Annotated in this window: 56 protein-coding genes and 1 pseudogene (2 of these 57 cut by a window edge); 16 read left to right on the top strand and 41 right to left on the bottom strand. The window is 58.8% G+C overall.

What is annotated here, in order from left to right; genetic code table 11:
• The 6 genes from GO988_RS19945 to GO988_RS19920 form a co-directional block, all read right to left on the bottom strand.
• Positions 1–408, bottom strand: the 5' portion of a protein-coding gene (locus GO988_RS19945; protein ID WP_198172923.1) for a serine hydrolase. 744 nt of this gene lie to the left of the window's left edge; 408 of the gene's 1,152 nt are visible here — the first part of the coding sequence; it begins with the start codon at positions 406–408; the stop codon falls past the left edge of the window.
• Positions 409–650: 242 nt separating this feature from the next.
• A complete protein-coding gene (locus GO988_RS19940) occupies positions 651–1,895 on the bottom strand; it encodes a hypothetical protein (RefSeq protein WP_157568870.1) in 1,245 nt (414 codons plus the stop codon).
• Positions 1,896–2,038: 143 nt separating this feature from the next.
• Complete coding sequence (locus GO988_RS19935) at positions 2,039–3,385, bottom strand: APC family permease (protein WP_317164938.1); 1,347 nt, start codon at positions 3,383–3,385, stop codon at positions 2,039–2,041.
• A gap of 109 nt (positions 3,386–3,494) precedes the next feature.
• Positions 3,495–4,025: a DUF2480 family protein gene (locus GO988_RS19930; RefSeq protein ID WP_157568868.1), complete on the bottom strand. Its 531-nt coding sequence runs from the start codon at positions 4,023–4,025 to the stop codon at positions 3,495–3,497.
• 87 nt (positions 4,026–4,112) lie between these two features.
• Positions 4,113–4,814, bottom strand: coding sequence for a tRNA (adenosine(37)-N6)-threonylcarbamoyltransferase complex dimerization subunit type 1 TsaB (tsaB, locus tag GO988_RS19925; RefSeq protein ID WP_157568866.1), 702 nt, complete (start codon positions 4,812–4,814; stop codon positions 4,113–4,115).
• Positions 4,815–4,956: 142 nt separating this feature from the next.
• Positions 4,957–5,223: a hypothetical protein gene (locus GO988_RS19920; protein ID WP_157568864.1), complete on the bottom strand. Its 267-nt coding sequence runs from the start codon at positions 5,221–5,223 to the stop codon at positions 4,957–4,959.
• A 407-nt stretch (positions 5,224–5,630) separates the two neighbouring features.
• On the opposite strand from GO988_RS19920, the gene GO988_RS19915 reads away from it, so the two are divergent.
• On the top strand, positions 5,631–5,840 hold the full coding sequence (locus GO988_RS19915) for a hypothetical protein (protein WP_157568862.1): 210 nt from the start codon (positions 5,631–5,633) through the stop codon (positions 5,838–5,840).
• A gap of 106 nt (positions 5,841–5,946) precedes the next feature.
• Positions 5,947–6,234, top strand: coding sequence for a hypothetical protein (locus tag GO988_RS19910; protein ID WP_157568860.1), 288 nt, complete (start codon positions 5,947–5,949; stop codon positions 6,232–6,234).
• Positions 6,235–6,348: 114 nt separating this feature from the next.
• On the opposite strand, the gene GO988_RS19905 is transcribed toward GO988_RS19910, so the two are convergent.
• The 6 genes from GO988_RS19905 to GO988_RS19880 form a co-directional block, all read right to left on the bottom strand.
• Positions 6,349–6,993, bottom strand: a complete 645-nt coding sequence (locus GO988_RS19905; RefSeq protein WP_157568858.1) for an NAD(P)H-binding protein — start codon at positions 6,991–6,993, stop codon at positions 6,349–6,351.
• Positions 6,994–7,072: 79 nt separating this feature from the next.
• Positions 7,073–7,873: a pyrroline-5-carboxylate reductase gene (gene proC / locus GO988_RS19900; RefSeq protein ID WP_157568856.1), complete on the bottom strand. Its 801-nt coding sequence runs from the start codon at positions 7,871–7,873 to the stop codon at positions 7,073–7,075.
• 59 nt (positions 7,874–7,932) lie between these two features.
• The gene (locus tag GO988_RS19895) at positions 7,933–9,069 is read right to left on the bottom strand and encodes an acyltransferase family protein (RefSeq protein WP_157568854.1); all 1,137 of its coding nucleotides are present in this window, start codon (positions 9,067–9,069) and stop codon (positions 7,933–7,935) included.
• 86 nt (positions 9,070–9,155) lie between these two features.
• Complete coding sequence (locus tag GO988_RS19890; protein WP_232341607.1) at positions 9,156–10,910, bottom strand: glycoside hydrolase family 10 protein; 1,755 nt, start codon at positions 10,908–10,910, stop codon at positions 9,156–9,158.
• Positions 10,911–11,066: 156 nt separating this feature from the next.
• On the bottom strand, positions 11,067–11,366 hold the full coding sequence (locus GO988_RS19885) for a hypothetical protein (protein WP_157568852.1): 300 nt from the start codon (positions 11,364–11,366) through the stop codon (positions 11,067–11,069).
• A gap of 104 nt (positions 11,367–11,470) precedes the next feature.
• Positions 11,471–11,767 carry a hypothetical protein gene (locus GO988_RS19880; protein WP_157568850.1) on the bottom strand — a complete coding sequence of 99 codons (297 nt, stop codon included), beginning with the start codon at positions 11,765–11,767 and terminating at the stop codon, positions 11,471–11,473.
• A 133-nt stretch (positions 11,768–11,900) separates the two neighbouring features.
• Here GO988_RS19880 and GO988_RS19875 point away from each other — a divergent pair, with 133 nt between their 5' ends.
• The 3 genes from GO988_RS19875 to GO988_RS19865 all read left to right on the top strand — a co-directional run bounded on the left by GO988_RS19875 (position 11,901) and on the right by GO988_RS19865 (position 14,705).
• Positions 11,901–12,719, top strand: coding sequence for a hypothetical protein (locus GO988_RS19875; protein WP_157568848.1), 819 nt, complete (start codon positions 11,901–11,903; stop codon positions 12,717–12,719).
• 60 nt (positions 12,720–12,779) lie between these two features.
• Positions 12,780–13,628 (top strand): rhomboid family intramembrane serine protease, encoded by an 849-nt coding sequence (locus tag GO988_RS19870; protein ID WP_157568846.1) that lies wholly within the window; start codon positions 12,780–12,782, stop codon positions 13,626–13,628.
• A 69-nt stretch (positions 13,629–13,697) separates the two neighbouring features.
• Positions 13,698–14,705, top strand: a complete 1,008-nt coding sequence (locus GO988_RS19865; RefSeq protein ID WP_157568844.1) for an alcohol dehydrogenase catalytic domain-containing protein — start codon at positions 13,698–13,700, stop codon at positions 14,703–14,705.
• Positions 14,706–14,848: 143 nt separating this feature from the next.
• Here the strand turns inward: GO988_RS19865 and GO988_RS19860 are convergent, their stop codons facing one another.
• The 6 genes from GO988_RS19860 to GO988_RS19835 form a co-directional block, all read right to left on the bottom strand.
• Positions 14,849–15,535: an OmpH family outer membrane protein gene (locus GO988_RS19860; protein WP_157568842.1), complete on the bottom strand. Its 687-nt coding sequence runs from the start codon at positions 15,533–15,535 to the stop codon at positions 14,849–14,851.
• 118 nt (positions 15,536–15,653) lie between these two features.
• On the bottom strand, positions 15,654–16,538 hold the full coding sequence (locus tag GO988_RS19855; protein ID WP_317164937.1) for a succinylglutamate desuccinylase/aspartoacylase family protein: 885 nt from the start codon (positions 16,536–16,538) through the stop codon (positions 15,654–15,656).
• Between the two features lie 159 nt (positions 16,539–16,697).
• Positions 16,698–17,648 carry a 30S ribosomal protein S6--L-glutamate ligase gene (rimK, locus tag GO988_RS19850; protein ID WP_157568838.1) on the bottom strand — a complete coding sequence of 317 codons (951 nt, stop codon included), beginning with the start codon at positions 17,646–17,648 and terminating at the stop codon, positions 16,698–16,700.
• A 126-nt stretch (positions 17,649–17,774) separates the two neighbouring features.
• On the bottom strand, positions 17,775–18,284 hold the full coding sequence (locus GO988_RS19845) for an ATP-dependent zinc protease family protein (RefSeq protein WP_157568836.1): 510 nt from the start codon (positions 18,282–18,284) through the stop codon (positions 17,775–17,777).
• A gap of 60 nt (positions 18,285–18,344) precedes the next feature.
• Positions 18,345–18,641, bottom strand: a complete 297-nt coding sequence (locus GO988_RS19840; RefSeq protein ID WP_157568834.1) for a 2TM domain-containing protein — start codon at positions 18,639–18,641, stop codon at positions 18,345–18,347.
• A gap of 292 nt (positions 18,642–18,933) precedes the next feature.
• Positions 18,934–19,197, bottom strand: coding sequence for a hypothetical protein (locus GO988_RS19835; RefSeq protein WP_157568832.1), 264 nt, complete (start codon positions 19,195–19,197; stop codon positions 18,934–18,936).
• Positions 19,198–19,550: 353 nt separating this feature from the next.
• Between GO988_RS19835 and GO988_RS19830 the strand changes: the two genes are divergently transcribed.
• Positions 19,551–20,099, top strand: coding sequence for an O-acetyl-ADP-ribose deacetylase (locus tag GO988_RS19830; RefSeq protein ID WP_157568830.1), 549 nt, complete (start codon positions 19,551–19,553; stop codon positions 20,097–20,099).
• Positions 20,100–20,103: 4 nt separating this feature from the next.
• Here GO988_RS19830 and GO988_RS19825 read toward each other — a convergent pair whose 3' ends face one another.
• Both GO988_RS19825 and GO988_RS19820 read right to left on the bottom strand, forming a co-directional pair.
• Entirely contained in the window at positions 20,104–20,766 is a 663-nt protein-coding gene (locus GO988_RS19825) for a hypothetical protein (RefSeq protein WP_157568828.1), read from the bottom strand.
• Positions 20,767–20,799: 33 nt separating this feature from the next.
• Positions 20,800–21,690: a 4-hydroxy-3-methylbut-2-enyl diphosphate reductase gene (locus GO988_RS19820; RefSeq protein WP_157568907.1), complete on the bottom strand. Its 891-nt coding sequence runs from the start codon at positions 21,688–21,690 to the stop codon at positions 20,800–20,802.
• 189 nt (positions 21,691–21,879) lie between these two features.
• On the opposite strand from GO988_RS19820, the gene GO988_RS19815 reads away from it, so the two are divergent.
• Entirely contained in the window at positions 21,880–23,346 is a 1,467-nt protein-coding gene (locus GO988_RS19815) for an MBOAT family O-acyltransferase (protein WP_157568827.1), read from the top strand.
• A gap of 7 nt (positions 23,347–23,353) precedes the next feature.
• Positions 23,354–24,331 carry a hypothetical protein gene (locus GO988_RS19810; protein ID WP_157568825.1) on the top strand — a complete coding sequence of 326 codons (978 nt, stop codon included), beginning with the start codon at positions 23,354–23,356 and terminating at the stop codon, positions 24,329–24,331.
• Here the strand turns inward: GO988_RS19810 and cmk are convergent, their stop codons facing one another.
• The 5 genes from cmk to GO988_RS19785 all read right to left on the bottom strand — a co-directional run bounded on the left by cmk (position 24,332) and on the right by GO988_RS19785 (position 27,027).
• Positions 24,332–25,042 (bottom strand): (d)CMP kinase, encoded by a 711-nt coding sequence (gene cmk / locus GO988_RS19805; protein ID WP_157568823.1) that lies wholly within the window; start codon positions 25,040–25,042, stop codon positions 24,332–24,334.
• A gap of 33 nt (positions 25,043–25,075) precedes the next feature.
• A complete protein-coding gene (locus GO988_RS19800) occupies positions 25,076–25,477 on the bottom strand; it encodes a hypothetical protein (RefSeq protein WP_157568822.1) in 402 nt (133 codons plus the stop codon).
• 65 nt (positions 25,478–25,542) lie between these two features.
• Positions 25,543–26,190 (bottom strand): hypothetical protein, encoded by a 648-nt coding sequence (locus GO988_RS19795; RefSeq protein WP_157568820.1) that lies wholly within the window; start codon positions 26,188–26,190, stop codon positions 25,543–25,545.
• A gap of 33 nt (positions 26,191–26,223) precedes the next feature.
• The gene (locus GO988_RS19790) at positions 26,224–26,817 is read right to left on the bottom strand and encodes a hypothetical protein (protein WP_157568818.1); all 594 of its coding nucleotides are present in this window, start codon (positions 26,815–26,817) and stop codon (positions 26,224–26,226) included.
• A 48-nt stretch (positions 26,818–26,865) separates the two neighbouring features.
• Positions 26,866–27,027 carry a hypothetical protein gene (locus tag GO988_RS19785; protein ID WP_157568816.1) on the bottom strand — a complete coding sequence of 54 codons (162 nt, stop codon included), beginning with the start codon at positions 27,025–27,027 and terminating at the stop codon, positions 26,866–26,868.
• Positions 27,028–27,110: 83 nt separating this feature from the next.
• Here GO988_RS19785 and ade point away from each other — a divergent pair, with 83 nt between their 5' ends.
• Positions 27,111–28,760, top strand: coding sequence for an adenine deaminase (gene ade / locus GO988_RS19780; RefSeq protein WP_157568814.1), 1,650 nt, complete (start codon positions 27,111–27,113; stop codon positions 28,758–28,760).
• Between the two features lie 72 nt (positions 28,761–28,832).
• Here ade and GO988_RS19775 read toward each other — a convergent pair whose 3' ends face one another.
• Positions 28,833–29,252: a response regulator gene (locus GO988_RS19775; protein ID WP_157568812.1), complete on the bottom strand. Its 420-nt coding sequence runs from the start codon at positions 29,250–29,252 to the stop codon at positions 28,833–28,835.
• 83 nt (positions 29,253–29,335) lie between these two features.
• Positions 29,336–30,310: pseudogene (locus GO988_RS19770) on the bottom strand (PLP-dependent cysteine synthase family protein); the annotation flags it as partial.
• Positions 30,311–30,448: 138 nt separating this feature from the next.
• Between GO988_RS19770 and sucD the strand changes: the two are divergent.
• Positions 30,449–31,330, top strand: coding sequence for a succinate--CoA ligase subunit alpha (sucD, locus tag GO988_RS19765; protein WP_157568808.1), 882 nt, complete (start codon positions 30,449–30,451; stop codon positions 31,328–31,330).
• Positions 31,331–31,391: 61 nt separating this feature from the next.
• Here the strand turns inward: sucD and GO988_RS19760 are convergent, their stop codons facing one another.
• The 3 genes from GO988_RS19760 to GO988_RS19750 form a co-directional block, all read right to left on the bottom strand.
• Positions 31,392–32,183 carry a hypothetical protein gene (locus GO988_RS19760; protein ID WP_157568806.1) on the bottom strand — a complete coding sequence of 264 codons (792 nt, stop codon included), beginning with the start codon at positions 32,181–32,183 and terminating at the stop codon, positions 31,392–31,394.
• Between the two features lie 159 nt (positions 32,184–32,342).
• Positions 32,343–33,068 carry a hypothetical protein gene (locus GO988_RS19755; protein WP_157568804.1) on the bottom strand — a complete coding sequence of 242 codons (726 nt, stop codon included), beginning with the start codon at positions 33,066–33,068 and terminating at the stop codon, positions 32,343–32,345.
• A 188-nt stretch (positions 33,069–33,256) separates the two neighbouring features.
• Positions 33,257–34,006, bottom strand: a complete 750-nt coding sequence (locus GO988_RS19750; protein ID WP_157568802.1) for a hypothetical protein — start codon at positions 34,004–34,006, stop codon at positions 33,257–33,259.
• Between the two features lie 215 nt (positions 34,007–34,221).
• On the opposite strand from GO988_RS19750, the gene GO988_RS19745 reads away from it, so the two are divergent.
• Complete coding sequence (locus tag GO988_RS19745) at positions 34,222–35,616, top strand: mercuric reductase (RefSeq protein ID WP_157568800.1); 1,395 nt, start codon at positions 34,222–34,224, stop codon at positions 35,614–35,616.
• 82 nt (positions 35,617–35,698) lie between these two features.
• Here GO988_RS19745 and GO988_RS19740 read toward each other — a convergent pair whose 3' ends face one another.
• Positions 35,699–36,217 (bottom strand): gliding motility lipoprotein GldH, encoded by a 519-nt coding sequence (locus GO988_RS19740; RefSeq protein ID WP_232341606.1) that lies wholly within the window; start codon positions 36,215–36,217, stop codon positions 35,699–35,701.
• A gap of 6 nt (positions 36,218–36,223) precedes the next feature.
• Positions 36,224–37,858: a PSP1 domain-containing protein gene (gene ricT / locus GO988_RS19735; RefSeq protein ID WP_157568798.1), complete on the bottom strand. Its 1,635-nt coding sequence runs from the start codon at positions 37,856–37,858 to the stop codon at positions 36,224–36,226.
• A gap of 834 nt (positions 37,859–38,692) precedes the next feature.
• On the opposite strand from ricT, the gene GO988_RS19730 reads away from it, so the two are divergent.
• On the top strand, positions 38,693–39,499 hold the full coding sequence (locus GO988_RS19730) for a M57 family metalloprotease (protein WP_157568796.1): 807 nt from the start codon (positions 38,693–38,695) through the stop codon (positions 39,497–39,499).
• A 71-nt stretch (positions 39,500–39,570) separates the two neighbouring features.
• Here GO988_RS19730 and GO988_RS19725 read toward each other — a convergent pair whose 3' ends face one another.
• From GO988_RS19725 to rsfS, 7 genes are all read right to left on the bottom strand, one after another.
• Positions 39,571–42,210 (bottom strand): S8 family serine peptidase, encoded by a 2,640-nt coding sequence (locus tag GO988_RS19725; protein WP_198172921.1) that lies wholly within the window; start codon positions 42,208–42,210, stop codon positions 39,571–39,573.
• Between the two features lie 140 nt (positions 42,211–42,350).
• The gene (locus GO988_RS19720) at positions 42,351–43,514 is read right to left on the bottom strand and encodes a zinc-dependent alcohol dehydrogenase (RefSeq protein WP_157568792.1); all 1,164 of its coding nucleotides are present in this window, start codon (positions 43,512–43,514) and stop codon (positions 42,351–42,353) included.
• A gap of 200 nt (positions 43,515–43,714) precedes the next feature.
• A complete protein-coding gene (locus GO988_RS19715) occupies positions 43,715–44,671 on the bottom strand; it encodes a hypothetical protein (protein ID WP_157568790.1) in 957 nt (318 codons plus the stop codon).
• Positions 44,658–45,461: a UDP-2,3-diacylglucosamine diphosphatase gene (locus GO988_RS19710; RefSeq protein ID WP_394351233.1), complete on the bottom strand. Its 804-nt coding sequence runs from the start codon at positions 45,459–45,461 to the stop codon at positions 44,658–44,660. Before GO988_RS19710 ends, GO988_RS19715 begins: the two co-directional genes overlap by 14 nt.
• Positions 45,451–46,098 (bottom strand): LutC/YkgG family protein, encoded by a 648-nt coding sequence (locus GO988_RS19705; RefSeq protein ID WP_157568788.1) that lies wholly within the window; start codon positions 46,096–46,098, stop codon positions 45,451–45,453. Before GO988_RS19705 ends, GO988_RS19710 begins: the two co-directional genes overlap by 11 nt.
• Before the next feature lie 93 nt (positions 46,099–46,191).
• Positions 46,192–48,267, bottom strand: a complete 2,076-nt coding sequence (ftsH, locus tag GO988_RS19700) for an ATP-dependent zinc metalloprotease FtsH (RefSeq protein WP_157568786.1) — start codon at positions 48,265–48,267, stop codon at positions 46,192–46,194.
• 98 nt (positions 48,268–48,365) lie between these two features.
• Positions 48,366–48,755, bottom strand: a complete 390-nt coding sequence (gene rsfS, locus GO988_RS19695) for a ribosome silencing factor (RefSeq protein WP_157568784.1) — start codon at positions 48,753–48,755, stop codon at positions 48,366–48,368.
• A 48-nt stretch (positions 48,756–48,803) separates the two neighbouring features.
• Here rsfS and GO988_RS19690 point away from each other — a divergent pair, with 48 nt between their 5' ends.
• The 3 genes from GO988_RS19690 to GO988_RS19680 all read left to right on the top strand — a co-directional run bounded on the left by GO988_RS19690 (position 48,804) and on the right by GO988_RS19680 (position 53,427).
• A complete protein-coding gene (locus GO988_RS19690; RefSeq protein WP_317164935.1) occupies positions 48,804–49,562 on the top strand; it encodes a biotin--[acetyl-CoA-carboxylase] ligase in 759 nt (252 codons plus the stop codon).
• 243 nt (positions 49,563–49,805) lie between these two features.
• Positions 49,806–50,210 (top strand): T9SS type A sorting domain-containing protein, encoded by a 405-nt coding sequence (locus GO988_RS19685; protein ID WP_157568780.1) that lies wholly within the window; start codon positions 49,806–49,808, stop codon positions 50,208–50,210.
• Between the two features lie 217 nt (positions 50,211–50,427).
• Entirely contained in the window at positions 50,428–53,427 is a 3,000-nt protein-coding gene (locus tag GO988_RS19680; RefSeq protein ID WP_157568778.1) for a glycosyltransferase family 117 protein, read from the top strand.
• Between the two features lie 158 nt (positions 53,428–53,585).
• Here GO988_RS19680 and GO988_RS19675 read toward each other — a convergent pair whose 3' ends face one another.
• Complete coding sequence (locus GO988_RS19675) at positions 53,586–55,211, bottom strand: 3-(methylthio)propionyl-CoA ligase (protein ID WP_198172919.1); 1,626 nt, start codon at positions 55,209–55,211, stop codon at positions 53,586–53,588.
• Between the two features lie 172 nt (positions 55,212–55,383).
• On the opposite strand from GO988_RS19675, the gene GO988_RS19670 reads away from it, so the two are divergent.
• Positions 55,384–55,818 carry a hypothetical protein gene (locus tag GO988_RS19670; protein ID WP_157568776.1) on the top strand — a complete coding sequence of 145 codons (435 nt, stop codon included), beginning with the start codon at positions 55,384–55,386 and terminating at the stop codon, positions 55,816–55,818.
• A gap of 24 nt (positions 55,819–55,842) precedes the next feature.
• On the opposite strand, the gene GO988_RS19665 is transcribed toward GO988_RS19670, so the two are convergent.
• On the bottom strand, positions 55,843–56,080 hold the 3' end of the coding sequence (locus GO988_RS19665) for a glycoside hydrolase family 3 N-terminal domain-containing protein (RefSeq protein WP_157568774.1). It continues 2,912 nt past the right edge of the window; 238 of the gene's 3,150 nt are visible here — the last part of the coding sequence; its start codon lies off the right edge, out of view; the stop codon is at positions 55,843–55,845.

Here is a 56,080-nt window from a genome sequence, read left to right as displayed (position 1 = left end):
CTGATTGAGGGACTGCTGGCCAATGAATTCATAGAGGCGATTGTAGGCGAGGTTGTCGCTGACGAGGAGCATCCGCTTGATATAGTTGCCCACGGTGGCCTGACGGTCAGAATCGGCGGGGGCAGCGAAGGGAATTGGCGTTTGGCAGCGCCAAGCGACGCCGGTAGACATTATCGTGCTCTTCGTAATGATGGGGGGTAGGGCATGTATTTTTTCTAGGGCTAGCAGCGCAGTAGGCAATTTAACGAGACTGGCAGGATTGAAATACTGCTGAGGATTGACGTGATAAGTATGGCGCGTGAAGTGCGGCACATTTTGGGCGTCGCGGTTTATCTGGGTGTAAATAATTTGCAGTTGGTAGGTAGCAGAGCGATTCAGGACGCGCGCGAGCGCGGGGTTGGTGCGCAAAAGGCTATCGAGAAGCGCCGAATCGGGATATGCGGAGTTCTGGGAACGCGCAGCCAAGGCTGCTAAAAGCAGTAGCAGAGATAAAACGGTCTTTAGCATAAAGGGGCGGCTTTGATACAGTATATAATAAGGAAGGCTGTGATACTTCTATCACAGCCTTTTTCCCTCCTTCCCTACCCTCTTCTTTTAGAGCGAGGTGGCCACAGAGGCCTCTTAATTGTAACCGATACTATTTGCGCCAGCTATTTACTGATGAGCGTGCGGCGACGGGCCAGCAGCAAGTTGCTATCAGTCTGACGCCAGTTGTAACCGGTGCCAAATGGCAGCGGGCGTACATGATGCAAGCTATCGTGGTAGGCCGTGGTTAGTTCGGGCTGGTACTGCTTGGCAAACAGGTTGATGGGCCGCTTGTAGGTGCCGTAGTAAGTAAATTGCCAATTAGTTTTTGGAAAATACTTCATGGCAATGCCGCTATCGTCTTGCAGCAGGTAGTTGCTACGCTCCAAAACCAAGTTGCGCACTTTAGAGAAGTAACTCTTATGCATGAGATAGGTAGCCGACTTTACGTAGGTAGTGAGGGGGCCGAGGCTGCGCACGTAGCTTAGAGGAGCGGATTTAGTACCGAGTTTCCAGTCGCTGAGGTCAGCTGAGAAGTAATAGATAGTTTTCTCGGTGCCGTCGGCGGCTTGCAGCTTTAGTTCGGCGCCGGGGATGGTTTTAGAGCCGGGAGCCTGGGTAGTATCGCTTACTTCGTGAAGTTGGCCCTGCGCATCGAGTTGCACGGAGCGCACCGATTGCAGGTGATTGCCGGTGCGAGCAGCAAAGAGCATGATGACCGGCACGGCGCCGTCGAGGTGAACTGACTTGAGCTCCACGGCCATGTCGTTGGTGCGGAAAAAGCTAAAGTTCAGCACCGACCAAAGCGAGGCCTTCACAGCTGGCAGCAGGGTCGGGTCGGCCAGGGTAGCGGGGGCAGGCACGCTACCCACTGGCTCTAGCCCAAACATCACGTAAGTGCTGGCGGTAGGAAACATCGTGAAGACGTTGAGAAAATCGGGCCCGCTGAAAGGATAGAAAACCGTGGCGCTAGCCTGGCGCACTGAATCGAGCTCGGTGGTGGCCCAGCGATTCATGGGGTCGGTGTGGGTGAGGCGGTATTTAGCCCAGCTTTTATCCTGGTCCTTCGCAAACGCTTGCCACACGGGCTGAGCAGCTAAAGTAGCCAAGGGGGTGCCGGCTTGGGGGGGTAAGCCGGCGAGGTAGGCCGCTACATTTTGAACGCTGGCGGTATCGGGGCGAACGGCTGGCGCTGTACGAGCAACGCGGGGAGTCACACTGTCGGGGCGCGATGCTGGGGTAGTAGCAGCTACCTTATTGGCCGTGTCGGCCATGGTTTCGGTAGTAGTGGCAGTTTGCTGCTCGGTATCGGAACTGGAGCAGGCGGCCAGTAGCGCTAAAGCAGGCAGTAGGAATAGGGAGGAACGCATGGGGGAAAATGACAAACGGCTCAGAGATACTAGCCCGAAGCTTTTTTGTATAGTAGCTTCCGACCGCCGTTTTAAGCAGAGATAAAGGAATTCATTGCCGCTAGGAGCGACGAAGGCCAAAGATAGATTGGCTCTTCGCCAGCTTACTCTGGTTTGGGGGTAGGGATACTTTTTTGGGCTATGAAGTAAACGAGCAACCCACTCAGTACAGTAGCTAGGCCATAAAGCGACTCGGTAGGCTTGTCTTTGATGATGAAAATGAGCGTCCAGGCGCTAAGCGCTAGGAAGAGCAGCGGCGTGAGGGGGTAACCCCAGGCGCGGTAGGGCCGCGGCAAATTTGGCTGCCGCCAGCGGAGCACAAAAACGCCCAGCACCGTGAGAAACGTGAAGAGGTTCAGCACAAAACCAGCATAGACCAGTACAGCTTTAAAATCGGGCTTCAAGATAAATACTAGGGTAATAGCCACTTGCAGCAGCAAAGCCCGCACCGGGATACCCGCCGTGCTACGGCCAGCCAGCCAGCGCAGGGCCGGCAAGTCCTCCCCCATCGTTTGCACGATGCGGGGGCCCGCGAAAATCATGGCGCTGATGGTGGATACAAGTAGTACCGCAATAACAGCGCCGGTGAGGCGACCTAAAGCCGGGCCAAACAGCGAGTTAGCGGCAATAAAGCCTACTTCCACTTGGCCTTTTAGCCCAGCTAGGGGGGTAGAGCGCAAAAAAACGTAATTCAGCCCTACATATAATAGGAGTACGATGGTGGTGCCGGTGAGCAAAATGCGCGATAGGTTGCGCTGCGGTTGCTCAATTTCGCCGGTGAGGTAGGCGGCCGCGTTCCAACCCGAGTAAGCGTAGCTCACGTACACCAGCGATACCGCAAATGCTGGACTCAGTAGTGCTTGCCACCCGGCCGCATCGGGCGCAAACCGCAACGGTTGCCCCTCCCCTACTACCAGACCCGCCCCGATGAACCCTACCAGCACGAGTACTTTGAGGGCCGTGATAACTACTTGCAGTCGGCTACCGGCACGGGCGCTTCGGCCGTGCACCAGCGCCAAAACCAGCACCACACTTACCGACAACGCCGTAGCCCCCGTGAAAGAAGTACCGGCGAGCAGCGGGGTGGCTAGGGCCGGCCATACGCTTTGGGCATACTGGCCCAGCGCCAGGGCAGCCAAAGCTGTGGGGGCGGCAAAACCCACCGTAGCCGATACCCAACCAGATAAGAAGCCCAACGCTGGGTGATAAATCTGGCTTAGGTAGTGGTACTCGCCACCCGAGCGGGGCATGGCGGCAGCTAGTTCGCCGTAGCTCACGGCGCCACACAAGGCAATGAGGCCGCCTACTGCCCATAGCATCAGCAGCGCAAACCCGCTCTGGATGCCTAGCACCTGAAAGCCGAGACTGGTGAAAACACCCGTGCCGACCATGTTGGCAATGACGATGGAGGCGCCAGTGCGAAAATTTATTTTGTAAGGTTGAGCTTGCACACCAACAAAGGTCGGGCGGGCGGGCCGCACCCGTACACTGCTCCGCAAAAAAGCCCTACCCCCTCGCTTGTGCAGCAGGGGGTAGGGCTTCGCAATACTTGCTCAAAAACTACGCTTCGGCAGGCACTACCGCTTTAGGCTTTTTATAAAGCGGCACCGTGCTGCACGGCTCGCCATACATAATGCTAGCCGCCACAGGCAGCAACCGCTGCATAATAGCCACGTAGGCAAACGTAGGGACGGGCTTCTCGCCGCAGCCTTTGATTACCAGCTTAGCATCTTGGTAGTCAGCGGGCTTGATAGTAGTGATGGCTTCTTCGAACAGGGATTGTTCTAGGGCGTCGAGGTTGCCAAATACGTAGCGGTGGGCATGGCCCTGTAGCTTGCTAGCGAGTAGCATATAGGCCCAGGTGGGCACAATGGCATCGGCTGAGCAGATAATCGCCACGTTCTGCCCATCGTACTGCGTCCAGTCGTGGGTCTTCACGAACTCGCGGAAGTCCTTTTCGCGCAGCATGAGGCCGTGAAAAAGGTTATCCTTGATATCGTAGACTACCCGGTTGCCGGGGTGGATATATTCCTCTAGGTTGAGGGTAACCAGGCCGGAGGCGGCCACGCGGTTGACAAAGAGAGGTTCCATATCGAGAGGTAATTGCTGAGCAGTCAAAAGTTATTAGTGTGCGCCCCAGTATTTCAGTTCTAGGCATTTCCTACTAACACTCTATTGTTAACCGTTATTTTTAGGGGTAGTGGTATAAACTTCTTTCAAATAAAAGGGCTCGTAATAAGCCACATCCTGAAACTCTCGGCGCTGATAAGCACCAAGTGCCAACTCGCCGGTGCTAACGGCCGAAGGCTGCACATCGGCCAGGAAAACGGCTTGCGCAGTGGTCGCCACCAAAGGCTGAAATTTAGCCGCGCCCGACCCAAAGAATAACAATGAGTGGTGGGCTAAATGTTCGGCCAGGCTATCGGCGTCGAGCACGAGGTTGGTGGGCACTAGCAGCGGCTGGCCATCAGCCTGGTAAAGAGCGGTGTACACTTCTTGGCGGCGGGCGTCGAGCATCGGGCAATAGAGCCAGTCTTGGGCGCGGGGCGTACGCGCCGCTACTTGGTGCGCCAGCGCGGGAAGCGTGCCCACCGCCAGCAGCGGAATATCGAGGGCGAAGCACAAGCCCTTGGCCGCCGCGGCCCCAATGCGCAGCCCCGTGTAGGAGCCCGGCCCATCGCTGACGGCCACGGCCGCTAAGTCGGCCAGTGCGTAGCCAGCATTAGCGATGAGTTGGTCAATTAAAACCGTGAGGTGAGTAGAGTGCGACTTTTCGAGGCGCAATTCAGCTTGGCCAAGCAAGCGGCCAGCCACCACCTCATGCAGCGCAACCGAGCAAATAGGCGAAGAAGTATCGAGGGAAAGCAGCAGATTAGGCATAAGAAGCAGCAAGTTCCGGCCAAATGCCTGGTGTTTACAAGTTCTCCCAACGGCTACGCCTTGAATAGGGGGGTAGCAAAAAGCCAATCAGCCCCAAAGGGCAAGATTGGCTTTTAGTATTTATCACCTCAAAAGTGGCTTACTAAGCGGCCAACTGTTGGTCGTTAGCCCCAGCTGGGTACATAGGAATAACCGGCGTTTCATGGGTTGTGAGCGGCTGAGCGGGAACAGACTCATCGGCGTGGCGACGCAAGGCACGCATAAGCAAGTACTTGTACTTTTCGGCGTCGGCTAGTGCTTGCGCAACAGCTTTTACTGCATCGTCGTAGGCTACTACGGGCTGCAACTCGCGGCGAGGGCGACGGGCTTCAAATACACGGTCGGCGAGGTATTCAGCAGGATTTTTCATGGGAGGTAATCTAGCAGAAATTTGTCTGCTTATAGAACACTACCCCCACCTTACAGATTCCACGTAATCAATATTAATACCCTTGATTATCAGCTGGTAAATAACTATTTTTAACTAGTCGCTAAGGCGTAATTTTTGGCAAGGTTTTGGTAACAGTATCCTCAGCAACCGGTACTATACTGGGCGGGCACTTCCTCAAAAAGTAGCCCTCCGGAAATTAAACCCATCGGTTTGTTCGTTGTCTAATACACGTTGTTTCTCACAACCTAATGGAGTGCTTCGGCACTTATCTGCCATGCGTCGCAATTTGTTTTTTTCCTTCTTTTTGATACTAGGCCTCGGCTTTGCCATGAGCAGCTGTGCCCCTGGAGTGTATGCCGGTGCTAGCGTAGGTAGCCCTTACCCCTATGGATATGGCTACGGTGGTGGCTACGGCTACGGGTATGGCCCCCGCTACTATGCTCCTCGGCCGATTATTGTGCAGCCCCGGCCTTACTACCGCGGTGGCTACCACGGTGATGGTGGCTACCGGGGCGGCAATGGCGGCTACCGCGGTGGCGGCGGTGGTGGGTACCACGGTGGCGGTGGTCGCCGCGGGGGGCGCTAGTCGCCCCTAGCAAGCCACCAACCAATTTTTTGCGTATGTTTTTCTGCACCTAGGCTTCGGGCCAGCTGCTTTTTTCTAATCCCTCTTTAAACAGCGTGCTTCGGCACGAATAAGCCATGCGTTTTCGCCCCTTATTTTTCGTGTTGCTGCTGGCCTTGGCCAGCGCGGGCACGGCCTCGGCGCAGGTCGTGATTAGTGCTCGAATTGGCCAGCCTTATTATGGCCGTGGTTACTACCCCCCGGTGGCACCCGTAGTGATAGCACCGCCACCACCTGTGTATTATGCTCCAGCACCGGTCTACTATGCTCCGCGCCCGGTTTATTATGCGCCCCGCCCTGTTTACTATGCTCCGCGTGCTTACTATGGCCGGGGCTACGGCAGAGGCTACGGCCGCCGCTGGTAAGTAAGAAGTATTTATAGCTTTCCAAATTATAGTTTTTATAAAACGGCCCAGCAACACAAGTTGCTGGGCCGCTTTTTTGGGCATACTCTCCCTACCCCCTTTGGCTGCGGGAAGCTACAATTCCTCGGAGCTGTGAACCTTTATTCCGCCGCCATCGTCTTCGGCGGCGCGCAGCATAGCTTGGGCCACGGTGGTAGCCTCTACGGGCCGGTATTTGCGCCAGCCGCCGCGCAGCAAGGGGCTGGCTAGTGATAATAGTACGGCCCCGATTCGCTCGCCAAGGCGCGGTTTATCGCGCTGACCAAGCAGCAGCGAGGGCCGAAAAATATGAATGGCCCGAAAGGGCGTTTGGCGCACGGCGGCTTCCATTTCGCCCTTCACGCGGTTGTAGTAAAAGCGCGATTCTACATCGGCACCTAAGGCTGATACTACCAAAAACTGCGCGGCAAAATTGGCCGCCGTAATGGCCGCTAACTTCACTACATACAGAAAATCAACTTCGTAAAAGGCTTCCTTCGAGCCGGCTTGCTGCTGCGTAGTGCCCAGGCAGCAGTACACATCGTCGGCGATTAGGCGCAGGCGCATAGCTTCAAGCTGGCCCAAATCGGTGACAACCTGGGTGAGCTTGGGATGCTCCAGCGCCAACGGGCGGCGGCCAACTACAATAACCTTGGCGTAGCGGTCGGAAGCAAGTAGCAATTGCAGTAAAGCTTTGCCTACCAAACCCGTAGCGCCGGCGAGTAGCGCTGTTTTTTTCATAGATTCAACTAAAATCCGACGGAAAACCGCGTACCGCCGCTATTGCTTACGCAAGGACGGGGGTAGCGTTGAAGCTGTTTTACTTACCCAGGTCTTCGGCGCGGGTGCGCGCGGCCTCAGCCCCGGCGATGAGCCCTTCCCGCACCGCCCCGTTGCCGAAGGCTTGCATGGCGGCCTCAGTGGTGCCGCCCTTGGAGGCGACGCGGGCAATCCAGTCTTGGCAACTGAGGCCGGCTTGGCTATACAGCTCCACCGCGCCGCGGAAGGTTTGGCTGACGAGCAACTCGGCTTCGGCGGGCGTGAAGCCCATACCCCCGGCAGCGGCCATGAGAGCTTCCATGCAGTAGTAAACGTAGGCCGGGCCGCTACCCGAAATAGCCGTGCTAGCGTCGATAGCACTTTCTTGCTCCACATACACCGTTTTGCCGGTGGTCGAGAGCAGGTTCTGCACCTGCACCAGCTCGGCGCGGGTGACGTCGTCGGTGCTTGTGAAAGCCGTCATGCCCATCCCTATTTGGGCGGGTAGGTTGGGCATGGCCCGAATAATTTTAGGCGTGCCCAGCGCTTCGCGCAGGGTGGCAATCCGCACGCCCGCCATGATGCTGAGCACTACCTGATGCGGCTGTACCAGCCCACGCAACCGCTCAAACAGCGCGCCCGAGTCTTGCGGTTTCACGGCTAGGATGAGAATATCGGCGCCCGGCACACACTCTTGCGGAGTACCCCACACGGTGCCTACTTCATGGGCGGCCAGCGCGGGCACGCGCTCGGGCGAGCGAGCCAGCAGGCGCAAGTCGAGGCGCGAGGTGATGTGGGCGCGCACGAAGCTCCGGGCGTAAGTCAGGCCCATGTTGCCGCCACCAATAATGAGTATTTTCATAAGAAACCAGCTCTAAGAGCGCCGTTTGAAATTAGCCGCTGCCCGCAAAGATGGGCCGGCTATACTTTTACATGGATGCCACGCACGTGCATGGCGCGCAAGATGCCCCACCAGATAGCCACCAATACCAGCCCACCTACCAACGAGGCCGTGCGCGGGTCGGCGAAGTACGGCGCGATACCCCATTCGTACAGCCATTCTTTGAGGCCTACCACATGCCCGCCCGGCCCCGGCAAATGGAAGAGCGAAAACGTGCGCGACAACACCGCCGATAAGAAGAATACCGTGATGGCATTGACGCCGTACACCACAGCCGGCGCGGCCCAGCGGCGGTAGCTGCGTACTTCGCACAGCCAGTAGAGGCCAGCTAGCAGCAGCAAGGCCAGCCCACCCGCAAATAGCACGTAGGAGCTGGTCCACAAGGCTTTATTTATCGGAAACCAGTTATTCCAGAGCTGGCCCAAACCCACAGCTACTGCGCCCGCCGCTGCCAGGCCGCCAAGGCGAGTGCTGGGGCAAGTGCCAGGGCGCCGCAACCATTGGGCTGCCAGTACTCCTAGCAGCCCAGTGCCCATGGCCGGCAAGGTGCCGAGTAGGCCTTCGGGGTCCCAGGTGCGCGATGTTTTCCAGAGATGAGCTTCGGTGAAGATGAGGCGGTCGAGCCAGGCGCCGAGGTTGGTAGTCGGTTCTAGGCTGGCGGGTCCTACCCCCGGCACCGGCACCAACTGCATAAGCGCGGCGTAGCCTAGCAGTATCATTACCAATAAGATAACCTGCATGCGCCAGCTGGTTTGCAAATAGATAATGCTGCACCCCAAAAACACCAGCGCAATGCGTTGCAACACGCCCATGATGCGCACCGTCGAAAAATCGAAGTGCGGATACAACGACGTAAACACGCCCAGCGCAAATAAGATGGCCGCCCGCCGGGCCACTTGCGCTAGTACCGGGCCTGGTGCCCTACCCCCCGCTTTGGCGCTGGCCAAGGCGTACACCAAACTCACGCCCACGATGAACAAGAAGAAGGGAAAGATGAGGTCGGTGGGCGTCCAGCCGTTCCAGGTGGCGTGTTCGAGCGGCGGGTAGATGTGGCCCCAATCGCCGGGGTTGTTGACCAAAATCATGGCCATCACGGTGAGCCCCCGGAATACATCGAGGCTAAACAGGCGGGTAGGCAGCGGGATAAGGACAGGCATAGGCCGCGGCAATATACCGCCCGAGCGGGCTGCTGGTGCTTGGCGTTGGGGCAGTTAGCCAAGCGCGGCACGCGGCGCCCTACCCCCTATTTCAGCCCAAAGAGCCGGGCAAAGAAGCCCCGGCGGCGAGGCTTTTCTTTGGGCTTGGTTTTCACGGCGTCGGCGGCGGGGTGGGGCTGCGGGCGGGGGGTAGCAGCTACCGGCGGGCGCGGAGCGGGGCGAGCAGCCACGGGCGGCTTAGTAGCCACGGCGGGCGGTGCGGCGGCTAGCACTTCCACGGGCAGCTTGCCTTCGGTGAAGACGCGCACCGGAATGCTCTCGTTGTGCAAGCGGTCAACGGCCGTGAGGTAGTAGGCGTAGGCCAGGCCGGCCTGGGCCGTGGTATCGGCAAAAGTGCCGGGTTGGCCCAGGTTGGTGGGCCGCACCACAGCCAAGATGCGCCGCGGGTCGTTGGGCCCCATCACCTGGCCGCGCTCGAAGCGATAGAGGACGTAGTAGGCGGCGAGGTCGCCATCGGCGGCGGGCACGAGGTCGGGCGTCCAGGTAAGGGTCGTGACGCGGGCGGTGCGGTTGAGCACCAGCTCGCGCACGGGGCGCGGCGCTAAGCTATCGAGCCAGGGCATGACGGGCACCAGCGCCGGGGCGCGGTACAGGTCGAGCCGCAGCGAATCGGTGGTGTGCAGCGGGTTGGTAGCTACCGACTTAGCCGAGAAAAATATACTGCCGTGCACATCGCCGGGATAATCGCGGTTGAGGCGAATCTGACGGGGCAACTCGCGGCCGGTGCGCCAGGTGGTATCCGAGCGGGTGCTTTCGAGCATGCGGTAGGTGCCGTGCCCGATGTAGAGATGACGGTCGAAATGGTTGCGCGTCCACCACTCTAGCAGCGTAGCGTAGGGCACCAGCCGAAACTTAGTGCTCCAGTAAAGCTGCGGCGCGATGTAGTCAATCCAGCCTTCCTTCAGCCACAGGCGCGAGTCGGCGTAGAGGTTGGAATAGCTGGGCTGGCCGGCGCGGGTGTCGGAGCCCAGCGGGTCGGCGCTCTTATTCATCCACACGCCGAAGGGCGAAATGCCGAATTTCACCCACCGCTTCGCCGACCGAATACTGTCGTTGAGGTCGCGGATGAGCACGTTCACATTTTGACGGCGCCAGTCGGCCAAACCTAACTTGTCGGGGTTTTGGTTTTGATAAGCCAGCTCGTCGTGAAATACCTGCCCAACCTCGGGATAGGGATAAAAATAATCATCAAAGTGCACGCCGTCAATATCATAGCGGCGTACCACATCCATAATTACGCGCGTGATATGGGCACGCACATCGGGCAGGCCGGGGTTGTAGAGGTACTGGTTGGAATACTTGATAAACCAGTCGGGGTGGCGCTTGAGCGGGTGCAGCGGCGCCAGCGTGCGCGTCACCGAATCCATGGTGGCGCGGTAGGGGTTGAACCAAGCGTGGAACTCCATGCCGTGGCGGTGCGCTTCGGCAATGAGAAAGGGCAACGGGTCGTCACCCTCGGCCGGGGCTTTGCCCTGGCGCCCGGTGAGGTACTTGCTCCAGGGCTCTAAATCAGACTTATAGAAGGCATCTGATACGGGCCGAATTTGCACAAATACGGCGTTGAGCCCAGCGCGCTGGCCCGCATCGAGCAGACGGCGGTACTCGCGGCGGTAGTGCTCAGGCGCTTCGCCGCGCTGGTTGGGCCAGTCGATATTGGCCACCGTGGCTATCCAAAAAGCGCGCAGTTCGCGCTTAGGCGGGGCGGGGCCGTCAGCCTCTTCGAGGCTCGGCGCCAGCGCCGATAGGGACGGCGCCTGGGCCCAAGCAGCAGGCAGCAGCAACCAACTTAACAGAAAAAGAACGCAGCGGGGGTAGGAAAACCAATTACTCAACACAAGTGCAAAGTACGGACGGCCGAGCCGCTTGCGGAGTATAATGAACAGAAAAAGCCCGCTTTGCGGAGCAAAACGGGCTTTCGTAATTTGAATTAACTAAAACTACACCGCGTCTTGCGTGGCGTTGGTCGGGTTGGTATCGGCGCGGTCGGGCTGGCTATCGGTAGCCGATTGCTCGCCGCCTTCGAGGCCATTGGTTTGGTCCGAGTCGCCATAATCGCCGCGAATGCCGGCGCCGTCGCTGCTGGCCAAATCTGCCTGGGTAACCGTTTCGGGGTTGCCGCTGGCGTTTTGGTCGCGGTCAGCGTCGGAGTTTGTGATGGGGCCGGCCGTGCTAGGTGTTTTGCTTTCTTCGATTTCCGACGGGCGGCTCGAGTCGGGGTCGATGTTGGGAGTTACCATGGGGGTAGGGAATTTTATAGATTAAGAAAAAAGCCGGTCAGCGCAGCTTGTTTGATGTACCGCAAATTCTGTCAAATTCGCGGTACATCACGTTAGCGAAAGATTTACAGCGTAACCTGGCCGATGCTGGTGCCGCTGGAGCCCGTGCCGCCGCTCACGCCGCCGCCCTTGATGGCCCCCTCATTTTGGTCAGCCGACTCGATGGTACCGTCTTCTTTGTTAGCGGGTACAGCATCAAGGTTAGTGGGGCCGGCGTTGCCGCCACTGCCCGAGTTATCGTCGGCATTGCCGCCGTAGAGGGCGTCAGAGTTGGTAGGCGCCTCTTGGCGGCCGGTGGGCTGGTAGTCGTCTGACTGGATGGGCTGGGTGGCCTGGTCTTTTTCGGGGCGGGTAGTAGACATGGGAAAGACGGAAAAATGAGCGATTCTGTAAGCTGTACGCAGGCTAGCGCGGCTGGTTAGGCAGGCCTATGTAAAGTTTCTTGCCCAACTTGGCGAGGCAAATTGCTGGCCCGCCGCCCCCTACCCCCTCTTCATGTCTGCCCCCACCGATACCTTCCGCAGCAAAACCGACGCGGAATTGCTTTTTTTCGTCGAAAACCCCAGTTTCTACCAGCCCGAACTCGTCGATGCAGCCCGGCGCGAACTCCGCCGCCGGGGCGCCCTACCCCAGCCTGCTGCCGCAACGCCCCTCGAAACAGTGTATGCTGATTTTGACCAGGAAAGCCCAACCCGACGCCCACCCTGGCTGCTAATCGCCTCGATAGCGCTGGTGTTAGCCGTGGCCGCGGCCGGGTTTTTCAGCCTGAAAAATGACGCTGCGCCGCCCGCCCGCGCCGTAGCCGGGCCGGGCCACCTCTCGGCCGACTCGCTAAAGCTGGAAAGTGTGGAGGCCCGCCCCCTGCCCAACTTCGACGCGGAGAAAAATGTGGATAAAGAACTGGCGCTCATTCCTGCCACCGAAAAAACCAAAGCCCAGTCCGTGCGCCAGTTTCAGGGGCTGAGCCGTCGTTTTTGGCGCGCCCAAAACCCTAGCTTGTACCTCATTCAGCAGGCGGGCGGCGTCACGTCCTACCCCATCTTTCTGGGCCAGCTCGACTTGGTGCAAACGCAGTGGAACGACTTGTATAAAGGCCTAGTGTACAGCTACGACCTGCCGCCTACTATGGCCGACCACCTGGCCCGTATGCGCGTCATTGCCCGCATCAACCGCAAGGCTCTTAAAGAGTTGCAGGCCAAGGCTGCCACGCAAAGGCCGCTGGAGTTGGCTGGTAGCACCCAGCTCGCGCTCGACAGTGCGCAGCACTTACTACTGCCCTTGCAGCAACGCATGGGCATCTTGAAGGGGCATTAGCCCACCGCCCAAACGCCAGGCCGAAACCCAGACCCGCGCTTTCGTGGTTAGGTAGCTGCAATGGACCTTTCGACCCCCGAGGCGGCCGCTGCGCACTTTGCCTTGCGCCCCGACGCCGAACTGCTCTACCTAGCTCGCCACGCCAGCCGCTACCCCGCCGCTGTGGGCGCGGCCGCCGTGGCCGAGTTGCAACGCCGCGGCTTGGTGCCCGATGCGCCCGCCCCTACCCCCTCGGCCCCGCCGCAGGAAGCTGAGGAGGAAGCAGTTGAAACCTGGCCCCAGCTCATCGGCCAACTGCTGCGGGGTGCCTTCTGGCCCAGCCGCCAGTACTGGGCCGTGCCGCTGCTGCTCGACCTTAACCTGCTGGTGTGGCTGGCCATGACGCTCAGCGGCGTGTCGCCTACCCAGCCCACTGGGCACCAGCTGGCCGCCTGGGGCTCCAACGTATCGGGCCTAACGCTGGTGCAACCTTGGCGCTTGGTTACCAGCCTGTTTGTGCACGGCGGCATCACGCACTTGCTGCTCAATGGCGCCAGCCTCTGGCTGCTGGGCCTGATGCTGGAAGCCCGCACGGGCGGCTGGCGGCTGCTAGCCGTGTACTTGGCCAGTGGCGTAGCGGCCTGCCTGGCCACGCTGTGGTACCATACGGGCGGCATTAATTCAACCGGGGCGAGCGGGGCTATTTTTGGGCTATATGGCTTTTTGCTAGCGCTTTTAATCAGTAAAAAGCTGGTGCTAGACAAAACCGACCGGCGCGCCATGCTGGGCTTGGTTTTATACTTGGTTTTGAGCAACTTAATTGCCGGGCTCAGCGGCAACATCGACAATATTGCTCACGTCGGCGGCTTGCTTATGGGCGGGCTAGTGGCAGGGCCAGTAGCGGCTTTTTCGCTGCGCAAGCAGCAGTAGGCAGCGTATCTTTTTGCGGGCCTGCTTGTTAAGGAAAAGTATTCCTCACCCCCTTTTTCTTGTTTGTCCATGCTCGCTCTTCAGCAAGATGCTCCGCACCAGCCCGCCGTGCTGCGCGAAATCCCTACCCCCCAGCCCGCGGCTGGGCAAGTGTTGGTTAAGCTGCACGCCACGGCCCTCAACCACCGCGATGTTTGGATTCAGAAGGGCCAGTACGCGGGCCTAAAATTTCCGAGCACCCTCGGGGCCGATGGCAGCGGCGAAATAGCGGCCTTGGGCGAGGGCGTGTCGCAAGTGGCTATCGGCGATGCAGTTATTATTTATCCCGGCGTGGAGTGGGGTGATAATCAAAAGACGCAGGGCCGCGACTTTCGGGTACTCGGCATGCCCGACCCCGGCACCTTTGCCGAGTACATTGTGGTGCCGGCCAGCTACGTGCGGCCCCGCCCTACCCACCTCGACTGGGCGCAGGCGGCGGCCCTGCCGCTGGCCGGCCTCACGGCCTACCGGGCGGCTTTTGCGCGGGCACAGCTGCAACCTGGCGAGCGCGTGCTCGTGACGGGGGTAGGCGGCGGCGTGGCCCTGGTGGCCGCGCAGTTTTGCGCCGCCGCGGGGGCCGACGTGTGGGTAACCTCGGGCGAGGAGGAGAAGCTGGCGCGCGCACTGGCCCTACCCCTGGGGCTACGCGGCGGCATCAGCTACCGCACCGAAAACTGGGCGCGCACCCTTGCTAAGCAGGCCGGTGGCAATTTTGATGTCATCATCGACAGCGCGGCCGGCGCAGCTTTCGGGGCGTTGCTCGACGTGGCTGCGCCGGGCGGGCGCATTGTGTTCTACGGCGGCACGCTGGGTAATATTCCGCAGTTGCCGCCCGCCAAAGTATTCTGGAAGCAGCTGAGCCTGCTGGGTTCCAGCATGGGTAGCGAGCAGGATTTTGATGCTATGCTGACCTTCGTAAATGAACACCAACTGGTGCCGGTGGTTGACCGCACATTCGCGCTGGCCGAAGGTGAAGCCGCCCTGCGCTACCTCGAAGCCGGCGAGCAACTGGGCAAAGTGGTGCTGGCAGTGGGGTAGCAGGGGGCAGCTTGCCGCTTACCGAGACAGCAACTAGCCATAATAACAGAACGTCCTGCGGAGCTTGTCGAGGCAGCTCCGCAGGACGTTCTGTTTTAAGTATTCTAGGTAACTGGCGCTATTTGCGAGCGCCGCCCTACCCCCTACTTCTTCCGGTACTCCGAGTTTAGGTAAGCTAGGACGGGAGCGGTAATGTCGAGGCCTTTCTCGCCGTAGGCGATGGTACCGCTGGGCGCGGCAATGAGTATCATCTTGTAGCCGTGGCTTTTACCGTAAGCTTCTACTTTCTTATTCACGCTGCCGAGCACGTCCTGGGTCAGCTTGCTTTCCGCCTCCTGGGCCTGGGCTTGAATCTTTTGCTGCTCTACGGCACCTTGCTGCTGCTGCTGCTGAAGCTTCTGCTCGGCGGCGGCGCGCTGCTCGGGGGTGAGCGAAGCAGCCGTTTTTTGGTACTGCTGCACGGCCGTCTGGAAGCTGCTGATGAGCGCCTGGTTCTGGCGCTCCCAGCCTTTGGCTTTGGCCTCAAATGAGCGGCGGGCGTCCTTCATACCTTGGTAGCCGTCAAGCATCTTGGCCGACTCGACGTAGACAATGGCCCCGGCATTGGGGGCGGGGGTAGGTGCCGCAGCTGGCGCAGCCGACTCGGTTGGGGCAGTAGTAGCCGCAGTGGCAGTGGTATCGGTAGTGGGCGCTTCGGCGGCGGGCGCTTCGGTAGCAACCGGGGCGGTAGCGGGCGCGGCGGCCGGCCGCTGGTTGAAGTGCAGGAAGTACAACACAGCCACTGCAACGAGCAGCACCGCATTAAAAGCTAGTTGAGCAGGATTTTTCATGTTAACAAAGGTAGAACAGTAAGTAGTGAACAGAGAACAGGGAGGAAGGAGCGCTAGTACTAAACAGTGAGTTATAAAAACACATGGCTCAGGGCTCCTTCTTCACTGCTCACCGCGCCTACTCTGGCAGGCCCAGGTGCAGCAGGGCATCGCCTTGGTTCACCACTGGCATGTGGTTCAGCCCAATAACGTAGCCGCTCAATGGCGACTCTAGGCGCACCGACTGCTCGCCATAGGGGTCTGATACGGAGCCGTATATCTGCCCTTCCTCTACAAAGTCGCCCAGCCCCACGTGCGCCCGAAACAGGCCCGCGTAGCGCGCCCGCAGCCAGCGGTGGCGGTGGCACACAATGTTGGGGCGGGCCGGCAAGGGTCCAGCCGGCCCCATACCCAGGAAATGAATGACGCGCAGCGTACCGGCAATGGCCTCCTCAATGCCACCCTCGTCGAGGCGCAGGCTTTCGCCGGTTTCGTACACGATAATAGGCTTACCCAGCGTGTAGGCCGTGCTGCGCAGCGAGCCCGGCCGCAGCCGCGCGTGCAGCGTGAAGGGCGCGGCAAAGGCTTGGGCGAGCGCATCGGTGGCGGCATCCTGGCCCAGCAGGCAGCGCAGCTGCGGGTGATTGGCGCGGGCGGCACCGCCGGTATGAAAGTCTATGCCCACATCCACGAGCGGCATAATCTCGCGCATGAAGCGGTGCGCTACCCGGCTGGCCACCGAGCCGCGCGGGTGCCCCGGAAACGAACGGTTCACGTCCTTGCCATCGGGCACTTCTCGGCTAAAATTCAGAAAGCCATAGATATTAAGAATCGGGATGGCGATAATAGTGCCCCGCTGCGGCTTCAACAAATCGCGCCGAATGAGCCGCCGAATGGTTTCGATGCCATTTACTTCGTCGCCGTGCATACCCGCCATCAGCAGCAGTACCGGGCCCGGCTCCTGCGCCCGAATCACGTGCACAGGCACGTCGATAACCGCGCCCGAGGGTAATTTTGAAATCACGAGCCGTGTGAGGACCCGCTCGCCAGGCTTTATATGCAGGCCATTTATAGCCAGAGAGTTATTACTTGCCATTATACGCACGCAGGGCATTACCAACCTAGTCAACCTGCATCCGGGCGGCCGTAACTCAACAATCTGGCCAAACGGCGATGCCCAGCGTTACCCCTCAGTCTCTTGGTCGGGGGTAGGCTTCTTAGGCGCCTTCGTTTTTACTTTGCCTTTGCCGCCGCGCTTGCGCTGCGCCAGCCCCGCGGTGTAGTCGATGATGCGGCTGGCAATGTCGAGGCCGGTGGCTTTTTCGATTCCTTCGAGGCCGGGCGACGAATTGACCTCGAGTACTAGCGGGCCGCGTTGGCTTTGCAGCATATCGACGCCGGCTATACCTAGCCCCAAGGCCTTGGCGGCTAACAGCGCGGCGGCTTTTTCGGCGCGACTAAGCTTCACGAGCGTGCCCGAGCCGCCGCGGTGTAGGTTCGAGCGAAACTCGCCCTCCTTGCCCTGGCGGCGCATGGCACCCACTACTTCGCCATCGACAATGAAGGCACGCACATCGGCACCTTTGGCCTCGCCAATAAACTCTTGTACCAAAATGCGGGCCTTAAGATTATGAAAAGCTTCGATAACCGACTGGGCCGCTTTGGCGCTCTCGGCCAGCACTACGCCCAGGCCCTGCGTACCTTCTAAGAGCTTGATAATGACCGGCGCACCGCCCACCTGCTCGATAAGGGCGGCTACGTCGGTGGTGTAATTGGTGAAGGCAGTTTTGGGCATACCCACCCCGGCTCGGCTCAGGATTTGGGTCGAGCGAAGCTTGTCGCGCGAGCGCACAATAGCTTGGCTATCGACGGCCGTGCGCACTTTCATCATCTCGAACTGCCGCACCACGGCCGTGCCGTAGAACGTTACCGAGGCACCGATGCGCGGAATAATGGCGTCGAACTTGCCCAGGGCCTGGCCTTGGTAGATGATGCCGGGCTGGCCTTTTTCCAGCACCAAATTGCATTGCAAATGGTCGATTACCTGGGCTTCGTGGCCGAGGGCGGTGGCCGCCGCCACCAGCCGCTGGGTAGAGTAAGACTTGGGTTCCCGCGAGAGGATAGCCAGCTTCATAACAAAACGGAGAAGGAGGAGCAGTTGCTAGGGAGGTAGTGCGAACCAGAAATAAACGGCCCTAAATAAACAAGGCCGCAAACGTTTTCTGGAATCATTCTACCCATTTCTACTGCCAAGCTACGGCTAAACCGGCTTGCCTTCTTCGGGCGTAGCGGGGTGCCGGCGGCCAGTGGCCCGGCACTCAGCCTTATAAGAGACATCGCGCCGCGCCACATCGACCACAAATCGGCCCTGGCGCAACAGCGCCCGCCCCAGCAGCACCGGGTAGCGTAAGTCGGAGCGGTCGGCCAGCGAAAACTCGGTTTCGAAGTTCTTTCCAAACAGCCGCACTACCGTGCGGATGACGTAGCGGGCCTGCACCTCGCCGTTGGAAGAGCGGATGTCGCGCTGGTCAAACTCGCGAAACGTGAGTTGGCGGCCGTCGGTGGCGGGGTGGGCGGGGTCGAGCAGGCGCACGTGTAGCACCGGTTGGCCCGTGAGGAGGTCAGTGGCCAGGTGCACATCTTGGCAATGAATGGCGCTGGTATAGGCGCCGGTGTCCACCTTGGCTTCGACGCCGCGCAGGGCCAGGGCGGGCAGGTCTATCAACTCGCGGCGGCCGAGGGTACGCTTGCGTTTTTTGGGAGAAGTCATGGCCCCGCAAAATACACCCGGCGGCGGCCGCGGCCATTCTTCAGCCCGGCCCCTACCCCCCTACTGCTGGCTGAGCAAGCGCTCGTACTCGCGCTGCGTACGCTGGCCCCGGTTGAGGTGGCTATAGGCAGCCAGCCCTTGCAAAACCAAGCCAATACCCCAGAAAACGGACGTCCAGATGGGCCAGGGCAACAGTGTGTGGTGGCTGCTATGTGGCTCGGGCAGCAGTGCCCACAGCAGCCACAAGCCACCATTGACGAACGCATACACCAGCAAGTGGCTTTGAAACTTAGTGCGAGCCTTAGCAATTTGCCACAGGCGCTGGTCGCGGGCGGAGTTGGGGCTGAGGGGCTGCATGGCGAAAAGGAGTAAGAGGTGATTGGAAGTGATGGTCAAAAGTATCTTTTTGCCCTACCCCTTCGCAATTTGCCCTCACCCAAGCTGCCTTATCAGTTGCCCAAGCAGCTTAATTGTGAATCCAAGCGTAGGCTACGTGCTACCACTACTGCCAAATAAGCGGGGTAGCACGCGAGGCCAGCTGCTGCTCAACGCTCGGGTATTTTTCTCACTCGATTTACAGGAAAAATCCTCAGTTGGTATTTTTTCTAAGCGCTTAAAGGTTTCAGGGAATAAATTGTATTAAACCGAGCTAGTCTACCTGTACAGACCGGACGTACACCTCGCCTTCGGGTAGCTGAATGCGCAGTAGGTACTCATCGGCTGGCAAGCCGGTTAGGTCGATAAAATCGCTGGCCACCATGCGCACGCGCAGGCCCTGGCGCGTGTGCAAGCTTAGCAGGGTGGTAGGCGTTACGCCGGGTTGGCATAGCCAATTACGGCCTCCGCTACGGTAAATAATGGGCGCAGGCAGCGCCGGAAAAGAAGAGGATGCGGCAGAATCAGGGGAAAACATAATAGTAGAGCAGGCTAGCATCAGATAATTTTTGCAGAACAGAAGGGGCGATAGCTGGCTTATGGGGCTAGCGCAGCCAAGTAGCTTGCTCAGCATATTGCTGAGAAGCTGCCTAACCCTCCTTGCGCCGAATAACCCGGGCAATCGTTAGTGTAAGGTGTTTAGCTAGTGTGTATAATAGCAGGCCAACAAAGCTACTTAGCAGGCATAGGCCAATGCCAAAACTTTTGCTCAACTTGGACTTTCACAAGTTGAATGCCCTGATTAGCTATTTGGCCATCACGCGGCACCAGGTATACAATAAGGAAAGCGCAGCGTACTGGTATTAGGTTCCACTGTTGTTCTTTGCTGCCATGGACGCGCCTACCCCTCCCATTCGCCTGCGCGTTGTGCAGGGCGACATTACCAAGCTTGCCACCACGGCCATCGTCAATGCCGCCAATTCCTCGCTGCTTGGCGGGGGCGGTGTCGATGGCGCCATTCACCGCGCCGCTGGCCCCCAGCTTTTGGAAGAATGCCGCAAAATAAGGGCCCGGCAGGGCGGCTGTGCCACGGGCGAGGCCGTTATCACTATTGGGGGGAAATTGCCAGCGGCCTACGTCATCCACACCGTGGGGCCAGTTTGGAATGGCGGCCACAAAGGCGAGCCTGAACTACTGGCTAATTGCTACCGCCACAGCCTACAGTTAGCCCTTGATAATAAGCTGGCTTCGGTGGCCTTTCCGGGCATTAACACCGGCATTTATGGCTACCCCAAGCCTGCTGCGGCAGCCCTGGCTGTGCGGGAGGTACGGCAGTGGCTGGCCACGCACGAGTGGCCCCAAGAAGTAGTATTAGTAGCCTTTGATGCCGAAACGAAGCGGCTATACGAGCAGGAGCTAGCTAACCAGGGGCCTGCCTAGCGGGCTATTGCCCGGCAGGCACAAGGCGCTGGTTGTGAGCAACTACAAGCGCGCTTAGTGTTTGGTACGTCCAAGTGCCGGCCGCAAGGCCAGTGCCCACGGCCGGGTCGCTGGCGAAGTACGCCGTCATTTGCTGCACAAAATTGCGTTCTAGCACTTCCGTCATCGTGCCCTGTTGCCGTAGGTACCAGTGCTGCTTGGGCAGGTAGGGCACGTAGCCGATGCTGCGCCGCAAGCCGCCCCCGCCGCCCATGTGAATGCGCTTGGTTTCGACGTAGCTAAATAGCTCGACCGGCCCACTTACGGTGCGCACGGCCAACACGTGCTGAGGCTTGCCCGCCAAGACAACGTGCTCGAAATAAGCATCGGTGGTTTGCACAGAAGCTACTCTGTCTACCAAGATGGATTGCGGCTCGGCATCAAGCCGCTGCATGTCGCTTTCTTGCCGAAAAAGGGGTAGCTCGTGGCTGAAGCCGTAGCGCGCCAGCGGCACATACACCGGGTACACTTTGCCCGTCACCGTCTTCATCTCCGCGTAGCCAAAACTGTAGTTGGCGCTGGCAAAGCCATCGGCCGCCTTGGCAGTAGGGGGTAGCGCTACTTGGGCCGCGGCCGTTTGCACGCCTAGCAGCTTCAGCAAGCCAACGGCAAGCAATGCGTTCCTCATTTAATTGGCTAGCAACTAAAGTAGTCGTTGTGTTTAGGCCGCTACTACTTCGATGCCCTCCACGCGCTCGGCCACTTGGCGCATCAGCCACAGCGGCGTGCTGGTGGCCCCACAGATGCCAACCGACGTGGCACCCACAAACCATTCTTCCTGCATCTCATGCTCATTCTCGATAAAATAGCTGCGCGTATTTACCGCGTTCACTACCGAAAATAAGGCTTTGCCGTTGGAGCTTTTGCGCCCGCTCACAAACAAAATCACGTCGTGCTCGCGGGCAAAAACAGCTAGCTGTGGCTCGCGATTGCTCACCTGCCGGCAAATGCTGTCGTTGGCATCAAAGCTTTCGAGCGAGCCACCGGCCGCCGCAATGCGCGCTTCCATAAGCGCCTTCATCTTGTAGAAGCCCGCCGTGCTTTTAGTAGTTTGGCTGAACAGCGTAACGGGCCGCGCAAAGTCAATCTGGTCTAGGTCAGCCTCATTCATCACAATGAGGGCCTGGTTGCGCGTTTGGCCCGTGAGGCCAATAACCTCGGCGTGGCCAGGCTGGCCGTAAATGACAATCTGGCCATTGACGCGGGTGGTGATGTCGAAGGCGTGCTTTACGCGGTTTTGCAGCTTGAGCACCACCGGGCAGCTGGCATCAATCAGCTCCAGGTTGTTTTGCAGGGCTAGCTGGTAGGTCTCGGGTGGCTCGCCGTGGGCCCGGATGAGGACCTTGCAGTCGTGCAGCGTACCAAGTTGCTCGCGGTCAATCACGCGCAGGCCCTGCTTGTGCAAGCGCTCTACCTCCATGCGGTTGTGCACGATGTCGCCGAGGCAGTACAACGTGTGGCCTTCGCCGTGGCGCAGCTCGTCTTCGGCCATCTGAATGGCGAATTCCACTCCGAAACAGTAACCCGAGTTTTTATCGATGGTAACCTGCATAGTAGCTAGCAAACCCGCCGATGAGCCCTTGGGTTTGGTACCCGTAAAGGTACGCAAGGGGGGGTAGGGTTTAGACTAGTTAGCAAAATGCGCGCCAGCTGATTTCTGCTAAACTTCGCGCGCTTCCCCTGCCCTACCCCGCCAAAGCGTGCCCAGCAGTATCGACCTTTGCGGGCCCATCCTCGGCTCATGCTGTTCAACTCGCTCCACTTTCTAGTTTTCTTTCCGGTAGTTCTGGGGCTGTATTTCGGCTTGCCGCAGCGCTGGCGCGCGCCACTGCTGCTCGTAGCGAGCTACTATTTCTACTTGAGCTGGAAGCCGCTATATGGGTTGCTACTGGCTGCTACTACCCTACTCGACTACTACAGCGGGGTGCGCATGAGCCGGCTGGCCACCGAGGCCCAACGCCGGCCCTGGCTTTACTTAAGCTTGGCCAGTAATTTAGGTACCTTATTCATTTTCAAATATTTTAATTTTTTTCGGGAAGCCGCCGTCGAGCTAGCTACGGCGCTCCACTTGCCTCTGGGGGTGCCCACGCTGGCGCTGGTGCTGCCGGTGGGCGTGTCGTTCTATACGTTTCAGTCGGTGGCCTACATCGTGGATGTATACAAGGGGCGCTTGGCAGCCGAGCAGCACTTGGGCCGGTTTGCGCTGTTCGTGGCATTTTGGCCGCAGCTAGTAGCTGGGCCCATCGAGCGCGGCGGGCAAATGCTGCCGCAACTGCGCGAGCGCCACCAATTTGACTACGGCCGCGCGGCCAGCGGCCTACGCCTCATGGCCTGGGGCATGTTTAAGAAAGTAGTCATTGCCGACCGCCTCGCGCTGCTCGCCAACCCGGTTTTCGACCACCCGCACCGCTTCGAGGGGCTACCGCTACTGCTGGCCATCCTAGCTTTTACAGGACAGATTTACGCCGACTTTTCGGGCTATACCGACTTGGCGCGGGGGGCGGCGCGGGTGTTGGGCTACCAGCTGGTGCTCAATTTTCGACAGCCTTACCTAGCCACTTCGGTGGGCGACTTTTGGCGGCGCTGGCACATGTCGTTGTCGGGCTGGTTTCGCGACTACGTATACATTCCGCTGGGGGGTAGCCGCCGCGGGGCGGCGCGCACGCAGCTCAACGTATTCCTCGTCTTTCTGCTGAGTGGCCTCTGGCACGGCGCTAGCTGGACGTTTATAGTGTGGGGTGCGCTGCATGGCACCTACCTCGTACTCGAAAGCCTTACCGCGCCCGGCCGCACTACTTTGGCCCAGCAACTAGGCTTAGCTACCCGGCCCCTGCTACTACGGGCACTTGGCATGGCCTGCACGCTGGCGCTAGTAGCCTACGCCTGGATTTTTTTCCGGGCCAATAGTCTTTCCGATGCTTTTTATATCGGTACGCATGTGTTTCAGGGCTGGGGACGGCTGCCTACGGCGCAGCTACCGGGGGCGCTGGCCGGGCTGGGCCGGCACTTTGTGGCTGAATTGCTAGTGGCGGGCGGCGCGGTGGCGCTCTTGGCCGCCAGCGACTACCGCGCCGAACGTGGCTCGGTGGCAGTGTGGCTGGCCAGCTGGCCAGCGGCGGGGCGCTGGGCCGGCTACCTCAGCTTGCTGCTGGCTACGCTGTACTTTGGCATTTTTGGCAGCAGCCAATTTATTTACTTTCAGTTTTAACCGAGCCATGCTCAAACTTCTGCTACGGCTGGGGCTATTGCTCGGGGCAGCGGGGCTGCTAGGTGGCCTTGGTATTGCGCTGGGTTTGCGTCGCGGCTACGTCGATGCGTTTTATGCACGCTTTACGGCCCCACCGGCGGGCTCGCTGGTACTAGGCACCTCGCGGGCAGCGCAGGGCATTGAGCCAAGCGTGCTGGCGGCGCGGCTAAGTGGACGCTACGCCGGGCCGTGGCTCAACTACGCCTTCACGCTGGCCGAGTCGCCCTACGGGCCGGGCTACCTCAGCAGCATTCGGCGCAAGCTGGCGCCGGGCACGCGCCACGGCTTATTTGTGCTGGCCGTTGACCCGTGGTCGCTGTCGCTGCCTAATAACGTGCAGCACGATAAGTCTGAGCATGATTATAAGGCACAGATAATTAATAAGTTATGTGGCCGCAATGTATTTCCCGAAGAAAAGTCGATGGTCAGCCAGCTAGCTAGCGTCAGCCAAAACCCGAACCTTGATTACCTGGCGCATTATCTACACAAGCCTTTCTACCAGTTGCTGCTCAACGCCGATACCGCCCACGTTATCGAGCGCCTACACCCCGATGGCTGGCTCGAAATAGCCCTACCCCCTCCTACCGCCGATACCGCCCTGCTGCGCCGCCGCACGGCCGAAAAATTGGTTACCTATCGCCAGTTGGCCGCCAGTAGCCAACTGGCCCAAGCCCGGCTGTTTTTTTTGCAGCAAACTATCAATTTTTTAAAGCAGCATGGCCAGGTAGTCCTGGTGCGACTGCCTACCGGTTCGGCAATGGCCTTACTAGAGCAGCAGTACCAACCTGGGTTTGACCGACTCATGCGCCAAACAGGCGTGCCCTACCTCAACTACTTACACCTTCCCTACCCCACCAACGACGGCAATCATATCACCCGCTTGGCGGCTCGGCAGCTAAGCGTACGCCTGGCTGCCGACATTGCCCGGCTGCCGGCGCAGCCCTAGCTAGGCTTGGTTAACTTTGTGGGCATAGGCCGCAAACAGCGCCGACGACACCTTATCGAGCACAAAATCAACTTGTTCGGTAATGGTGATATGCGTGGTGTCGAGCAGCACGGCGTCGGCGGCGCGGCGCAGGGGGCTTTCGGCGCGGGTCGAGTCGATGTGGTCGCGCTTGCGCAGATTTTCGATAATTTCCTCCAGTGATACGTGCTCGCCCTTGGCGGCTAGTTCTTCTTGGCGGCGCTGGGCGCGGATAACCACGTCGGCCGTCATAAAAATTTTCACCTCCGCATCGGGAAAAACGGTGGTGCCGATGTCGCGGCCATCCATCACTACCCCCCGCTTGCGGCCCAAGCGCTGCTGCTGGGCCACCATGGCGTGGCGCACCTGCGCTATCACCGACACTTCGCTCACGGAATTAGAAATCCGCATCTGGCGAATATCGTCTTCCCGAATCTTATCGTTCAGGCAAAGCTCGTTGCGGCCCGTGCGGCGGTTGCGCTTGAAACTAATGTGGATATCCTCGCGCAGGGCACGCTCTACGCGCTCCATATCATCGAAGGCGATGTTGTTTTCCAGCAGGAAAAGCGTGACGCCCCGGTACATGGCCCCGGTATCGAGGTAGGCGTAGTGGAGAGTGGCGGCAACTGCCTTAGCAGTAGTGCTTTTGCCACACGAGGAGTAGCCATCAATGGCGATGACGAGGTTTTTCATAAACGCGCGGAAACGGCCATTGGCCCCGCAAGATTACGAAATCCATTGCTTCCGGCCGCTGCCGGCGGCCACCAACCGCCCCGGCACCGAACCAAAAAAGCCGGCTACCGAGGCCTCCAGGCCTTTATTTAACTGCTGATTAACCAGATAAAAAGGATTAAAAAAAAGTCGACCTGCCAACCCGATGCCCGTGCTGCCATCGCGCCCGGCGGCCCACTCGGCGCGGTAAGCCCGCACCAGGCACTCGCCCAAGAAGCAGCCCAGCGCCGTGACGAAGCCTTCGCGCTCGGCGGGGGGTAGGGAGGCGCGCTGGGCTTCGATGAAGCGGGCCAGTTCCTCCACGGCGGCGGCGTTGTAGGCGGGTAGGCTCAGCTGCTGGCGTACTTGCTCGGCAGCTTCTTGCAGGGCGGCGGTTTCGGGCGAGTTCTCGGGCATAGACTATTATAGTTAAGTACTGAATATGGGCCGTAGCGCCTGCTTAAGCGGGCAGTAGCGGCCGGCTAGTTGCGCGCCGCACCGGGCCGCTTCAGGAAATCGACGTATTCCTGCATTATCTGCACCACATCATTACGGCCCAGTTTGCCGCTGCTTACTTCTTGTGCTAAGATAGGGCTATCGCGCACAATGGCTAGCATAGCCGTCTTAAAGTCGGCTTTGCCACTGGGCAGCAGTTGCAGGGGCACCTGGGGGCGGCTCACAAAGTAGCGCGCCTTGCCATAGTCGGCGCACAGCTCCAGCACGCGCACGCCGTGCTGGTTGAGCAGCGAATGCACCAGCTCGGGCTTATCGGCGGCTTGCGCTCTTCCGGGTAGGTTGCTCATCACCAAAAAGGTATCGCGTTGCACCTCTAGCTGGCGCCAGGCCTCAAAATCTAGCTTCAACTTGTCGGCGTCGGCATCTTTCACCACTAGCTTTTGGCCATCGAACACGAGCTTCTGCGACTTATGCCAGCTTCCGTCGGGCAGTTGGTAGCTGCCTTCGCCCTTGCGGTAGTTGGGGTTGCGGTTATTACCATAGTACATATGGTTCATGTTCATCTGGCTGATGTTCATCGGCGGCGGCGAATAGCTCGGAAACCCTTGCGCCCGCCCTACCCGACTCATCAACAAGCAAGCAACCACCCCCAGCAACAGCGTATACTTACGCATAAAATACTTATGTACAGAGTATTAGCAAATAAATTATTTTTTAGTGCCGTTGGCCTTCCACTGGCCGTAGGCGGCTAAGAGCTGCGGCAGATGTTCGGGCAGAATTTGCTGGTCTAACTCCAGTTGAGTGGCCAAGGCAGCGTAGTCGCGTACCACAGATGCCAGCGCCATTCGAAACTGCCGGGCATTGGGGGGCAGCACCACCAGCTTGCCCGGGCTGGTGAGGAGGGTGTATATCACCGGGGTTTCGGGGGGGGTAGGGAAAGCCACGTATTCGGCTACCTGAAACCCCGCACTGCGGTACAAGTGCCGGGCAAACGTGCTGCGCAAGTGCTGCACGGGTTTGGGAATATCCACGCCGTGCACTACCTCAAAAGTGTCGCGCCCAATGGCAAAGGCCCGCACGCTGTCGGCGGGGTACACGAGCGCGTACTTGGGCTTGTGCTCGGCATCGCTTACCGATAGCGTATGCTCGTCGTAGAGAAGCTTAGCGCGCTTCCAATCGCCGGCAACTAATTGATAGCTACCGCTTCGAAAAGCCGTGGGCTGGCTCGGCGGAGCGGGCGCCTGGGCGGCCACGCGCCCAGCTAATAGTAGAAAAGCAACAAGTTTGTAGATTTTTCGCATATACTTGATTAGTAGGCTCTCCAGAGCCCCTAAAAGTAATTGCGCAGCTTAATGTCCGCAAGGGCAGGGCACCGTTTTACCGCCACTATGGTGCTTGTACCAGCGGGTTTTTTGTTGGAGCGAGCCGTGGCCGGCGCAGCCGCTGGCCGTGCTCAGCACGGCCAGTAGCAGCAGCCAGGCCGGCAAACGAGAGTTGATGAATAGCTTCACGGCGTAAATTTTTATTAAAAGTACCTTTTCCCGGCTACGTTGCCCAACGCGGCTGGCCGGGCAGATAGTTTATTCCCCTTCCCATGGCTGCTGATTTTTCGCTTTTTGTTAATCTAGTCGATATTCCGGCGCGCACTATTTGCCCGGCTACGCTGCGCGTGGCAAGTGGGCGCGTGGCAGCTATTGAGCCTCACGCCGGCGCCAGCAGCCCCGATGCAGCCTTGCCCTACGCGCTGCCGGGCTTTGTGGATGCGCACGTGCATGTCGAGAGTTCTTTGCTAGTGCCCAGCGAGTTTGCGCGGCTGGCCCTACCCCATGGCACGGTGGCCACGGTGTCGGACCCCCACGAAATCGGCAACGTGTTGGGCGTGGCCGGCGTGCAGTACATGCTGGACAATGCAGCGGCCGTGCCGTTCAAATTTTGCTTTGGGGCACCGAGCTGCGTGCCTGCTACCCCCTTCGAAACGGCCGGGGCTGAAATAACTGCAGCCGACATCGAGCAGTTGTTTCAAAACCCCCAAATTGGCTACCTGGCCGAAATGATGAACTGGCCCGGCGTGCTGGGCCGCGACCCCAGTGTGGTCGAAAAAATAGACATCGCTCACCGCTACGGCCGCCCCGTAGATGGCCACGCGCCCGGCCTGCACGGTACCGATGCCGAGCGCTACGCCAGCGCTGGCATCAGTACCGACCACGAGTGCTTTACGGCGGCCGAAGCGCGCGACAAGCTGGCGGCAGGCATGAAAATCCTCATTCGCGAAGGCTCGGCGGCCCGCAACTTCGATGCCCTCATCGAACTGCTGCCCCAGCACTACGCCAACCTCATGTTTTGCTCCGACGATAAGCACCCCGACACATTGTTGCTAGGCCACATCAACCAGCTGGTGCAGCGGGCAGTCGCGCTGGGCTACAATGTGTTCGACGTGCTACAAATGGCCTGCCTCAACCCCGTCGAGCACTACCGGCTGCCCGTGGGCCAGCTGCGGGTGGGCGACCCGGCCGACTTTATTGTGGTGGATAACCTCACCGATTTCCCCGTGCGGCAAACTTACCTCGACGGCGTGCTGGTGGCCGAAAATGGCCACTGCCTCCTACCCCCCTCGCCGGTGGCCGTGGCTAATAATTTTCACGCCCAGCCGGTGCCAGAAGCGGCGCTGGCTGCGCCCGTGGCTAGTCGTCCGCTGGTGCCGGTTATCGAGTGCTTTGATGGGCAGCTCATTACAGCCCGCCGCGAGTTGGCCCTACCCCTCCTAAATGGCCAGCCCCAACCCGACCCCGAGCAAGATGTGCTGAAGCTGGTGGTGCTCAACCGCTATGCGCCGGCGGCCCCGCCCGCCGTGGCGTTCATTAAGGGCTTCGGGCTGCGCGGCGGGGCGCTGGCCAGCAGCGTGGGCCACGACTCGCACAACATCACGGCGGTGGGTAGCGACGACGCCAGCCTGGCCCGCGCCATTAACCTGGTAGTGGCTGCGCAGGGCGGCCTGGCGGCCGTGGCCGCCGATGGCGCCGAACTGGCCCTACCCCTCCCCGTGGCCGGCCTCATGTCGGACCGCCCAGGCTTGGAGGTAGCTGCGGCCTATTCGGCGCTCGATGAGTTTGCCAAAACCCAGCTAGGCTCGGGCCTGCAAGCGCCCTTTATGACGCTTTCGTTCATGGCGTTGCTGGTTATTCCCAGCCTCAAGCTCAGCGACAAAGGTTTGTTCGACGGAGATAAGTTTGAGTTTGTAAAGTAAAAAAGCCGCCCGCAGCCACTCCGTATTCGACGGAGTGGCTGCGGGCGGCTTTTTTTTCTGGGCTTCTGCCCGCTATGCTACGGCGAAGCGCTTGGCCAGCAAGCGCTGCATTTTTTCTTCAGTCAAGGGCTTTGTCAGGTACTCCACATTGGGGTACTGCGCCACGCGGGCCGTATCAGCCGAGTGCATGGAGGTAGTAAGTACGGCCACTACCGTGCGCTCTTGCACGGCAGGGGGTAGCTTGCTGTAGCGCTCGATAAAATCGAAGCCGCTCACTCCCGGCATTTTCAAATCCACGAATACCAGGTCGGGTGCATCGGTGGCCGACGTTGCAGGTTGGCCGTCTTTCCATACAGACTCAAATGCCTCATCGGCCTTCGAGAAATTGCTAACCTGGCGGGCTACTGCCAAGCGGCTCAGCAGGCGATTATTGAGAAAACTAGTCGTTTCGTTATCATCTACTAGCACAATATGAGAAAGCGCGTCTACCATAGCAGTTTTGTTTAGCCTAACGAAGTTACTTTCGAGCGCCTGCAAAGCCAAGAGAAAGCGCTAGTATTTTTAGCAGGTGGCTACAACCAGCCCTGGGCCTGCATCCACTCGTCGTTGTAAATTTTGCCCAGGTAGCGGGTGCCGTGGTCGGGCAGGATAATGACCATTGTATCCTCTTCCGTCAAGTGCTCGCGGGCATACTCAAGGGCCCCAAATACGGCCGAGCCGCAGCTCCAGCCCACAAATAGGCCTTCTTCCTTGGCCAGGCGGCGCGTCATGAGAGCGGCGTCTTTGTCCGTGACTTTGATGAACTGGTCGATGACGTCGAAGTTTACATTCTTAGGCAAAATATCCTCGCCGATACCCTCCGTTTTATAAGGATAAATTTCGTTTTCGTCAAAAATACCCGTCTCCTTATATTTCTTAAATACCGAGCCGTAGGTGTCGAGGCCCAGCGTAAATACCGCCGAGTTCTGCTCCTTCAGGTATTTGCTACTGCCGCAAATGGTGCCGCCCGTGCCCACACCGGCCGCTAGGTGCGTGATTTTACCCTCGGTGCCCGCCCAAATTTCGGGGCCGGTGGTTTCGTAGTGCGCGGCCGTGTTCGAGGTATTGTCGTACTGGTTGGGGTAGAAGGAATTCTGCGTTTCCTGGTTGAGGCGGCGCGCCACCGAGTAGTAGCTACGGGGGTCGTCGGGTGCTACATCCACGGGGCATACTACCACTTCGGCGCCCACGGCGCGCAGAATATCCTGCTTTTCCTTGCTCTGCTTGTCGCTCATCACGAACACCGTTTTGTAGCCTTTGGCAATGGCGGTGAGCGCGAGGCCCATGCCGGTATTGCCGCTGGTACCCTCGATAATGGTGCCGCCGGGCTTGAGCAAGCCGGCTGCCTCGGCGTCCTCAATCATGCGCAGGGCCATGCGGTCCTTCACCGAATTTCCGGGGTTAAAATATTCTACCTTAGCTAGTATAGTGCCTTTGATGCCTTCGGTAACTTTGTTGAGCTTAACGAGCGGCGTATTGCCGAGCGTTTCAATAATATGGTTGAAATACATGTGGGTGGGTAGGCAAAGATGAACTGCCTCTGTAGCTACAAAGGTAGGAAACCAACGGGGCGGGCGCCGGTGCGCGCGTAATACCCGCCCCGGCCCTACTTTTGCCCCATTCAATTCTCCCCAACAAGTTAGCCGCCCATGAGCGTTCTCGTCAATAAAGATTCCAAGGTCATCGTGCAGGGCTTCACCGGCTCCGAAGGCTCGTTCCACGCGCAGCAAATGATGGATTACGGCACCCAGGTAGTGGGCGGCGTGACGCCCGGCAAGGGTGGCACCGAGCACCTCGGCCGGCCCGTATTCAACACCGTGGCTGATGCCGTGGCTGCTACCCAGGCCGATACCAGCATCATTTTCGTACCCCCGGCTTTTGCTGCCGACGCGATTTTGGAAGCCGCGCAGGCGGGCATTAAGGTTATCGTAACCATCACGGAAGGCATTCCTACCAAGGATATGATTGCCGTGAAGCACTACCTCAAGGACCGCCCCGGCATTACGATGATTGGGCCAAACTGCCCCGGGGTTATCACCGCCGGCGAGTGCAAAGTGGGCATTATGCCCGGCTTCATCTTCCAGAAAGGCCGGGTCGGGATTGTGTCGAAGTCGGGCACGCTGACCTACGAAGCCGTGGACCAACTTACCAAAGCTGGCCTGGGCCAAACCACGGCCATTGGCATCGGCGGCGACCCCATCATTGGCACGACTACCAAGCAGGCGGTAGAATTGCTGATGAATGACCCCGAAACCGAAGGCATCGTGATGATTGGCGAAATCGGCGGCGGCATGGAAGCCGAAGCCGCTCGCTGGATTAAGGAAAGTGGCAATAAGAAGCCGGTAGTAGGCTTTATTGCTGGCCAAACGGCGCCTCCCGGCCGCCGCATGGGCCACGCTGGGGCCATCGTAGGCGGCGCCGACGACACGGCCGCCGCTAAAATGGCCATCATGCGCGAGTGCGGCATCCACGTAGTGGATTCGCCCGCCGAGATTGGCGATACCATGCTGCGCGTACTGGGCAGCAAGTAAATTTTAGCTTATTGCATAAAAAAGCTCCGGTTTGCGCCGGGGCTTTTTTTATGGAAGCCCCTTAATTTTTGTGCCGCAAGCTCGTTGGTCGAAACACGATGCCCAGGCTTATTAGCCAAGTAGTGGGGGTTAGTAGCTGTTCCGCCTCCAGACTAGGAGTGCCGGGAAAGGAGTATCCGAAAGTAGTTACGCCCTGCACCACTCCTTGGCCATAGCGCAAAAAGGCGTGCGGCTCATAGAACACTTGCGCGGGCGAGTAGCTAACCGGCTGGCCATCACGCAGTACCTCACGGTAGTTAACAACAGTAGTCCGGAAAGAGAAACCGTAGGTGACCTTGGGGCTAGCCTGCTGCGCCGCGTAGAGCTGCCCGTAATAGCGCCAGTAGTTGGCCTGGTAATGGACCGGCACCGCAGGGCCAAATATGGGTAATATTATCGCAAAAAATTCGCCGGTTTGGTCATATAAATCGGCTTTCGCCACCCCTACCCCACTGAGCGCGCCCAAGTAAAATTGTTGACGCTCGCCCAGCAGCCAGTAAGTGCCAAGGCCTACCCCACCCTGAAAGTGGTGGCCGGAGTAATCCGCGGTCACGACCGGGCCCGTGGGGCCGTTTCTACTATCTTGGCCCCCAGTCCTTTGCAAAGCCATTTCGCCTGCTAGTAGCACGTGGGGGGCGGGCGACCATGCTACGTCTGCTTCGAGGCTACTGAGGCGCAACGCGGCCGTAATCTCTACCTCGCTTTTGCTGCGCAGTAGTGGAGTGCAAGGCACCGTTGGCACGTAAACCGCGCAACTGGTTAGCAAGGCAGAAAGAGGCAGCAGCAACCGAACTGCGACGTAAAATGACTTCATAAGTTCGGAGAAAAACTTTTTTTGAGTCGTCTCATATTCGCCCGCCGGAATTGGTGAAATCAGGCTGCGCGCACTGGGCAGCAGGCACGCCGGCTTAATTTAAGCTTACGAAGCGACTGAAAAAGCATGATTTCATCGCCTGTGCGCTGCGCTGGTTTACTAGTGGCTTGGCTGCCAGACTATCCCTAGGCTAGCCATTGGAACTGGGATGCCCGCCGCATACCATCGGTCGCTTTCGGCTTGGCTGCCGGCACTACTCGCCGGCTGCAATGAGCTGAATGACATACCAATGGCCGATTGCAAATGCCAATCAGCAGTAGAGCCCAGAGCCCGGCGGGAGGCCAGCAGCACTTCATGGCGCGGGGCCTGAAAGGGAGGGAGCGGGCCAATTTCAGTTCGCAGCTCTCGGTAATCTACTTGGGCTAGCCGATAAGTAACACTGAAGCTACTCCATTCGCCGAGGTGAGCGAGGCCTACCTGCCCAAACAATTTGGCGTAAGTGCCCGTGCGGCGCTCCGTACCCCAAAATGTATATTGGCGGTCAGCGTAGGCGTAGCCACCACCCCCCAGCGTACTCAGTAGCCATTTGGGGCTTAGGTCCCAATAGCCGCCCAAACTAATTTCTGCCTGCCGGGTAATGAGGTAATTCTGCTGGCCAGTACGCACGGCCACCGTGCCCGCCCCAGCTACCACACAGTGCGATACGGGTGAGTAAGCGGCTGTAGCCTCCAGCCGGCCACTACTCTGCAGGCTGGCCCCAGCATCGAACTGCCCACGCTGCCGCACCAAGGGCATAACTGGCTGCATCGGAGCATACACCGTGCAGCTAGGCAAGCAGATAGCGGCAGCGGCTAACAGCCGCGCACAGGGGTAGGGCGACTTCATATGCGTTGGGAAGACCGTTGTAGAGTTGCGTAATTCACCAGGGCGAAGTACTTTTTTATCTAGCAGCTTCTCAACTCATTTTTCGTAATTTACTGACTTTACAATTTTGACTATAAGTGGCAGAAGAGTCTTTATAATGCGCTAAAAAGGCCTTTTATACGGTATAAGCCAGGACTTTTGCTTACCCCCTACTTTTTGCGCCACAGCAAGTGCGGGTAGATGGCCACACCCACCGACGTGTAGCCGCGACCGACCTTGAACTGCCGAGTAGGGTCGGCGCGGTCGCTGGCCAGGCGGTCGTCGTAGCCAAAAGTGCTTGATACACCCACCGCCGCCTGAAACTGCACCAGCCCATTGCCCGCCTGAGGGCGCAGGCGGAAGTACAGCATGGGTTCGTAGCGCAGGATAGGCGCGCTGTGCACCGGCACGCCTAGGTCGGTAACGTCGGTGAGGCGCAGCTGCACTAGGCGGTACGTTAGCCCCAGGCTCACGGCGGGGGTAGGCTGCCAGGTAGCGTAGGCCTCGCCCGAATACTTGCCGTAGATGGCATCAAAAACGTGGTCTGTGACTTCGCCCAGTAGCAGCACGCTGCTGCCATCGTTTTTGTAGCGCGCCTGGGAATGCGCCTGGCCGAAGCCTACTAGGCCCCCTACCACCCAGTGCGGCCCCAGCGGCCAGTAGGTGCCCACGGCCAGCTCGTACTGGTTGTTTTGGGCATACGAAGAACTGTCGCTGATGTGGCCAGCCAGCTTGGTGCTAGTGGAGGCCCGCACCAGCAGGTGGTTGAGGGGCGAATAGGTGGCGCCCACCTCCAAGCGGTTAGTGAGCGACCAACTGCCTGCTACTTCCAACTCGCCCTTGCCCCGGATTTCGGGGGCGGCAGCCTGCATGGGCACATACACCGCGCAGCCACTCAGCAAGCCTAACAAACTTACCATCAATAGACAACTACAGCGAATCCAGGAGCAAGTAGAGGGGTAGGCCATAGGGAAGCAACTTACGCCCGGCGAGGCAATACTTTTAAATACGTATAGGCAGCAGTATACCTCTAGAGCCCGCAGCAAGGCCAAGCGTTGCAAGCCCAACCGTTCGCACAGGTGAATTTTACGTACAGTCCTTGCTACCCCCTATTGCGTAGCCCACCTAACTTTTTATGTCTGATTATTCCTGTGACGCGCTTATTATCGGCTCCGGCCAAGCCGGCAATCCTTTAGCAAAAGCCCTGGCCGAAGCTGGCCAAACCGTTATTTTAGTAGAAGAAGCCCACTTAGGTGGTTCGTGCCTCAATTACGGCTGCGTACCCACCAAAACGATGCTGGCCTCGGCCGAACGGATGCACCAGGTATGTACGGCCGACGCGCTGGGCATCCGGCTGGGCGGCGTGGCGCAGGTAGATATGCCCGCCGTAGTAGCGCGCAAAGATGCTTTACTCGAAAAATCGCGCCGTGGCTTGCGCGAATCGCTCGCGCCGAAGCACGATAATATCACGGTGCTGCACGGCCAGGCAGCCTTTGTGGCGCCGCGCAAGGTGCGGGTGCAAGAGACGGCTACCCAGACCAGCGAGATTACTGCCAAACAGGTGTTCATCAATACGGGTACGCGCGCGGCCATCCCCGATGTGCCGGGCCTGGCCGATGTTGATTACCTCACTACCACTGAGTTGCTTGATGTGCAGGAAGTACCCGAGCACCTGCTTATTCTGGGTGGGGGCTACATCGGGCTAGAATTTGGGCAAATGTTTCGGCGCTTCGGCAGCCGCGTGACCATCATCGACACGGGCAGCCAAGTGCTGGAGCGCGAGGATGATGACGTGTGCGAGTGCCTGCAAACATCGCTCGAAGCCGATGGAATCGAGTTTTTTTTGGATGCCAAAGCGCGCCACGTATCGCGCAGCGCAGCGGGCCAGCTCACTATTACCCTCGACACCAAGCACGGCGAGCGCCGTTTGCACGGCACGCACCTGCTGGTAGCCACCGGCCGCCAGCCCAACTCCGACCAGCTAAACTTGGCCGTAACTGGCATCAAAACTGACGAAAAAGGATATATCCAGGTCGATAGCCGGCTCCAAACCAACGTACGTGGCGTGTATGCGCTGGGCGACGTGCACGGCGGGCCGCAGTTTACGCACCTCAGCTACGACGACTTTCGGGTGGTGCGCGACAACCTGCTGCACCAAGGCCCGCGCCGCTCGGCCAAGCAGCGCCCCCTCCCCTACTGTGTGTTTACCGACCCGCAGCTCGGCCGCATTGGCCTCAGCGAGACGCAAGCCAAGGATGCCGGCGTCGCTTACCGAGTAGCCAAGATTCCGCTGCACATTCTCAGCCGCGCCCAGCACACCGGCCAGCACACTGGCTTTTGGAAAGTGCTGGTAGGCGCCGATGACCGTATTTTGGGCGCGGCCTTGCTAGGCCCCGAGGCCGGCGACATCATGACTATTCTGCAAGTAGCCATGGCGGGCCGGCTGCGTTACCAGCAGCTCCAAAATATGGTCATTGCCCATCCTATCTGGGCTGAAGGGCTAAACGTGGTGTGGCGCGACTTGAAATAGCGGTTCGTTCATTAATGGTTAAGGGGTAATGTCGCCTAACAAATAGGACTGCATTACCCCTTAACCATTAATGAATTAACCGCTATTTTGTATCCTTCGCCACGCGCACGCCAACCGCCATGATGCCCGGTAGCTGATTTTGGCGCATGTACTGCTCCAGAGTTAGCTGGTACTCCCCGGCCTGCGCGAAGCGCTGGTGTGGCAGGGCCAGAAACTGGTGGTCGAAGATGTCGCCCGCACCGGCCCCAAGAGGCTCGCCGGTTTTAGGATTCATCAGCACCATTTGGTGCAGCAGCGGCTGGCCTACCGGCCGGTTGCCGGGGCCGGTAAGCGTATGCTTGAGGTAGAGATTATAAAACCCGTAGCCCGACGCGTTGCGCACGTTAAAATAAATATTGTAGCGCGCCGCTGTGTCGGCAATAGTGAAGGTGAAAGAGGGGCGCTGCTGCACATCCCATACGTAGGGGTCGCCAGCCGGCGATTTTAAGTCTACATTCTCTTCATACACGCGGCCGGGGTCACAAGCACTCAGCAGCAAAGCTCCCGCCAGCGGCGCCATTACACGCCACGAATACGTCCTAAAACTCATTTTATCAGGCATATACTACTAATTACCGCTTGGGGGCGTGGGCGTGGCGGGGCCGGTGCTATTCCCCCCGCCGTGGCGGCCCGAACCGCCGCGCCGGCCGCGGCTACGGCTGCCTTCGGGGCGGGGCTGCTCGCCGCCTTCGCGGGGTGGGCGCGGCGGCGCTTGGCCAGTGGGCGGCTCGGGGCGGCGGGGCCGCGGCTCTTGCGCGGGGCTCGGCGTGGCGTTGGCATCGCCTGCTGGGTTGCGGCCACGGCCACCACGCCGGTTGAGGGGCCGGGCGGCGGCCCCGCGGCGGCCCCGCTGCTCCGCCGTGTTTTCATCGGGCGCGGCAGCTGGGCCAGCCGAAGCCTCCACCCGCGGCGGGGGGGTAGGCTGGCTTTCAGGACGGGGCGGCCGAGTGGCTTCTGGGCGCTCGGTGCGCTCGCGGCGGCGAGGTTCGCGGGGCTCTCGCGGCTCGCGGGTTTCGGGGGTGGTAATAGCAGCTGCTTCGGGGCTGAGTCCAGCGGGGCGGTCGCCGCGCTCTTTGCGCTTGCGCTTACCCCGTTTGCTACCCCCTTTTATTTGGTCATCGAGGCGGTCGAGGTCTCCCTCCATCAGGGTCGAAACAGCGGGAGCAATTTCCTCTTGCAGGCGCGGAGCCAGCAGGCTGTCGGGCTTTTCGCCTTTTTTATTGAGCTCTAGCACTTCGCGCACGCGTTCAGTGCTCAGCATCACCCAGTTGTTATCGCCCCGAAAGGCAAACCACATGCGCTTGCGGAAGATGTCGGTTTTTTGCAAAAACGCTTCGCCGTTGCCTACCAGCAAGGGGCGCTGCACCTGCGGAATATCCTTGAGGGCATCGAGGTAAGCGTCGAGCTCGTAGTTGAGGCAGCACTTGAGGCGGCCACACTGGCCGGCCAGCTTTTGCGGGTTGAGGCTGAGGTTTTGGTAACGCGCAGCAGTGGTACTCACAGCTTTAAAGTCGGTGAGCCAGGTAGAGCAGCACAGCTCGCGGCCGCACACGCCGATGCCGCCGATACGGCCAGCTTCTTGGCGCAGCGATATCTGGCGCATCTCGACGCGCACCCGAAACTCGTCGGCTAGCCGTCGAATCAGCTCCCGGAAATCGACCCGGTCTTCGGCCGAGTAGTAGAACAGTGCGCGGGTGCGGTCGGCCTGGTACTCCACATCGGAGAGCTTCATGCGCAGGCGCAGTTCCTCTACCACGGCGCGGGCCCGAAACATAGTGCCATTTTCGAGGTCGCGCACGGCTTGCCAGCGCTCCTCGTCGTCGGGAGTGGCCACGCGCAGAATGGGCTTGATGTCGCGCGAGTCGGTAGGAACCTTCTTTTTACGCATTTGCAGGCGCACCAACTCACCCTTGAGCGAGACGTGGCCCAAATGCCAGCCCGAGCCTACAGCTTCGACCACCACGGCATCGCCCGTGACGAGGGGTAGGCGTTTGTCGTTGCGAAAGAAATCTTTGCGCCCACCTTTAAAACGGACTTCTACGCAGTCGAAACCGCGGAAATCGGAAGGCATATCGACGTCGGCGAGCCAGTCGAAAACGTTGAGGCGGGTGCACCCGCCCGAGGAGCAGCCACCTTTAGAGCCGCAGCCGCCGACCTTAGAGGTCGAGCAGCCGCCGCCGGATGAACAAGAAGAACAAGCCATGAGGCTGAGAGACTATATGATGAGGCAGCCGCAAAAAGGAGGGCCGCACGAAAGTGGAATCTAACAAAGATAACCGATTAGGTAAGCCCAAAAGTTTGACCCCAGAAAAGCCTCAAGGTTGCGGTAATTGGGGTAGTAACCCAGCTTTTACTTAACCATGCGGATAGTGCGATTGCTTTTATCTGCCATGCACAGCCAGCTAAGGTTGCCCACTGCTACGCCGAAAGCAAATTTAAACCGTGCTTCGACACAGCTGCTGCCCAAGCTACTCCAGCCCTTGAGCACCCCAGCAGCTGTGAAAACATACCCCTGCGGCCTGATTTGCCAGATGACGGAATTGATGTAAGCCACGCCACTTACATCAACGGCTACGCGCCTTGGTACAGTGAAGCGGGTCGGGCTTCTACCCCTTCCGCACTGCCTTCGCGGCCGGCTGTGCTAGCCAGCTAGTCACGGCTAATGCAGCAGATTGGCAATGGCGAGCACGACCCCGAAATATAAAAAATATTATGTATAATTTATATAAGCACCTCATTCTCACCTTAAATCAAAAAACAGTAGCCTTATTCAGACTCCTCTTTACGATTGCTCTTATCAAAATATTTCTCCAAAACTCAGATTTCAACCCTAGCCTCCGCCACTGAATCCTTCTTTAAATACAGCTATTACTTATGAGAATAATAATATTTACATGCTTAATAATATAACAGCAACAACGTTACACAAATGTGTAACATTTAGGCATTTATTAGCTCTAGCATTGCAGGCTGGATAATTAATTTCACATTTGGGCACGGTTTCATTCTTTTTTCACTTATCCCCAAACTACCATTTATGTTCAAATTTTCTTCCTTACTAGCTATTGGAGCTGGTGCCGCTCTAGCCCTATCGGGCTGCCAAAAAACGGAGGATACGGCAGCCAAACCTTCCGCCATTACGCCCGAAGTTACGGCCCAGGTAAAAGCCCTTGGCTTCGGCACCGGCGACCTGAAAGCCGTGGAGGGCGGCTACGTGGTGGAGGGCGATATTTTGCTCACGCCAGAGTTGCTGGCCGGCTCTACCGACTACCGCATGCTGCGCGTAGGGGCTGATGAGCAGTACCGCACTACCAACCTGGTAACCCGCCTACCCCGCACTCTTACCGTGAGCATTTCGAGCCAGTTTCCGACCACGTACGTGTCGGCAATTGACGAGGCTATTCGCCGCTACAACGCCGCCAACCTACAGCTGAAATTCCAACGCATTACGTCGGGCACGGCCGACTTGCCAGTTAAATACTCTGCCAACCTTGGGGCAGGTGTATTAGGGCAATCGGGCGGCTTCCCAACGAATGGCAACCCGGCGCCTGGCTTTACACTGGTACCCAACGTCATTGGCAACCAAACGGTTAATGCCATTGCTACCATTATGGCCCACGAAATGGGGCACTGCATTGGCTTCCGCCACACCGACTACATGAACCGGGCGTATAGCTGCGGGGGCAGCGCCTCTAACGAAGGCGCTAGCAATGTGGGCGCCATCCTCATTCCTGGTACGCCTTCGGCCGCCGACCCCAACTCTTGGATGCTGGCGTGCGTGGGCACCAACGTGAACCGCCCTTTCAACAGCAACGACCTCACGGCCCTCAACTACCTGTATTAAGCTTTGAAAAAAACTTAGCTACGAAGCCCTCGGTCTGCTGAGCAGGCCGGGGGCTTTTTGCTGGATGCTAGCTACTGCACCAGCACTACACGGCGGGTGCGCGCGGAGCCGCCTCCGGTGGTGGGGGTAGCGCGCAGCAGGTATACTCCCGGCCGCAGGCCGGTGGTGCTGACTAGATTAAGCGCCCCGTCAACCAAGGCCATATGTACGTGGCGCCCTAGGGCATCGTAAAGGTCTATGTGCAGTGCGATGCCCGGCTCGCCGGCTACCTGTAGCTCCTGGCCAATGGCTACGGGCACCGGAAACACTAGCAACTCGCCCTGATGCGCCACCTGCACTTCTACCACCTCGCTGTAGAAGGTGTGGCCCGCTATATCTTGGCCCATTATGCGGTACTGGTTGAGGCCAGTCGTGGCCGTGAGGTCCGTAAAAACTGTAGTTAATTGGTTTACAGCATTAAGCGTCTGGATAGTTTGGAAGCCGCTAGACCCGAGGCGCTGAAGCTGCACCGCTTGCAGGCGGTAAAGCGTGCCTAGCGACAACACCAGCCGTGCCGTATCGGCCACAGCCTGCTGCGCTAAAAAAGAACGGATATAGCAGCTCACACCCGCTTCGGCCAGGTTGGCGGTGGCGCCACGTTCGGCCAGCCGCCCTCCTAGCACCGGCGCCACCGCGAAATACGTTCCCGCATTGCGCGCAGTGGGCACGCGCAGTAGTGTATCGGCTACGAGTTGCAGGGGCTCGGGCGCAGTAGCCCCCAGCCGATATACCTGGTACTGCGTGGCGCCGGGCGTGGCGGGCCAGGTTAGCAGCGCCTCGTCGGGGCATACGTAGCCGACGTGCACTGGTAGCGGCCGAGCCAGCGCAAACGTATCGGAAACATAGGCCTGGCCACCCACTACGCAGCGCACCTGCGCCAGCGTGGTTGTGTCGGGGGCAGCCCAGCCATAGGTTTGCTGCGCCACGTCGAGGCGGGCTGCGATGGGGCGCCAGGTGGCCTGGCCTACTGGGCGGTAGTCGAGCTGTGCGGGCGTGGCCGGCCCCGCCCAGTTCCAGCGCAAGTTGGCCAGCTGGCCGGAGCGCACATTGCGCAAGGCATTGGGCACCAGCCATTCAAAGCCGGCCGCCACCACTTCGTAGGCCAAACTAAACGCTTGCGGGCCGCTGCCCACGTGGTAGCCGCGCACACGTAGCTGATAGGTACCGGCGGCGGGTAAGCTAATTGTTACCTGCTCGGCGTTGTTGAGGTGGTCGGGGCGGCGGCGAGCCGGAAGGGCTAACGAGTCGAGGTGGGGGTAGGCGCTGAGCGTCCAGGGCAACCAGCGGTTGGTGGGGCTGGAGCCTAGCACTTCTAGGTCAAGGTCGTTTACGAGGGCCTGGGCGGCGTTGGCGGCAGCTTCGGGGTCGGTCCAGGTCAGCGTCACTTTCAGTTGCTGTGTGCCAGCGGGTACCACCAGGGGAATTACTTGTTCTTGGTCTTGGCCAACCACCCCGGCCCGGTAGCGGCCTTCCAGCATGGTGCGCACAGCGCCTAGCGCATCCAGTTGCCCATATCCAGCCACAAAATCAACCTCGGGTCGGCCCACATCATCGGCACTGTTGAGCAGGGCAGCCCTCACCAGCGCGGCGGGGGGTAGGGTGCCTTGCTGGTTACGGTAGGCCTGCTGCACCAACAAGGCCGCCCCTGACACCAGCGCCGAAGCATCGGATGAGCCGGCGTCGCCATATGCTACCAGTTCGGGCTTCACCCGGCCATCGTAGGCCGGCCCCCGCGAACTGAGTGCTGCTACCTGGCCTTGGGCATCGGTAGCGCCCACGCTCACTGAGTTTTTCGACATTTTAAATTGCCCGGTGAGGTTAGCTACCCCCGCCAACCCGTGGTAGGCGCCACTCGGGCTGGCCGCCGTACCCGAGTTACCGCTCGAAAACACGTGTAGCAACGTGGGCAACTGCCGCGTTTGCTGGTCGTAGCCCTGGGCCTCAAGGCCATAGTAATTCTCGATGCCCGTGCCATACGAGTGGTTTTGTACGCTCACACCCAGGCGGGTTAGCTCGGCGTTGGCATCGGGTAGCAGGTTGGTGTAGGATGACGACGCAATGAGGGCTTGCCAGGCAGCTCCCTCTCCCCCCGGCCCCGAATTGCCACCGCCCGCGATGAGCGTAGCCATAATGCTGGCGTGCGCCGACTCGATAACCGTTCCGGCGGGCGTGTTCACGAGCCGCCCACGAAAGTCGAGGTCGGTGGGGTCCAGCGGGTTTTCTTTAATAGATACCGTAAGGCCCTGGCCAGTGAGGGCGGGGTAGCGCCGCTGCACGGCACGCAGGTTGTTCACGGTGAGGTCGGCTTGGTTAAGCAAGCGCTCATCGTGGGCCACGCGCGTAGGCACATCTACAAACTCTACGAATTGCGATGCGGCCAATTGCCGCAACCCGCTATCTGATAGATTCTTGACTTCCATTACTACCCCCTCCTCCCCCACCGGGCGTATCAGCGCTCCCGGCAGCGCCTGCTTGGCCCATTGCCGAAAGCCTACCGCATCGCGCACTCGAATGCGCACCGCCCGGCGGCCAGATGTTTCGTGGCTGCCTACCCCCGGCGCCAGCTTGGCCGGTGCTATTTGGGCTTGCAGTGGGGCAGCTGTCAGTAGCCACAAACCCACTGTCGTAGAACCAGTAATAGACAGATAATGAGCGTATTTTAATAATCTCAAACCTAGCAGTATAAATAGTAAAGGATTTCCTTTCTGGACTTGCTACCAAGGTAAGCAAAAGCCGCAAAAAGCCCGGCTGTTTATTCCTGATTAGGCAGGAGTAAACAGCCGGGCTTAAATGCCGGGGCAATGGTGCTAGCTTATTCGCCGGGCTTCAGCACCACTTTCACGCAGTTGTCTTTTTTGTGGCGGAAAATGTCGTAGCCGTGCGCGGCTTGGCTTAGCGGCAGGCGGTGCGAGATAATATCGTCTAGCACTACTTCGCCCTTGATGATGTGCTGCAACAGCTTATCAATGTGCTTATGTGCCGGGGCTTGGCCGCCAACCAACTTGATGCCTTTATCAAAAAACTGCCCTACGGGGAAGTTATCGTTGGTGGTAGCGTACACGCCCAGCACCGATACCACACCGCCGCGGCGCACGGCGCTCATGCAGGTTTCGATGATTTTAGGCGAGCCTTTTTCGAGGTTTATGACAGCCTTGGCACGGTCGAGCAGATTGCGGTCGGGCTCAAAGCCTACGCAATCGACGCACACATCGGCGCCACGGCCTTCGCTCATATCGCGGATTATCTGCACTACTTGGTCGTGGCTTTCCCACAAGATGGTTTCGCAACGCGTGGTTTCCTTGGCTTTATCGAGGCGATACTGCTGGGTATCTACAATAACTACGCGGCCCGCGCCGCGCAGCCAAGCGCTTTTGGCCGCCATAATACCCACGGGGCCCGCGCCGAAAATGGCAATGAACTCGCCGCCTCTTACCTCGGCCCAGTCGATGCCCGAATAGCCGGTAGGGAAAATATCAGTTAAAAACAATACCTGCTCATCCGTCAGAAAATCTGGCACTTTGCGCGGGCCGAAGTCGGCATATGGCACGCGTACGTACTCGGCCTGGCCGCCATCGTAGCCGCCGTAAAGGTCGGTGTAGCCAAAGAGTGCGCCACCCTTCTGCGTAAGCAGGCCGCCCTCGGGGCCATAGTGGTCAGGATTAGAGTTTTCGCAGTGGCCAGGCAGCTCGTGGTTACACATAAAGCAATGTCCGCAAGCCACCGGAAACGGCACCACCACGCGGTCGCCGCGCTTGAGGTTGCCCACACCGCGGCCTACTTCTTCTACTATGCCCATGAACTCGTGGCCGAGCACCATGGGGCTGGTGGGGAGGCTACCATTGTAGATGTGTAGGTCGGAGCCGCAAATAGCCGTGCTGGTTACGCGGATAATGGCATCGCGCGAATCCTTCAGCTTGGGGTCGTCGACGGTGTCGACGCTCACATTGCGCGGACCGTGAAACACTAATGCTTTCATGGGAAAGAGAAAAAATTGAGTGGAAGAACGAGTCTGAACTAACGGACCGAACCAAGGCTGGTTGCTCTTTTACTCATATTTATTCGGATGCGCAACTTTGTTACATTAACCTCAAGTCCAACTATCTTTTGTGCTACACCTGAGCCGCTATGAGCAGTTAACTGCTCAGCCTCAGTAACCGAATTAATCTGGCCGGCTGATTACAGTTGATAAATTACCACTCCCTTCGTAGTGACGAAGTAAGCGTACTGGTCGCCCAGTAGCACTTGGCGCACTGTCGTTGCATCAAGGCCAGGGGGTAGGGCTTGTGTACGCTCGGTAAGGTTGTAGAGGTGGAAGAAATGCAACTGGCCCTCGCTCAGATATACTAGCTCATCGCCGCGGAAGGTGATGAAATCGAGACTCAAAAAGGGTAGTTTTTTGCGGTAATTACCCAGATTATCAAATACAAAAATGCCGCTCGTGTGGTCCACCAAGTACAAATTATTTTGGTACTGGCGCAGGAAGCGAAAGTCGGGCCGGCTACGGCCAATAATGAGGTCAAGCGGCGTACTTTGCACCACGCGTAAAGCCTGCGGGTCGAATTCGCGCAGCGTAAGGTTGCTTTCATCGAGTACCCACAGCAGGCCGTCGGGGGCCAGCGTAGCGGTGCGCACTGTGCCGTCGATATAATCAGCCAGCCTGATTTCACTCAGCGGCGCCAGAAAGCGGTCGAGGAGCAGCACTTGCTGTCGGTCGTCGTAAAAAACGAGCAGGCTATTCTGGTTCCAGGCTTCTACCACAGCCATGTGGCCGGGCTGCGCGGGCGAGTACGTGTTAAGTGGCTGGCCATCGCGGCCCAACTGGCGCAAGTTGTTGTCGCGGTCGGCCAAATACAGCGTACCGCGCCGGTCTAGGGAGGCGGCCCCGGGAGTAGGCAGCGTCAGGTTCTTGACCAGCGCCCACGTACCCGAAGCCGGCGTCGGCGCATTGGGATTAACGGTTTTTTCGGGAGATGCCGCTTCTACGGGGGCTACGCGGGCGGCCGGCGCTACCGAAGCCGCGCTAGGCACAGTGCCTTGGCCATGGGTTGCCAGTGGCAGCAGGCAGGCCAGTACGGTACCCCAGCGCACCCCTACCCCCTCCGGCCGACCTAAAGCTGGTCTAGCGAGCCACATCGCTCGTAAACTCGCGCAAAACCAACTCGTTGCCATCATACACGCCGTAGGAGCAATAATTGACCCATTCGCCCAGGTTAAGGTAACGGCTACCGGGGCCCACGGCTACGTCGAGGGGTAGATGCCGGTGGCCAAACACGTAATAGTCGTGGTGCTGGCGCTTTTCGACCTCCCGGCAGTACACCAGTAGCCACTCGTCTTCGCCAAAATACTTGGCGTCGGCGGCGCCATTTTGGATGCGCGAGCGGCGACTCCAGCTATTAGCTAGGCCGATACCCAAGTTGGGGTGCAAGCGGGCAAAAAGCCACTGCGTAAAGCGTGAGCCAAATACGGGTTTCAGCACGCGCCGGTAAGCAAAATCACCTGGCCCCAGGCCATCGCCGTGCCCAATATGAAATAGCTGATTCCCAATGCGCTGCGAAACTGGTGCCCGCATAATGGGAATTCCCATTTCTTGGGTGAAGTAGCCAAACATCCACATATCGTGGTTGCCAGTAAAGAGTGTAATGGGTAGCCCACCATCTGTTAGCTCGGCCAGCTTGCCTTGCAAACGGCTGAAACCTCGCGGAATAGCGTGCCGGTATTCAAACCAAAAGTCAAAAATATCGCCGAGCAGGTATATCGCCGCTGCGTCTTTGGCAGCCTCGTCGAGCCAGCGCACAATGCGCCGCTCGCGTTCGCGGGAAGTTTCGGCATCGGGCGCGCCCAGGTGAAAGTCAGAGGCGAAATAGACTCGTTTCCCCGGCGGCAGGGCTTGTGGTGGCAACTCAGGTAACAATTCAGGCATCATCTTCGAGCAAAAACAGCGTGAGCCGGCGCGGACCATGGGCCCCAAGTACCAGCGTTTTCTCAATGTCGGCCGTGCGGCTGGGGCCCGTCGTGAGCGACAACATAGAGGGTAGGGCGGCCCCGTAGCGGCTTTGCATCACGCGCAGCGCATCGCCTATTTCGGCCACTACTTGGCTAGGCCGGGCTAGCACAAGGTGCTGGTCGGGGTAGATGCTGAGGCGCCGGCCGCTGGCCGTAGCGGGTGCGACCACCACGCTGCCCGTGCGCGCTACCAGCGCCTCGCACGAGGTAAGCCCCCCGGCCGCCTGCGCCCGAAAATCCGTTTCGGTAGCTTGAAATGGAATGTCGGCCGCGGTTAACAAGGCCTGCATAGCTGGCTCCCACACGTAAAACTGCTGGCCGGCCGGTAACCGCTCGGTTAGCCACGCGCGTAGTTCGGCGCCAAGTTGCAGCAAGGTCTCGCAATAAAAAAACTCTCCTCCCACACGCCGAAAGCTCTCGGCAAACGTCACAGCCAAGTCATTGACTGGCAACGGCGGATGCACTGGAGCACTCCAGTCAGGCAGAGGGGGTAGGGGCGCAGGCCCGGCCGCTAGTGCCGTACGAATGCGGGCGAGCATCTTTTCGCGAGAAGACATAGCGCAAAGGTAGGGCGGGTTAGGGCAGGGTAGCCACGCAAAAAAGGCTCGCCGAAATCGGCGAGCCTTTCCTATTCTTCTTCACTTAAGTTGTTAAACTGACTCTGCTTCGGGTTGGCCGGGGAGGTGCAACTCGGGCAGGTCGCCGGCCAGCGGCGTGCCGGGGTGCTCTTGGCGCACTTCGCTGGCAGTTTCCGAACGGTCGGTGCCAGCCATGTGTGCCTGGTAGTTGGTTTGGCCACCAAAGGGGCGCTTGCCGACGAGACGCTCCAAGTCGTCTTGCAACAGCACTTCTTTCTCCAGCAACTCTTTGGCAATTACTTCCAGTTCGTGGCGGCGTTCGGTCAGCAGTTCTTTCGTGCGGACGTAAGCTTGCTCAATGATGTTCCGAACTTCTTCGTCAATCATTTGCGAGGTAGCTTCCGAGTAAGGCTTCGAGAAGCCGTATTCGTTCTGGCCCTTCGAATCGTAGAACGAAACGTTGCCGAGCTTCGAGTTCATGCCGTACATCGTCACGATGCTATAGGCCATTTTCGTGATGCGCTCCAAGTCGCTGAGAGCACCAGTCGAGATTTTGCCAAAGACAATTTCTTCAGCAGCGCGGCCACCGAGGGCCATGCACATCTCGTCAATGAGCTGCTCTGTATTATACAAGAATTGCTCTTTAGGCAAATATTGTGCGTAGCCCAGTGCGGCTACCCCCCGCGGCACGATGGACACTTTCACCAACGGGTCGGTGTGCTCCAAAAACCAGCCGGTGATGGCGTGGCCAGCTTCGTGGTAAGCCACGATACGCTTTTCGCCGGGGCTGATAATCTTGTTTTTCTTTTCCAAACCCCCAATCACCCGGTCGATGGCATCGGTGAAGTCTTGGTTGGTCACCATCTTTTTGTCGCGGCGAGCAGCGATGAGCGCGGCTTCGTTGCAGACATTGGCGATTTCGGCGCCGGCGAAACCAGGCGTTTGAGCCGACAGTTTCTTAGCGTCTACATCAGGGCCCAGGGTCAGCGGCTTCAAGTGAACCTGAAAAATCTCGGTACGGCCATTAATATCTGGCTTGTCAATACTCACCTGGCGGTCGAAACGACCAGGACGCAGCAGTGCCGAATCCAACGTATCAGGGCGGTTAGTAGCAGCTAGGATGATGACGCCCGAGTCGGTGCCAAAACCGTCCATCTCCACTAGTAGTGAGTTCAGGGTGTTTTCGCGCTCGTCGTTGCCACCGGGCATAGCACCGCGGCTCCGCGAGCGGCCCACGGCATCAATCTCATCAATGAAGATGATGCACGGCGCCTTGGCTTTCGCTTGCTTGAACAAGTCACGCACGCGAGCTGCACCAACCCCTACAAACATTTCTACGAAGTCGGAACCCGACAGCGAGAAGAATGGCACATCGGCTTCGCCAGCTACTGCTTTAGCCAGCAGGGTTTTACCGGTGCCGGGAGGACCTACCAGCAGCGCACCTTTCGGAATTTTACCGCCCAGGATAGTGAATTTGCTGGGGTTTTTCAGGAACTCTACAATCTCTTGTACTTCCTCTTTAGCTTCCTCCAGGCCAGCTACGTCTTTGAACGTAATCTTTACCTTGTCACCGCCATCAAACAGAGCCGCACGGCTCTTGCCAATATTGAAAATCTGGCCACCAGGCCCGCCTGCGCTGCTCATGCGGCGCATTAGGAAGATGAATAAGATGATGCTAGCGATGATGAGGCCGTACCCGCTGATGAAGTCAAACAGGCTCTGACGGTCCGAAATATCCAACGCTACCCGGTCCCCTACTGGCTTGTTGGCCTGTAACTTTTCGAGTTGCTCCTGAAATACTTTGGCGTCAAATACCGGGAAGAAATACTGCGCACCGCGGTCAGCGGCGAATGGGCCACGCTTGGCGGTTAAGTCGCGCTGATACTCTGGTTTTTTTAGGGCCTCAGGCGTGAGGCCAACTTCTACCAACTGCTTGTTCACGACGGTAATGTCGTGCACATCGCCAGCGGCCAGCATTTGCTCGAAGCGCTGCTGGTTGATTTTAACGGCTGAATTGTAGCTCGTAAAATAGAACATGCCGGTAAAGAGCACCAGCAGCCCCGCCATCACCCAGAGCTGCACCCCCGGCCGCGGCGAAGGGGTAGGCAGCGTCGGCTTGCGACGTTTATTGGGCGTTGTATCAGACATAAAAAATGGGCTTAGTTATTTGATAATCAAGACGCAGGTAGTGAGCCCAGCTAGTGCCAAGCTCCCCTACCCCTTAACGCAGCCGGCAAGGAAATACTTTAGCGCGTTACGTCGGCCGTGTCTTCCACGTACGTAAACTCAGCATCACCCCACAGCTCCTCCAAGGCGTAGAACTGCCGCCGGTCGCGCAAGAAAACGTGCACAACCACATCTACGTAATCCAACAAAATCCACTCGCGGTTAGTGCGACCTTCGCTCTGCCAAGGGGCCTGAGCGGTAACTTTTTCCACTTCTTCCTCTACCGAGCGGGCCAAGGCCTCAAGCTGAGTATCGGACGAAGCCGAGGCGATGATAAAATAATCGGCCACTGCGTTCTTCAACTCCTTCAAGTTGAGGACCACAATGTCCATACCTTTTCTTTCCTGCAAGCCGCGAACGGCTATTTCTGCCAATGTGTCCGAATCCTGTCGAACCAAGGTGCTCTTCATAGAGTAAGTTTACGTTTTTACTAAGCTAATGTACGACTGTTAACCCGCGTGGCCATCAGCCCTAATACCTTATTTACAGGCCAGCAGCTCATTTGGCTGCCCGCCTGCCCTTCTACTAACTCAGAAGCGCACCAACTGTTGCGCGAAAACCGGGCCAGCGAAGGATGTACCGTCATTACGGACGACCAAACGGCCGGCCGGGGCCAGCGTGGCAACCAATGGCTGGCCGCACCGGGCGAAAACCTGACATTATCGGTCGTGTGGCTACCTACCTTCTTGGATGCTAGCCAGCAGTTTTTGCTGAGCCAAGCCGTAGCGCTGGGCGTGTACGACTGGGCCGAAACGCTGCTCCAGCCTACCCCCCAGCTGCGGCTGAAATGGCCCAACGACTTGTATTTTGGCACAAAAAAATTTGGTGGCATCCTCATTGAGAACAGCCTAAGCGGCGCAAAAATTCAGTCTAGCATCGTTGGTATTGGACTGAATGTGAACCAACAACATTTTTCAGTGCCTACTGCTACTTCCCTGAGCGTGCTCACGGGGCGTCATTTCCAGCGCGAAGCACTGGCCGCCGCGCTACTCGAGTGCTTAGAGCGGCGCTACCTGCAGTTGCGAGCGGGCCAAGTGGGCCAGCTGCGCCGGGCCTACCTAGCCGCGCTCTACCGCTACCAAGAGTGGCACGACTACGAAGTGGCCGGCCGCCGGGTGCGCGGCCAAATTGTGGGGGTAGAGGAAGATGGCCGCTTGGCCGTCGAGATGGAGAACGCAGTGCAGCGCTTTGGCTTGCAGGAAATTAAATACCTATAGCGCGGGTTAGCCGGTAAAACGGGTAGGCGCTAACGCTTGCGATAGCGGAACCAGCCATTTGTCGATAAAAGCAGTACGCTGGCCGAAATAAGCAGGCGAAAGGAGGTGCGTAGCCCTAGCTTCGTTTAAAATTTCAGCCTCCTAGCAGGCTATCATCCGGCACGGTGCTTGTTCATAGTAGTCTCACCCGGATACTTTAGTTTTGAATCGGCTTCTTGCAAATACGCTTACCTATTCCTACCCATGCGTTTATTTACTCATGTTCTGACGTTGGCCGCTTTGGTGCTAGCTTTTGCACCGGCTGGGGCCACTACGCACCACGTACGCAATGTGCGCATTGGCATGGTTAGCGCCGCGCGCGCTACCCCCCAAACGCCAACCTTGCCAGTGGCGGCACCCACGCTCAGCGTGTTTCCAAATCCTGGCCACGGCCAAATTGCGGTTCAATTGGCGGCACCTCACGGCCACGATTATAAATTTCGCCTCAGCAATGTGCTCGGTCGCGAAGTGCGTTTGTTGGCCCTGCGCCCCGAATTGACAGTAGAGGCCCTACCTCTAGATGTCAGCAATTTGCCCGCTGGGCTTTATTTCTACTCGCTATTGGTGAACGATAAGGTAGTGAGCACCAACCGGCTGACATTGCAATAATCTATTTTAGCAGTATAAATTAGTTACGATAAAAGCAGCTGCCGGCCGGTAGCTGCTTTTTTTACGCCCTCCCCGCGGCCTCGACGCAACCCCTTGGGGGTTGTTGCCTACTTTTGGGGGCTTATTGCCGAATGGCAATGGTTTAGTTATAACGGAATTTCTTTCTGGTCGGGAAGCGGCTGCCGGTGGCAGCAGCAGCCGGTCATTTTTGCCCCGTATGCGTTCATTTCAACGGTTGAATAACCTGGTCGGCTGGGTGGTTTTTGCCATCGCCGCCGCCACCTACCTGCTTACACTAGAGCCCACTGCCTCCTTCTGGGACTGCGGCGAGTTCATTGCCTGCTCGTACAAGCTACTGGTGCCGCACCCACCGGGTGCGCCTACCTTCCTCATCTTGGGGCGACTGATGTCGCTGCTCAGCTTTGGCGATGTTACCAAAGTAGCGGTACTTGTCAATGCCCTTTCGGGCTTAAGCAGCGCGTTTACGGTGCTGTTTTTATTCTGGATTATCACCCGGCTGGCGCGCAAACTGCTGCTGGCGCGGGGCGAGTTTGAAACCGAAACGCCGGAGCCTACTGGCTACCAAACGCTGCTCATCTTGGGCGCGGGGGTGGTAGGGGCGCTGTCGTTCGCGTTTTCCGATTCCTTCTGGTTCAACGCCGTGGAGGGCGAGGTATACGCCATGTCGGCCCTCTGCACCGCCGCCGTGGTTTGGATAATGCTGAAATGGGAAGAACACGCCAGCGAAGCTGATTCGGATAAGTGGCTCATCCTCATTGCCTACGCCATTGGCCTCAGTATTGGCGTGCACTTGCTGAATTTGCTGGCCGTGCCGGCGCTGGCCTTTATCTACTACTACCGCCGCTCGGCCAACCCTACCCCCCTCGGTGGCATCATCACGCTGGCCATCAGCTTGGTTATTGTGGGCTCGGTACTGGTGGGCATCATTCCGGGCCTGCCTACACTAGCTGGAGGTTTTGAAGTATTCTTCATCAATACGCTCGGCCTACCTTTCAATTCGGGCCTGATTATCTTCCTGGCGCTGTTTATAGGGTTGATTTGGTTTGGCTTCCGGTTGTCGCACCGCTTGCGCAGCCAGCTGCTAAACACGGCCATGCTGTGCTTCGTGTTTATCCTCATCGGTTATTCGAGCTACCTAATTGTACCGATTCGCTCATCGTTTCACCCTACTATCAACGAGAACGACCCCGAGGATGTCCTCAGCTTTGTGAGCTACCTCAAGCGTGAGCAGTACGGCTCGCGGCCTTTGCTCTACGGCCCGCAATTCAACGCTCAGCCCGACCACTACGAGGAAGGCGCGCCGCGCTACGTGCGCAAAGACGGCCGCTACCAGGAAGTGCTACCCCGTGCCCAGGAGCCCGGCTACGCCGACGCCGACAAGATGCTCCTACCCCGCCTCTACAGCTACGACCCGGCTCATATTCAAGAGTATAAGAAGTGGGTGCCCGACTTGCAGGAAGGCACCAAGCCTACGATGGGCCAAAACCTGGGCTTCTTGTTCCGGTACCAGATTGGGCACATGTTCTGGCGCTATTTTTTCTGGAACTACGTGGGCCGCGACTCCGATATCCAGCAGGCGGGCGTGGTGACGCCCTTTAGCCCCGGCCGCACTGCCCTACCCCCCCGCATTGGCGAGAGCTTCGCGCACAATAATTTCTTCGCTATTCCGCTCATTTTGGGCCTCATCGGCCTGTTTGTGCAAGTGCGCCGCCGCGGCAATGATGCCCTGATTGTGGGTTTGCTGTTCCTGTTTACGGGCATTGCTATTGTGGTGTACCTCAACCAGCCGCCCATCGAGCCCCGCGAGCGGGACTACACGTTCTGCGGCGCCACGTTTGCGTTTGCCATCTGGATTGGCTTGGGGGTGATTGGCTTAGCACAACTATTAGGTGCAGCCTTGAAAGCCGAGAATGCTCGCGCTACCGTAGCCATTTTGCTGGGCTTGGTTTCGCCCGCCATCTTGGTGGCGCAGGGCTGGAACGACCACGACCGCTCGGGCCGCTACAACTCGGTCGATTCGGCGCGTAACCTGTTGAATTCGTGCGCGCCAAACGCGATTTTGTTTACCAACGGCGACAACGATACTTTCCCGCTTTGGTACGCCCAGGAGGTCGAAGGCATCCGTACCGACGTGCGCGTAGCCGTGCTGTCGTATTTGAATACCGACTGGTACATCCAGCAAATGAAGCGTCGTGCTTACCTCTCGCAGGGCGTGCCCGTGAGCATGGGCGACGCGACCTACGCGCAGGGCAACAACGATATGCTGCCCTTCTCGCCCAACCCGTCGGTGGATAGCTTGGACCTCAAGCAGTTTATCAGCCTTGTGGGCCAGGGCAGCCCGCTGCTGAAGTACACCGACGGCAACTACTCGACGATGACCTTCCCTACCCCCAAGTTTTTTTTGAACGTGGATACTACGGCAGTGAAGGCGTTGAACATCATCCCGAAAGACCGCCAAGGCCAACTTGTGAGCCACATGGAGTGGAGCATGGGTAAACGGGCCATCGAAAAGAAAAACCTGGTGATTCTGGATATGATTGCCACCAATAACTGGAAGCGGCCCATCTATTTTAGCTCGACGGTAGCCCCGTCGGACTACATGAACTTGCAGCCTTACTTCCAGCTTGAGGGTATGGCCTACCGCCTGCTGCCGCTGCGCGACCCCAACTACAACGCCCGCGGCGACGAAGGCTACGTGGAGAAATCGATTTGCTACGACGAGCTGATGCACAAGTTCCAGTACCGCGGCTTGCAGTCGGCCAACATTTTTTACGACGAGAACAACCTGCGCTTCCCAGCCAATTACCGCGATAAGTTTGCCCGCCTTGCCAACGCTTACCTCGCCGAAGGCAATATTGCCAAGGCCAAAGAAGTGGCTGATAAGTGCCTAGAAGTGATGCCCGACGCGGCCATCCCGTACGACTACTACACGCCGCAGCTGGTGCCAGCGCTGCTCGCGGGCGGCGAAAAGGCCAAGGCCGACGCCATCCTCGACAAGCTTACCGACCGCAGCATCCAGATGCTGAGCTATTACCAGACCCACGACGGCGCCCTCTTCGACGATGCCCAGCGCGGCTACCTCCTCACCTTGCAGAGTGTGTACCAGTCGGCCGCCTCACCGGCCGTGAACGACCAAGTGCGCGCCAAGAAAGCCTACGAGGTGCTCGCGCCTTACTTGCAGCAGGGCGGACAATAGCCACTTCTGTAGCAAGCTTAAAAAGCCCCGCTGGCCTAGTGCCAGCGGGGCTTTTTAATGCTTTACCAGTTGCTTAGTAGCGCGGACTTTTAGGCCACATGTCAGTTTACCTGATACTCGCGGCCTTAAAGTCCGCGCTGTTTGTTTCTACGAATTGATTACTTCAATTCATAGTCTGCGAAGTCTTTGCGCAGCTGCGTTTTGAGCAGCTTGCCAGTGGCGGTGTGGGGCAACTGCGCTACAAACTCTACGGCGTCGGGCTTCCACCAGGTGGCAATTTTGCCGTCGAAAAACGCTAGCAGTTCCTCAGCTGACACGTCGTGGCCGGGTTTGCGCACCACCACTAGCAGGGGGCGCTCGCTCCACTTGGGGTGCGGCACGCCGATGACGGCCGCCTCCACGATGGCGGGGTGCGCCACGGCCAGGTTTTCGAGGTCGATGCTCGAAATCCACTCGCCACCCGACTTGATAACATCCTTCGAGCGGTCGGTGATGTTCATAAACCCGTCGGCGTCGATGGTGGCCACGTCGCCGGTGCGGAACCAGCCGTTGGCCGTGAGCTGGCCGGGTGAAGTGGCGCCAAAATAGTCGCTCACCACAAACGGACCGCGCACCAGCAGGTCGCCAAACGCTACCCCGTCGTGCGGCAGCGGCTGGCCGGCGTCGTTCACAATCTCCATATCAATGCCGAAAATGCTGCGGCCCTGCTTGATTTTAAAGAAGAATTGCGCTTCTTCGGGCAGGTCGAGGTGCTGGGCTTTGAGGGTGCTGACGGTGCCGAGCGGCGAGGTTTCGGACATGCCCCAGGCGTGGCGGATTTCGATGCCCAGTTCTTCATCGAAGGCCTGCAGTAGGGCCGGCGGGCACGAGGCGCCGCCCACTATCATCTTGCGCAGCGTACTAAACTGGCGTTGGCCTTCGCGCATGTATTGCAGCAGCCCAAACCAGATGGTGGGCACGCCAGCTGAGAACGTGACGCCTTCGTGCTCAAACAGTTCGTAGAGGCTGGCCGCGTCGAGCGCGGGGCCCGGCAGCACCAGCTTGCAGCCATTGAGCGGCGCCAGGTACGGAATGCCCCAGGCATTGACGTGGAACATGGGCACGACGGGCAAAATCACGTCGCGCGCGCCGCAATTGAAGCAATCGGGCAGCGAGGCTGCGTACGAGTGCAGCAGCGTAGAGCGATGCGAATAGAGCACTCCCTTCGGCTCGTCAGTGGTGCCAGAGGTGTAGCAGAGCGATGAGGCGGTGTTTTCCTCAAATAGTGGCCACTCGTAGTCGGCGCTTTCGGCGGCCAGCAGCGCCTCGTAGCTGCTCAGGCGGGGTAAAGTTGAGGCAGTAGGCAAATGCTCGGAACCAGCTAGCAGCACCCATTGCTCGACCGTGGGGCAGTGCGGAGCTAACTTTTCGACGAGGGGTAGGAAGGTAATGTCGAAGAACAGCAGCCGGTCTTGGGCGTGATTAATTATATAAATTAACTGTTCAAAAAACAGGCGGGGGTTGATGGTATGGCACACCGCGCCCAGCCCCGAAATGCCGTAGTACAACTCGAAATGCCGGTGCGTATTCCAAGCCAGCGTACCCACGCGGTCGCCGGGCTGGATGCCCAGGCGCGTGAGCACATTAGCCAGTTGCTTGGCGCGCTGGTGGGCCGCAGCGTAGGTGTAGCGAAACAGCCCCCCTTCGGGCAGGCGCGATACAATTTCGGTATCGGCGTGCCACTTGGCGGCGTGTTCGATGAGCCCTGCAATGCGCAGGGGGGTAGGCATCATTAATCCTTGCATGGCCAAGGGAAGAGTGGGTGGGAAAATTGGTGGGCGGAAGATAGCAGCCTACCCCGCTTCCGACGCCGCCCGCGCCGGGAAACCACCTTTCGCAAGCCTGAACACTTCGCGGTTCGCCGGCGTTGAGACGCGTAGTGGCAGCCACCGCTTAGCCCTACCCCCCTGCCAGCTCATGACCATCGCCTGCTCTTCTTCTGACTATCTGGACGTTACTTATCAGCCCGATTTGCGCATCTTAGTGGGCCGCTGGTTGCGCCTCGTTACCGAAGAAGAGGCGCTGCGTGGCTACGACTGTTTGCTGGCTACTGCTCGCCAGTACGACGCGCATTACTGGCTGCTCGACATCAGGCGGCGGCACCGCAGTGCCCCAGCCATGCTCGACTGGCTGCTCCACACTTATTACAACCAGCTCGTGCGCGAGTTGGGGCCGCCTGTGCGCCTGGTGTACTTTATGGCTCCTGGCTTGCGTCAAGAATTTCAGCACGACAATACCGTGCCCGAGCCGCATACCTATCATGCCGACGAGCCGTTCCGCATGAACCAATGCATTACCGAGGCTGAAGCCGTGGCGTGGCTGCTAGCCGAGCAGCGCGTGCACCAAGCTTAAGGCTAGCCGGCCCTACCCCCTCCCCTACGGCCGAATAGCCTCAATGGCCACCTGCTGAATCTGGGTGCGCACGTTCAGCTGGCTCAGCTTATTGTTGCGCCGCGAAGGGTTGACGCGGTTCGTCAGCACCACCACTACTAATTCCTTTTCGGGGTCGACCCAGAAATACGTGCCTGTGAAGCCCGAATGCCCAAAGCTGCTAGCCGAGGCACCGGGCGCTGTGTTGCCGGCGGCAGGCCGGCTGGGCCGGTCGAAGCCCAAG

It is taken from the genome of Hymenobacter ginkgonis (assembly GCF_009755225.1).
Lineage (GTDB): Bacteria > Bacteroidota > Bacteroidia > Cytophagales > Hymenobacteraceae > Hymenobacter > Hymenobacter ginkgonis.
This window is presented reverse-complemented; position numbering and strand designations above follow the sequence as displayed.

Bases quoted from the DNA above. Each gene is read 5' to 3' on its own strand.
- GO988_RS19810 (WP_157568825.1), top strand. From the start codon at position 23,354: ATGCTCAAACTTCTGCTACGGCTGGGGCTATTGCTCGGGGCAGCGGGG.
- GO988_RS19875 (WP_157568848.1), top strand. From the start codon at position 11,901: ATGTCTGCCCCCACCGATACCTTCCGCAGCAAAACCGACGCGGAATTG.
- GO988_RS19845 (WP_157568836.1), bottom strand. From the start codon at position 18,284: ATGACTTCTCCCAAAAAACGCAAGCGTACCCTCGGCCGCCGCGAGTTG.
- GO988_RS19860 (WP_157568842.1), bottom strand. From the start codon at position 15,535: ATGAAAAATCCTGCTCAACTAGCTTTTAATGCGGTGCTGCTCGTTGCA.
- GO988_RS19680 (WP_157568778.1), top strand. From the start codon at position 50,428: ATGCGTTCATTTCAACGGTTGAATAACCTGGTCGGCTGGGTGGTTTTT.
- GO988_RS19915 (WP_157568862.1), top strand. From the start codon at position 5,631: ATGGATATGGCTACGGTGGTGGCTACGGCTACGGGTATGGCCCCCGCT.
- GO988_RS19905 (WP_157568858.1), bottom strand. From the start codon at position 6,993: ATGAAAAAAACAGCGCTACTCGCCGGCGCTACGGGTTTGGTAGGCAAA.
- ricT (WP_157568798.1), bottom strand. From the start codon at position 37,858: ATGGCTTGTTCTTCTTGTTCATCCGGCGGCGGCTGCTCGACCTCTAAG.
- proC (WP_157568856.1), bottom strand. From the start codon at position 7,873: ATGAAAATACTCATTATTGGTGGCGGCAACATGGGCCTGACTTACGCC.
- GO988_RS19755 (WP_157568804.1), bottom strand. From the start codon at position 33,068: ATGAAGTCGCCCTACCCCTGTGCGCGGCTGTTAGCCGCTGCCGCTATC.
- GO988_RS19790 (WP_157568818.1), bottom strand. From the start codon at position 26,817: ATGCGAAAAATCTACAAACTTGTTGCTTTTCTACTATTAGCTGGGCGC.
- GO988_RS19730 (WP_157568796.1), top strand. From the start codon at position 38,693: ATGTTCAAATTTTCTTCCTTACTAGCTATTGGAGCTGGTGCCGCTCTA.
- GO988_RS19740 (WP_232341606.1), bottom strand. From the start codon at position 36,217: ATGCCTGATAAAATGAGTTTTAGGACGTATTCGTGGCGTGTAATGGCG.
- GO988_RS19750 (WP_157568802.1), bottom strand. From the start codon at position 34,006: ATGGTAAGTTTGTTAGGCTTGCTGAGTGGCTGCGCGGTGTATGTGCCC.
- rsfS (WP_157568784.1), bottom strand. From the start codon at position 48,755: ATGAAGAGCACCTTGGTTCGACAGGATTCGGACACATTGGCAGAAATA.
- GO988_RS19720 (WP_157568792.1), bottom strand. From the start codon at position 43,514: ATGAAAGCATTAGTGTTTCACGGTCCGCGCAATGTGAGCGTCGACACC.
- GO988_RS19930 (WP_157568868.1), bottom strand. From the start codon at position 4,025: ATGGAACCTCTCTTTGTCAACCGCGTGGCCGCCTCCGGCCTGGTTACC.
- GO988_RS19775 (WP_157568812.1), bottom strand. From the start codon at position 29,252: ATGGTAGACGCGCTTTCTCATATTGTGCTAGTAGATGATAACGAAACG.
- GO988_RS19670 (WP_157568776.1), top strand. From the start codon at position 55,384: ATGACCATCGCCTGCTCTTCTTCTGACTATCTGGACGTTACTTATCAG.
- sucD (WP_157568808.1), top strand. From the start codon at position 30,449: ATGAGCGTTCTCGTCAATAAAGATTCCAAGGTCATCGTGCAGGGCTTC.
- GO988_RS19865 (WP_157568844.1), top strand. From the start codon at position 13,698: ATGCTCGCTCTTCAGCAAGATGCTCCGCACCAGCCCGCCGTGCTGCGC.
- ade (WP_157568814.1), top strand. From the start codon at position 27,111: ATGGCTGCTGATTTTTCGCTTTTTGTTAATCTAGTCGATATTCCGGCG.
- tsaB (WP_157568866.1), bottom strand. From the start codon at position 4,814: ATGCCTAATCTGCTGCTTTCCCTCGATACTTCTTCGCCTATTTGCTCG.
- GO988_RS19830 (WP_157568830.1), top strand. From the start codon at position 19,551: ATGGACGCGCCTACCCCTCCCATTCGCCTGCGCGTTGTGCAGGGCGAC.
- ftsH (WP_157568786.1), bottom strand. From the start codon at position 48,267: ATGTCTGATACAACGCCCAATAAACGTCGCAAGCCGACGCTGCCTACC.
- GO988_RS19870 (WP_157568846.1), top strand. From the start codon at position 12,780: ATGGACCTTTCGACCCCCGAGGCGGCCGCTGCGCACTTTGCCTTGCGC.
- GO988_RS19910 (WP_157568860.1), top strand. From the start codon at position 5,947: ATGCGTTTTCGCCCCTTATTTTTCGTGTTGCTGCTGGCCTTGGCCAGC.
- GO988_RS19885 (WP_157568852.1), bottom strand. From the start codon at position 11,366: ATGGTAACTCCCAACATCGACCCCGACTCGAGCCGCCCGTCGGAAATC.
- GO988_RS19880 (WP_157568850.1), bottom strand. From the start codon at position 11,767: ATGTCTACTACCCGCCCCGAAAAAGACCAGGCCACCCAGCCCATCCAG.
- cmk (WP_157568823.1), bottom strand. From the start codon at position 25,042: ATGAAAAACCTCGTCATCGCCATTGATGGCTACTCCTCGTGTGGCAAA.
- GO988_RS19895 (WP_157568854.1), bottom strand. From the start codon at position 9,069: ATGCCTGTCCTTATCCCGCTGCCTACCCGCCTGTTTAGCCTCGATGTA.
- GO988_RS19820 (WP_157568907.1), bottom strand. From the start codon at position 21,690: ATGCAGGTTACCATCGATAAAAACTCGGGTTACTGTTTCGGAGTGGAA.
- rimK (WP_157568838.1), bottom strand. From the start codon at position 17,648: ATGAAGCTGGCTATCCTCTCGCGGGAACCCAAGTCTTACTCTACCCAG.
- GO988_RS19745 (WP_157568800.1), top strand. From the start codon at position 34,222: ATGTCTGATTATTCCTGTGACGCGCTTATTATCGGCTCCGGCCAAGCC.
- GO988_RS19815 (WP_157568827.1), top strand. From the start codon at position 21,880: ATGCTGTTCAACTCGCTCCACTTTCTAGTTTTCTTTCCGGTAGTTCTG.
- GO988_RS19685 (WP_157568780.1), top strand. From the start codon at position 49,806: ATGCGTTTATTTACTCATGTTCTGACGTTGGCCGCTTTGGTGCTAGCT.
- GO988_RS19760 (WP_157568806.1), bottom strand. From the start codon at position 32,183: ATGAAGTCATTTTACGTCGCAGTTCGGTTGCTGCTGCCTCTTTCTGCC.
- GO988_RS19840 (WP_157568834.1), bottom strand. From the start codon at position 18,641: ATGCAGCCCCTCAGCCCCAACTCCGCCCGCGACCAGCGCCTGTGGCAA.
- GO988_RS19800 (WP_157568822.1), bottom strand. From the start codon at position 25,477: ATGCCCGAGAACTCGCCCGAAACCGCCGCCCTGCAAGAAGCTGCCGAG.
- GO988_RS19705 (WP_157568788.1), bottom strand. From the start codon at position 46,098: ATGTCTTCTCGCGAAAAGATGCTCGCCCGCATTCGTACGGCACTAGCG.
- GO988_RS19710 (WP_394351233.1), bottom strand. From the start codon at position 45,461: ATGATGCCTGAATTGTTACCTGAGTTGCCACCACAAGCCCTGCCGCCG.
- GO988_RS19835 (WP_157568832.1), bottom strand. From the start codon at position 19,197: ATGTTTTCCCCTGATTCTGCCGCATCCTCTTCTTTTCCGGCGCTGCCT.
- GO988_RS19715 (WP_157568790.1), bottom strand. From the start codon at position 44,671: ATGTGGCTCGCTAGACCAGCTTTAGGTCGGCCGGAGGGGGTAGGGGTG.
- GO988_RS19920 (WP_157568864.1), bottom strand. From the start codon at position 5,223: ATGAAAAATCCTGCTGAATACCTCGCCGACCGTGTATTTGAAGCCCGT.
- GO988_RS19825 (WP_157568828.1), bottom strand. From the start codon at position 20,766: ATGAGGAACGCATTGCTTGCCGTTGGCTTGCTGAAGCTGCTAGGCGTG.
- GO988_RS19940 (WP_157568870.1), bottom strand. From the start codon at position 1,895: ATGCGTTCCTCCCTATTCCTACTGCCTGCTTTAGCGCTACTGGCCGCC.
- GO988_RS19675 (WP_198172919.1), bottom strand. From the start codon at position 55,211: ATGCAAGGATTAATGATGCCTACCCCCCTGCGCATTGCAGGGCTCATC.
- GO988_RS19795 (WP_157568820.1), bottom strand. From the start codon at position 26,190: ATGCGTAAGTATACGCTGTTGCTGGGGGTGGTTGCTTGCTTGTTGATG.